Origin of the sequence: Gottfriedia acidiceleris (assembly GCF_004138285.1) — a bacterium.
GTDB lineage: Bacteria > Bacillota > Bacilli > Bacillales > Bacillaceae_G > Gottfriedia > Gottfriedia acidiceleris_A.
Window position 1 is genome coordinate 1 of record NZ_SCFN01000004.1, and the last position, 57671, is coordinate 57671.

Here is a 57671-nt window from a genome sequence, read left to right on the forward strand (position 1 = left end):
CACATTAAATTATGACTTAGAGGATAATACCTATCTAAATGGAATATCATTGGTTTGGGACAGTAAAAAATTGACTTTAAAAGGAGTCGATTAAAGGATTTAAAAGGGGATTGAAACAAAAAATTAAGCTTTGTAAAATAATTTTTAATATTTCACCCTAATGATTGTAATGAACGATATATTTAGCGTAAACATAATCAAGTTGTTTTTTAATGCAAGTATTATAAAACGTTTGTTTATAATCAGTATATAATACCTTTAAAAACCGATCTCTAATTGATTTAATCGTCAAATTATGAAACCGTAAATAGGTTTCAGTCCAAAATACCATATTTTTTGAAAAAGTTTCATCATCGATTTCAAAAAATGTCCGTACAGCTCGAACACCAATATTCCCCATTAAAACAGTAACATCCTCCACGTCAACATTTGCATCTAGTTCAAAAATAATAATCTCATAGTCGTTTCTAGTTCTATTATTTGTACCCTTAAGTGAATATCCTATTAATTCACCATTTGTAAGATTAAAAGCTACTACACCTTTAGCATAATCTAAAGCCCAGTTATTATAAGCTAGTTCTATGACATCTTTTATTCTTACATTTAAAATTAAATGATCAGCAAGCTTACGTTCGATTAATTTTTCCATTGAATAAAATTGTTTTTTTAAATGATATTCGATAATAACCAACATTCCTCTCTATGATGAATATTTAGAATCACTATCACTATAATTACGATCGTTATGTAAAAAAAATGACAGATTTTTGAATAATCTGTCTCAGATTTTTTCTAAAAATACATGAATCATCTTGATCATGGTCACTATTATATCTGCAGATAAATTGATTGCATATTTAGTTTTTTACCGTTGTAAAAGTACAAAAAATATTGTTTCCCTAAGGAATTTAGTCATTTGGAATATTATCTAATTCTTTATAGATCAATAGATCCTATCAAATAAAAAAGCACCCATTTTTAGGTGCTTCTAAATTCATCTTACTTATCATCTTTCTTATACAATTCTTCTTTAACAATCTTCCATCCAATCGTATGAATTTCTTCAATAATTTTCTTTCTTGTTTCTTCAGTAACATCTTTTGGCGCAATTATCTTCACTAATGTTTTTCCAAATTGATAGGTAGCAGTAAATTCTGTTTGTTTACTCAGTATCACCACCCCCATAATTCATTGTATGTTTAGTTTTATGACGGACTAACCAACCTTTTGTTGGCTATTGATTCAAAAATTAATTAATTCCTTAATTAGACATATATATAGTCTATGGGGTGATTGAATGGAACGAGTTGCATTGTACTTACGTAAAAGTCGAGCAGATTTAGATGCAGAGGCTAGAGGTGAAGGTGAGACCTTATCAAAGCATAAGGAGCAGCTTTTAAAATTCGCTAAGGAAAATGATATAAAAATAATTTGTATAAGGCAGGAAATTGCATCTGGTGAATCACTTGTTTACCGGCCAGAAATGTTAAAGCTTTTACAAGAAGTTGAAGAATTTAAATATGATGGCGTGTTAGTAATGGATATGGACCGTCTTGGACGCGGTAATATGAAGGAGCAGGGCATTATTTTAGAAACGTTTAAATCATCTAGAACAAAAATTATTACACCAAGAAAGACCTATGACCTTCATGATGAGTTTGATGAGGAATACAGTGAATTTGAGGCATTTATGGCGCGAAAAGAATTAAAAATAATTACTCGTAGGCTTCAACGAGGTCGAATTTTATCAGTCCAAAGAGGAAATTATTTAGGAACCTTTGCACCTTATGGATATGAGATTTATGAAACGAAAGAATTCCGCTCTTTACGTATTAATATCAATCAGGGGAAGGTAGTAAAAAGTATTTTTGAATGGTATACGAAGGATTTGATTGGTGCAAATGAAATTGCTAACCGTTTAAATCAAATGAATATCCCTTCCTATACAGGAAAAAAATGGAGTTACCATTCCATTTTGGAGATGATAAAAAATCCTATTTATATTGGTAAGGTGACTTGGAATAAAAAATCAAGTAAGGGTATAAGAAAACCAAAATCTGACTGGTTAATTGTTGATGGAAAACATGAAGCAATCATTGATCCTGATATATACAATTCAGCACAAGATATTTTAAATAGTCGATACCATGCTCCTTATAATAGTAAATTAAGTAATCAGCTAGCTGGAATAATTTTTTGCAGTAAATGCGGATCAAAATTACAGCAGCGTTATCCAAAAGGCAAGCCTAGACAAATAGTGTGTACAAATAACCGTTGTAACACTCGCTCTTCCTATACTCATTTAATTGAAGAGAGACTTTTACAAGGGTTAGAAATTTGGTTAAAAGAATACAAAATAAGTTTTACGAATCAAACCGACGAGGAAGATTTTGAAGTGATTAATTTAAAAAAACAGGCACTTAAACAAATCGAAAATGATTTAAATGAAGTAGTAAAACAAAAAAATAATTTATTTAATTTACTAGAACGTGGTGTTTATGATGAAACGATTTACAATGAACGTTCTGAAATCCTCTCTAATCGACTAAAAGAACTTTCAAATAGTAAGACGTTAATTTTGGATGAACTGGCTAAATATCACAATAGAGAGTTGCTAAACGAACAATTTATACCTACCTTTGAAAAAGTGTTAGATTTATATTACAAAACAACTGATATAGAACTTAAAAATCGTCTCCTTAAATCAGTTTTATTTAAAGTTGAGTATCAAAAAGAAACACATCAAAAACTAGATGATTTTACACTTATACTTTACCCGAAGCTCCCCAATGATCTTGTTAACTGATTTGGTATTACCATCTAAGTCACATTAAATTAGTTCCATTTAAACCTAAAGCATCGTTTGTAGAAATACCTAAAACAACAGGTTTTCCATTTCTTAATGTAGCCTTAGCTGCCATTAATACAGGGCTATCAGTTTGAGCATTAGCAAACTTACTCATTGAATTTCCTGTTAAGGGTGCAATTACCATACAATCTAACTGTACTTTTGGACCAAATGGTTCTGCTCCTACAATTGTATCAACTGTTTTACGCCCTGTAATTTCTTCTATTTTTTCGATCCAGTCTTCTCCTACACCAAATCGAGTTGTTGTACTTTTTACAGTAAATGTAACAACAGGGTATACGTCAGCTCCATCATCCACTAACTTTTGAATTTGAGGTACTACCTCTTCATAAGTACAATGTGATCCTGTAATACCAAATCCAATTTTCTTACCTTTCAACGTCATTTTGGTTGCTCCTTCCTTTTCTCTAAATCTACCTTTAATAGCTGTGTTAGTACGTTTCCAATTATTTGACCTGCTGTTTTAGGAGCAACGATTCCTGGTAAACCTGGTGCTAATAATGCCTTGATACCTCTTTTTTCAGCATAACGAAAATCTGTTCCTCCAGGTTTAGAAGCTAAATCAATGATTAGTGAATGAGATTGTAATTTTGAAATGACACTTGCTGTAACGATTTGAACTGGTACAGTATTAATTACAACATCTACATCCTTTAAGGCATCTTCAATATTCTTAAATTCAAAAGCTTCTAATCCCATTTCAACAATTCTAGCAATATGTTCTGATTTACGAGCCCCTACTTTTACTTTTGCACCCAAATTATGAAAAGTCCTCGCGACACTCATTCCAGTACGACCTAAACCTAATACGGCTACTTTCGAATTATGAATTGTATATTCCGTATGTTGAATAACCATCATGATCGTACCTTCAACGGTTGGAATACTATTATAAATAGCTACATCGTCTCGTTCAAATAATTTTACTAACTTTCGATTTGAAGCTGTAACTATACTATCTAAGTAAGAGTTACTTATTCCAGAGTAAATCGTACAATGCGAAGGGGTACTGTCTAAAATTTCTTTTGTCAGCACGACTTTCTCATTTGAAAAAATTGTATCGACAACTCCTTCATTATTCGTACCTGGTACAGGTAGAAGGATTGCATCTAGATCTTCAAAATCTGCATCTGCTATTAATTCTTTTGATGCACTGGTAAAGCCACTATCTAATTGTTCAAAGCCTATTAATGTTACCTTTGCGTCTAACTCTGTTAACTTCCGAATAACTTCCAGCTGTCTGGCGTCCCCACCAATAACAGCAATATGCAAGCCAGTTAACATGCAGCATTCACCTTCTTTACTTCACTATGGTAAATGGAAATTCATCTCTGTAAGCAGGACTACCGCCTAACATCTTTCTCCTAAATATCTTATGAATCTTTCATTGCATTGGTGAAGATTCTTTCTAAAATTAAGGAGCAGTAATGAAAAACTGTTTAAATCTGAGCAATAAACTTTTTTTCTTAAGACTAAAGATTCCATTTCTATTTGTCGGTCATTTGAAAAATAAAAAAGAGGATCCTATAAAGGACCCTCTAATTTATCAACTTATTGTTTAATATTTGTTGGAATTACTCCATCAGGACTTACTAATGAAACTGCATAGTCGTCAGTAAAAACAAACTTCGCAATATCATTTACTTTATCAATTGTTACACCATCTATTAGTTGAATTACTTCATCTAAAGTACGGTGGTTTCCTAGCATTAATTCATTTTTACCATTTCGGCTCATTCTGCTATTTGTGCTCTCTAAACCTAACATTAAATTACCTTTTAATTGCTCTTTACAATTATTTAATTCTTTTTCAGTTATTCCATCTGCATTTAATACTTTTAAGGTTTCTTGGATTGTTTCAAATAATTGATTTATTTGGCTTTTTCCAGTACCTGCATAAATTGCAACTGTACCGCTATCTTGGTATGCAGAGTGATAAGAGAATACTGAATATGCAAGTCCTCTTTGCTCACGAACATCTTGGAATAATCGACTACTCATACTGCCACCAAGTATATTATTTAAGGCAATTAATGGATATAAATCGCTATGTCCAAGTTCAAGACCTCTATAACCAACACAAAGATGTGCTTGCTCTGTTTCTTTTTTGCGAGCAATTTGTCCATAATGTATTGTAGGGATCCCAAAGTCTATATCTTTCTTTTTACCCTCATAATTTCCAAATAAATCTTCAACACGTTTAATAAATGATTCATCAATATTACCCGCAATTGAAATAACTACTTGATCTGGAGTGTAAAAATCCTTCATGTACTGACGTAAAGTATCGCCGTTAAAAGATTTTAAAGTTTCTTCTGTGCCTAAAATTGGATAACCTAATGGATGAGTTTCATACATAACTTTACCTAATAAATCATGAACTAAATCATCTGGTGTATCATCATACATTTTGATTTCTTCAAGTACTACATTTTTTTCTTTTTCTAATTCACCCTCATCAAAAGTTGAATTAAAAAACATATCTCCTAACACTTCTAACGCATAATCAGCATGAGTATCTAACACTTTAGCGTAATAACAAGTATATTCTTTTGAAGTAAATGCATTTACTTGTCCACCAATTGAATCGAAACTTTCAGCGATTTCTTTCGCATTACGTGTTTTAGTACCTTTAAAGAACATATGCTCTAGAAAATGTGAAACACCATTCAGTTCTGACGTTTCATTGCATGAACCTGTTTTAATCCAGACTCCAAGTGCAACTGAACGAACAGTTGAAATATTTTCAATTACTACTCTGACTCCATTTTTGCAAGTATGTCGTACAATCATGTAATGCCTCCTATGTATACACCATCTATTTACACTTTTGTAATAAGATTGAAAAATTTAACTATATTTTACAATCATCTTAACAAAGCTGAAAGTAATTGTCATTTGTTTTCAACTTTTTTAATTGTGTCGTACCGTTTTTCATCTAATAAAGTTGAAATATTTACAACTTTTCTACCTGATGCCTCTACCTTTGTGATTAGTTCATCAAGTGCCTCAGCTGTCGGTTTCGTTGGATGCATAAGAACGATTGTACCATTGCCTACTTTTTTCATAACACGATTAATAATGACTTCTCTTGGCGGTTTCTGCCAATCAATCGTATCTGCTGTCCACATAATTGTTTTTAAGCCTAAACTTGAAGCGATTTTAACTACTTCATCACGATAACTACCGCTTGGAGGGGCAAACCATACAACTTTTTGATCAGTTGTAGCTAGTATGACTGAATTTGTTTCTGTTATTTCATTTCTTATTTGCTGACTACCTAATCTTGCCATATCGGGATGTGTATAAGAATGGTTCCCAACTTCTTGGTCTGCAGCAGTTATTAGTTGAGCGACAGTTGGATTATTTTTTACCCATCTACCCTCAAGAAAGAATGTTGCTTTTGCATTGTGCTTCTTTAATACTTCTAACATTTTCGGAATATATTCATTTCCCCATGCAACATTTATTGTAAATGCTACCATTGGTTTTTCAGGATTCCCTTTATACACTGGTGATGGTGGTAAATCCTTTAAATGAACTTTTGGAGAAACTTCTTTAAATACTAGTTTGTTCTGATCAAACTTACCTTTTGCCTTCATTTTCTTATATGACGCATTAACATCAACTGTTAAACCGTTATAGCCGGGAATTGCTTTCCAAACCGAGTCCACATAAGCATCTTTTGGAGGTATCTCGAAAGTTGGAGCTTTTGTTTTGATTTCATCATATAATCCATTTGTTTTTGCTGTTACAATTGACGATTTTGAAGTTAAGTTCCTCACGTATTGATTAGTATATTGATTTCTAACTACTAAAATTGCTAGAAATAATGCCATAACGAATGCTAAGACTTTTAACCGACTTCTACTCATTTCCTTAACACCCTCCTACTAGAAGGAATATGATATTTTTTAATAAAATAGAACAAGCTTTCTACTACTTATGTACGACTAAATTAGCCAATAACTAATTTATCTGGTAATTTCTAGTTCTACTTTTCTTATTGTAACCAAAAAAGTTTTAGACACACATTAAATTCTGGAAAATTAAAAGAGTAGGATTAAGAAGGGGAGTGTAAGTAATTTAAATAAAAAAACAACAGGTTCATTTTTATATGTACCTGTTGTTTTTTTTAATTAAGGAAGAGCGAATGCCTTCCGCTTTTCTAGTTTTGCTCAGCTTTTTCTTTTTGTTCTTTTAATACAGCTTTGCGCGATAGGTTTACTCGTCCTTGCTTGTCGATTTCAGTTACTTTTACTAGGATTTCGTCTCCAAGTGAAACTACGTCTTCAACTTTTGCAATGCGTTCTTCTGCAAGTTCAGAAATATGGACTAATCCATCTTTACCTGCAAAGATTTCAACGAATGCGCCGAATTTTTCAATTCGTTTTACTTTACCCATGTATAATTGACCTACTTCTACTTCACGAACAAGGTCTTCAATAATTTGTTTTGCACGTTCATTCATAGGTTGGTCTACAGATGAAATAAATACTGTTCCATCTTGTTCAATGTCAATTTTCACGCCAGTTTCTTCAATAATTTTATTGATTTGTTTTCCACCTGGTCCAATAACATCTTTAATTTTATCTGGATTAATTGTCATCATTAAGATTTTTGGAGCAAACTCAGATAATGCTGTTCTTGGTTCGCTTATTGTAGCAAGCATAGAATCAAGAATTTGCATACGACCAATTTTTGCTTGTTCTAATGCTTCTTTTAAAATTTGTTCTGATAAACCTTCAATTTTAATGTCCATTTGAAGTGCAGTTACACCTTTAGCTGTTCCTGCTACTTTAAAGTCCATATCTCCTAAATGATCTTCCATACCTTGAATGTCTGTAAGAACTGAATAATGTTCACCAGATTTAATTAATCCCATAGCAATACCAGCAACTGGTGCTTTAATTGGTACACCAGCATCCATCATTGCTAGGGTACTTGCACAAATACTTGCTTGTGAAGTTGAACCATTTGATTCAAGTACTTCTGATACAAGACGGATTGTGTATGGGAAATCTTTTTGATCTGGAATACTTGGCTCAAGTGCTCTTTCACCTAATGCTCCATGTCCAATTTCACGGCGACCTGGTCCACGAATTGGTCCTGTTTCACCAACACTAAATTGTGGGAAATTATAATGGTGCATAAAACGTTTTGATTCTTCTATACCTAAACCATCAAGAATTTGCACGTCACCTAGTGCACCTAGTGTACAAATGCTTAACGCTTGAGTTTGTCCACGAGTGAATAATCCAGAACCATGTGTACGTGGTAGTAAACCTACTTGTGATGATAATGGACGGATTTCATCTAATTTTCTTCCATCAGGACGAACTTTTTCAACCGTGATTAAACGACGCACTTCTTCTTTTACTAGCATTGAAAGGATTTCTTTAACTTGTCCAATAATCTCTTCGTCTGCTTCATTTTCTTCAAACTGAAGAACAACACGTTCTTTCACTTCATTGATCGCAGCTTCACGAGCATGTTTTTCATGAACTTGAATAGCTGCATTTAATTCTGTTTCACAAATTTCGCGAATTTGTTTTTCTAATTCAGCATCAAGTTCATGAAGTTGAATTTTCATTTTTTCTTTTCCAATTTGTGCTACTATCTCTTCTTGGAATGCAATTAATTTTTTAATTTCTTCATGACCAAACATAATTGCTTCAAGCATTACTTCTTCTGGCACTTCATTAGCTCCAGCTTCAACCATGTTAATTGCATCTTTCGTTCCAGCAACTGTTAAATGAATGTCACTGTTTTCAGCTTGCTCAACAGTTGGATTAATAATAAATTCGCCATTTATACGACCAACTACAACTCCAGCAATTGGTCCGTTAAAAGGAATGTCAGATACGCATAGAGCTAGTGAACTACCAAACATAGCAGCCATTTCTGATGAACAATCTTGATCAACGCTCATTACCATACTGATTACTTGTACTTCATTACGGAATCCATCTGCAAATAATGGTCGAATTGGGCGGTCAATTAGTCGACTCGCTAATATTGCTTTTTCACTCGGTCTACCTTCACGTTTAATAAATCCACCAGGGATTTTACCTACTGCATATAAACGCTCTTCGTAGTTTACTGTTAATGGGAAAAAGCTAACTTTTTTAGGTTCCTTTGATGCAGTTGCTGTTGCTAATACGACTGTATCTTCGTATCTTACTAAAACTGCTCCATTTGCTTGCTTTGCTAATTGTCCTACTTCAACAGTAAGAGTTTTACCAGCAAGCTCCGTGGAAAAAACGTGCTTTTGTTGTTCCATATGGTATAAATACCCCTCTCTAATTTACAATTCAAAGTCTAAACTAATTATGTAAAAAAATCGTATATTCTCTATTATCTCCTATGTTTAGTAAAGAAATCAACTAACGAGAAAAAGAGAATAAATATTTATAAATTTAAAATTCATTTGATCAGTAATTTTAAATCGATATGTATAAGAAAAAGCGGGAAGAATCCCGCTTTTTCTTAAAGTATCAAATTAATACTCGAATTAACGACGTAAACCTAATTTGTTAATTAATTCACGGTAACGAGTAATGTCTTTGTTACGTAAGTAGTTAAGTAAGTTACGACGCTTACCAACCATTTTCAATAAACCACGACGAGAGTGGTGATCTTTTTTGTGAGTACGTAAGTGCCCATTTAAAGAGTTAATGTTTTCAGTTAAAACTGCAATTTGAACTTCTGGAGAACCAGTATCGTTCGCATGAGTTTTGTAAGTGCTGATAATTTCGTTTTTACGTTCTTGAGTTAATGCCATGTTTTTTCACCTCATAATAATATTGTTGAACACCTATCACCTAGCAGTCGTCGGTGAATCGATTTGCCAAGCAACGGTTTTTCAAGTACTTTAATAATATTACATTGTTTTAATTATAAAAGCAAGTATTCTAAATTAGTTATTCTCGAAAATAACTTTTTACTGTTTCACGATCTTTTTGTAATTGATCGATTAACTCATTTATACCATTAAACTTCTTTTCATCACGTATTCTAGCATACCAAAAAATTTCAACTTCTTTTCCGTATATATCTTCATTAAATTCAAAAATATTTACTTCAATTGTTTGTTTTTGGAACTCATGATAGAAAGTTGGTTTGTATCCAATATTACACATACCTTCATATAATTCACCGTTAACAATACATTTTACAGCATAAACACCTACTGAAGGTAATGCATACGGAATGGAAACAGAAATATTAGCTGTCGGAAATCCAATTGTTCGACCACGTTTGTCACCATCTACAACGATACCTTTAATTTGATACTGTCTGCCAAGTAAGTGGGTAGCTTCTTCCATTTCACCAGCTTTTATCGCTTGTCTAATTCGTGTTGAGCTTACCTTCTCATCGTCTAAAACGAATTTTGAAATTGTTGATTGAGTAAATTCACCTCTAGAATGAAATGGTAAGGACTCCATATTCCCTTTACCATATTTTCCAAATGAAAAATCAAATCCAGCAACAACATGTTTTGCATTTAATGAAATAATGTATTGATCAACAAATTCTTGTGGTAGTAGGGAAGCAAATTCCTCTGAAAATTCAACAACAAATAATTGGTCTACACAAAGTTTCTCCATCCACTTCACTTTTAGCTCCAAAGGTGTCAAATAAGAAATCGCATCATCACGATTTCCGAGAATTGCAGATGGATGTGGATCGAATGTCATCACTGATAATAATAATCCTTTTTCATCCGCAATTTCTTTGGCAGTTTTTATGACTTGTTGATGACCTTTATGTACTCCATCAAAAAAGCCAAGTGCTAAGACCGTTTCTTTACAATCTTCTTTTTTTATTGAATGAGGATGGGTGATTTTTATTATTTTTGTCATATTTATCACCTTTTCTATAATCAAGTCTCTTTTCCCATTATAGAACAATGAATAAAATTTATATAGTTTTTTCTATTGGTTATGAAATACTCTTGTCGGTTTAATTACATTATTATTTTTAGGATTTGGGGTGTACATTGCAATAATTCTATTATTTTCGTTGTAAACTGCAATATATTCTCCTTCTTTACAGTTCATCGTATTCGGAAAAAATCCACCATTAAATACTCTAACCTCTTCATTTGCATTCACATTTAGACGTGGATACTCATTAAGAGCTTGCTCCATCGATAACATTACATGATCTAAAGTAAAACCATTAGCATTTTCTTCTAATTCAGCAAATGTAATGCAATCATCAATCGTAAATGCGCCTGCTTTTGTTCTAGTTAAATAAGACATATGAGCAGGGAACCCTAAAAGCTCACCAATTTGAACAGCTAAAGTTCTAATATATGTACCTTTACTACAGAAAACTTCAAATTTAAAAGAAATTGTATCACCTTCGAATACTTCTCGATCATCAAGTAAAATTATTTCAAATATTGTAACCGTTCTAGTTGGACGTTCTACTTCGATTCCAGCCCTAGCGTATTCATATAGCTTTTTGCCATTTACTTTTACAGCAGAGTACATAGGAGGAGTTTGACTAATCTCTCCTGTTAATTGATTTAATACATTTAAAATTTCTTCACGAGTAATAACTCGATCAACCTTCTTTTGATCAATAATTTCACCATGAGCATCCTCAGTTGTTGTAGAAAACCCTAAAGTAATTTCACCAATATATTTCTTCCGATCATCGGTTAAATACGGTATTAGCTTTGTAGCTTCACCTACACATATCGGTAAGACACCCGTTACTTCTGGATCAAGGGTTCCTGTATGACCGACTTTTTTTGTCTTTAAAATCTTTCTAATTTTAAAGACACAATCATGAGAGGTAAGACCCGCTGGTTTATTCAGTGCAATTACACCATTCATCTTATCACCTATTGTTTATTTTTTAGCATGATGAAAAATGGATAGACGAATCACTCGCCTATCCATTCATTATCAGTTATTCTCTTTATTAATTTGAGTTAGCAATGTCTCAATTCGATTACCATAATCGACTGATTCATCAAATTCAAAAATTAATTCTGGCGTCTTACGTAAACGAATACGCTGACCAATTTCAGAACGAATAAATCCTTTTGCTTTCGCTAATCCAATTAATGTATTTTGACGTTGTTCATCGTCACCTAATACTGAAATATAGACTTTAGCTTGTTGAAGGTCACCAGTTACTTGAACATCAGTAACGGTTACGAAGCCGATTCTTGGATCTTTAATTTTTCTACCGATAATCTCACCAAGTTCTTTCTTCATTTGTTCCCCAACACGATGTGCTCTTACTTTCATACTTTCACCTCAATCTTACAAAGCAAAACAATTCGTGCTTTCATACAATTAGTTTAACTAATTGTATAAATTATTATTTATTATGCTGAACTTATTCATTTGTGATAAGTCCATTATTTATTTCCAGTTCTAAATCATCTTCTAAAAGAAGATAATATGATGTCTAGTTCCAAAAGCTAGCTCTTCGGTAATATCCCAACTACTTTCGAAGTGGACAAACCACCACTTCTTCAAGTAGTCGGAGATATTCCCTTCAGAGCTGGGCAAGCTTTTTCCACATTTCGTTATTTACGTTTAATTTCTTCCATTACGTAAGCTTCGATTACGTCGCCTTCTTTAATATCATTGTATTTCTCGATCGTGATCCCACATTCGTAGTTTGTCGCTACTTCTTTAACGTCATCTTTGAAACGTTTTAATGTGTCTAATTGACCTTCGAATACAACGATACCATCACGAATTAAACGAACACCGCTGTCACGAGTGATTTTTCCATCAGTTACATAACATCCAGCAATTGTACCAACTTTTGATACTTTGAATACTTGACGAACTTCTGCTTGACCGATTACTTTCTCTTCAAACTCTGGGTCTAACATACCTTTCATCGCAGATTCAATTTCTTCAATTGCTTTGTAAATAATACGGTGTAATCGAATATCTACATTTTCTAAATCTGCAGTACGTTTTGCATTTACATCAGGTCGTACGTTGAAACCAATAATAATCGCATTAGATGCAGAAGCTAAAATTACATCAGACTCAGTAATTGCACCAGCGCCTGTGTGGATGATTTTAACTTTTACGCCTTCTACTTCAATTTTTTGTAATGAAGCAGCCATCGCTTCAACAGAACCTTGAACGTCTGCTTTTACAATTAGGTTAATTTCTTTTACATTACCTTCTTGAATTTGAGCAAATAAATCTTCAAGAGATAATTTTGAGCTTTCATTACGTTGTTGAAGAACTGCTTTTGAAGCACGTGCTTCTCCAACTTGACGTGCGCGTTTTTCATCAGCAAATACCATAAAACGGTCACCAGCTTGAGGCACTTCATTTAAACCAGTAATTTCAACTGGAGTAGATGGGCCAACCTCTTTAATTCGACGACCTAAGTCATTTACCATTGCACGTACACGACCAAATGAAGTACCAACTACAATTGGATCTCCAACTTTTAATGTACCATTTTGAACTAATAAAGTTGCAACTGCACCTTTACCTTTATCTAATTCAGCTTCAATTACAGTACCAAGTGCTTTACGTGTAGGGTTAGCTTTATATTCTTCTACTTCACTAACTAAAAGAATCATTTCAAGTAACTGATCAACACCGTTACCGTTTAATGCTGAAATAGGAACAAAGATTGTGTCTCCACCCCATGCTTCTGATACAATACCGTGTTCAGTTAATTCCTGCATTACACGATCTGGGTTTGCAGATTCTTTATCCATTTTATTCACAGCAATAATAATAGGTACTTCTGCTGCTTTTGCGTGATTGATTGCTTCTACTGTTTGAGGCATAACACCGTCATCAGCTGCTACAACGATAATTGTAATATCAGTAACTTGTGCTCCTCGTGCACGCATTGTAGTAAATGCTGCGTGACCAGGCGTATCTAAGAACGTAATTTTCTTTCCTTCGATTTCTACTTGGTAAGCACCGATATGTTGTGTAATTCCACCTGCTTCTCCAGCAGTAACCTTTGATTTACGAATATAGTCAAGTAAAGTAGTTTTACCATGGTCAACGTGACCCATAATCGTTACAACTGGTGGACGTTCTTGTAGACTAGCTTCATCATCAGCTTCATCAATAAAGCCTTCGAAATCTGTTTCATCAACAATAACTTCCTCTTCAACTTCAACTCCGTAGTCACTTGCTAATAATTCGATAGTGTCTTTATCAAGGTCTTGGTTGATTGTCGCCATAATGCCTAACATAAATAATTTTTTAATTAATTCTGATGGTTCTTTACCTAATTTTTTTGCAAGCTCAGATACTTTTAATGAGCCTGAGAATATTATTTTATTTGAGGTGTTCTCGGTTGAGTTATTTTTATGATTCATATTTTGGTTGCCTTTCTTTATCCCTGTCGTTTGTCGATCTTCAATTTGACTGCTTTGCTTTTGGCTATCAGTCTTTTTCTTTTTATTACTGTTCTTTTTTGATTTTACTTTCGTATCTTCTAATTGATAATCTACTTCGTCATCAAGTTCTTCACTAGCTTCTACATTAAATGCAGGAATTACCTTAAAAGAAGATTTAGAGACAGCTTTTTGGGGTTGTTTTATCTCTACAGACTTTGGTTGAAAACTCTTATTTAATTTTTCAACAATATCCTCTGCAATTGTGGCCATATGATTCTTTACTTCGATTTTTAAATCCTTGAGTCTTTCAATAATTTCCTTACTTGAAACATTTTGCTTTTTAGCATACTCATAAATTCTAATTTTCGTCATACGTTCACCCCCAGATTAGTCCATTAATTTAATAATGTCTGAAGTTTTGTTGCAAATCCTTGATCAGTAATTGCAACGACCACTCGAGCGTCTTTCCCAATAGCGTGCCCTAATTCAAAGCGATTTTCAACATAACAAAGTGGAGTATTGTAAAAAGTTGTCTTGTCTTTTATTTTCTTCGCAGTTAAATCGGAAGCATCCTTTGACAAAATAACTAATTTTGCTCTTTTTTGTTGGACTTCTTTTACAACTAACTCTTCGCCTGAAACCACTTTACGAGCTCTAGCTGCAAGTCCTAATAAAGACAATCCTTTGTTTGTCATGCTTTTTCCTTTTCAATATAGGCTAAAAGTTCTTCATATAAACTAACATCAATTTTAGCGTTTAATTGCTGTTCTAAAGTATTTTTTTGCTGCGCTTGTTTTACAACTTCAACAGATTTTGTTAAGTAAGCCCCACGACCCGATTTTTTTCCACTTGGATCAATGGATACTTCTCCTTCTTTAGAACGAACAATTCTGATTAATTCTTTTTTTGGTTTCATTTCTTGTGTTACAACACACTTACGTAAAGGAATTTTTCGATTCATGAGTTTACTCACTCCTCATTAAAGTCGTCAGCGTAAGCATCGAAATCATCATTAGATACAGATACTTCTTGCGCTGGTGATGTATAGTCAATACCAATTTTATCTGCATCAGACTGTGATTTAATATCAATTTTCCAACCAGTTAAACGCGCAGCTAATCTAGCATTTTGACCTCTTTTTCCAATTGCAAGAGATAATTGGTGATCTGGTACTACTACTGTAGTTGCTTTTTCTTCTTCATTTACTAAAACTCTAATAACTTGAGATGGACTTAATGCATTTGCAACAAATTCAACTGGATCTGAAGACCAACGTACAATATCAATTTTTTCACCTTTTAATTCATTAACAATTGATTGTACACGTTGACCTTTTTGACCTACACAAGCACCAACTGGATCTAAATCAGGGTTACTTGTATATACTGAAATCTTAGAACGGTCGCCTGCTTCACGTGCTACTGAACGAATTTCTACAACACCATCATAAATTTCAGGTACTTCTGTTTCAAATAAACGCTTTAATAATCCAGGGTGAGTACGTGATACAAAAATTTGTGGACCTTTTGATGTTTTTTCAACTTTTGTAACAAATACTTTAATGCGATCATGGATTCTGTATTTCTCAGTTGGAATTTGTTCTGTTACAGGAAGTACTGCTTCAATTTTACCTAAGTTAACATAAATTGCGCGTGAATCAATACGTTGAACTGTACCTGTCATCATATCTTCTTGGCGGTCAATATATTCTGAATAAATTACACCGCGTTCTGCTTCACGAACTCTTTGTGTTACTACTTGTTTAGCAGTAGTTGCAGCAACTCGTCCAAAGTCTTTAGGTGTTACTTCTAATTCAATAATATCTCCTACCATAAAGTTTGGATTATGTTGTTGTGCTTCTTCAACTGTAATTTCTAAGCGTGTATCAAACACATTGCTAACTACTTCTTTTCTTGCAAAAACGCGAATTGAACCGTTATGTAGGTTAAAATCAACTCGAACATTTTGTGCTTGATTAAAATTACGTTTATATGCTGAAATTAAAGCCGCTTCAATTGCTTCAATTACTACATCTTTACTAATTCCTTTTTCTCTTTCAATTATTTCTAATGCTGTTAATAACTCCGAACTCATTAAAAGTACCCCCTACTTAAAAAAACGTAACAGCAAGTCTTGCACTTGCGATTTTTGGTGTTGGAATTGTAATCATTTTTTTTCTTGTTTTAATTGTTAACTCTAATTGAACTTCCTCTGACGTGTAGGAAATTAATTTCCCTTCAAATTTCTTTTCGTCAAGGATGGGTTCGTAAGTTTTAATGAAAACTTGTTTTCCAATTGCTTTTATAAAATCTTGTTCTTTCTTTAAAGGACGCTCAGCACCTGGTGATGAAACATCTAAAAAATATAGGTTTTCAATTGGATCTTTTTCATCTAAGACTTCACTTAGTCTTTCACTTACTGCAGCACATTGCTCCAAATCAATTCCAGACTCACTATCTATAAATACTCGAAGGAACCAGTCTTTTCCTTCTTTTACGTATTCTACATCAACTAACTCTAATCCTAGTTGTTCAATTATTGGTTGTGCTAATTCTGATACAACCTCTGTGACTTTCTTACTCAAGAAGTATCCTCCTTCCAAACATTACAAGATGAAAATTCCCTGCTATTTAGCAGGGAAATTATCTTTAGTATTTCCAATTTACGCAATTATTGTAACTTAAAATTCAAGTTCCAAACTACGTAAGAGATGAATTGGGTCATAAGGGTAATAAGAAAGAGCAGGTTGCCCCTGCTCTTCAAGAAAAAATCCCGTGCTAAATTACATCTGTATCTACTATACCATATTTCCCAAGTTTTGCAAACTGTTAAAAGCCATCGAAAAGTGATAATTGGTTTTGATCAGGTAAGTTTTGTAAACAGCCTTGTTTATCTAAATACTCTAATACTGTTTTTGAAATTTTACTTCTTTGTTGTAAGTCTTCTTTCGAAAGGAATTCTCCGTCTTCTCTAGATGCAACAATATTTTTAGCCGCATTCGTCCCTAATCCAGGAATCGAATTAAACGGCGGGATTAATTTGTTGCCATTTACTAAAAATTCATCTGCACTTGATCGATATAAATCCATTTTTTCAAATGAATAACCTCTTTCACACATTTCCAATGCTAACTCAAGTACAGTCATTAAACTTCGCTCTTTTACTGATGCATCTAATCCTTTTATCGCAATTTCTTCAATTTTAGCTTTAATCGTACTTGGACCAGCAATCATTGCTTCGATATCGAAATCTTCAGCTCGTACTGTAAAATATGCAGCATAATAAAGAATCGGATGGTGAACTTTGAAATATGCAATTCGTACTGCCATTAAAACATATGCTGCAGCGTGGGCTTTTGGGAACATGTACTTAATTTTTTTACATGAATCAATATACCAAGCAGGTACTTTATTATTTCTCATTTCTTCTTCCCACTCTGCAGGTACGCCCTTACCTTTACGAACAGATTCCATTATTTTAAATGCTAATGAAGGCTCTAATCCTTGATATATTAAATAAACCATGATGTCGTCACGACAACCAATTACTTCAGAAAGTGTACAAGTTCCACTGTTAATTAATTCAGATGCATTTCCTAGCCATACATCTGTACCATGTGATAAACCAGAAATTTGAACTAGTTCTGAGAATGTAGATGGTTTCGTATCTTCTAACATTTGACGAACGAATTTTGTTCCGAATTCAGGAATTCCATAAGTACCTGTCTTACAGCCTATTTGTTCCTCTGAAACGCCTAAAGGTTCTGGTCCGGCAAATATTTTCATAACTTCAGGGTCATCGGTTGGAATCGTTTTTGGATCGATTCCACTTAAGTCTTGAAGCATACGAATAACGGTAGGATCATCGTGTCCAAGAATATCTAGTTTTAATAAATTATCATGGATTGAATGGAAATCAAAATGTGTTGTTTTCCATTCAGACTTTACATCATCAGCTGGGAACTGAATCGGTGAAAAATCATAAATGTCCATATAATCTGGAACTACTATAATTCCACCTGGATGCTGTCCAGTTGTTCTTTTCACACCTGTACATCCCATAGCTAATCGATCATATTCAGCACCACGTAAATTTAGATTATGATCATTTGCATACCCTCTTACATAACCGTATGCTGTCTTATCAGCTACAGTCCCGATTGTACCTGCACGATAGACATAGTCCTCACCGAAAAGTACTTTTGTATAATTGTGAGCAGTTGGTTGGTATTCACCGCTGAAATTCAAATCGATATCAGGAACCTTATCTCCTTTAAATCCAAGGAAGGTTTCGAAAGGAATATCATGACCATCTTTTTTATATGCAGTACCACATTCTGGACAATCTTTGTTCGGTAAATCGAATCCAGAACCTACAGATCCATCATTGAAAAACTCAGAGTGCTTACAATTTGGACAGACGTAATGTGGTGGAAGTGGATTTACTTCCGTTATTTCTGTCATGGTCGCCACTAATGATGAACCTACAGATCCCCTTGAACCGACTAGGTACCCATCATCTAATGATTTTTTTACAAGTTTATGCGAAATCAAGTAAATTACGGCAAAACCATGTCCAATAATACTTTTTAACTCTTTCTCAAGACGGGCTTCTACAATTTCTGGTAATTGCTCTCCGTAAATAGATCTTGCCATTTGATAGCTCATATCACGAACTTCATCTTCAGCACCTTCAATTTTTGGAGTATATAAGTCATCCTTAATTGGTTTAATATCTTCAATTAAACTAGCAATTTTTTGAGTATTTGTTACGACTATTTCTTTTGCTTTTTCTTCTCCTAAAAATGCGAATGAAGATAGCATCTCATTAGTTGTTCTAAAATGAACATCTGGTAATCGATGTCGATTTAATGGATTTGCTCCACCTTGAGAACCAACTAAAATTTTTCGATAAATTTGGTCTTCTTTTTGTAAGTGATGAACGTTACCAGTACCAACAACAATTTTTTCTACCTTTTCAGCCATTTTTACAAGCTTTGAAATTACTTCTCTCAAATGTTGTTCATTTCGAACAATTTCTAATTCCACTAAATGTAAAAGTGTCTCTGGCGGCATTACTTCTATATAATCATAAAACTCCATTAGCTTTTCTGCTTCTTCAGGAGATTTTTGAACACTTGCCTCAAAAACTTCACCTTTATCACATGCAGATCCGACTAATATTCCTTCGCGATGTTTCACTAATAATGATCTAGGAACCCTTGCAACTCGATGATGATAATGGATATGAGAATAGGAAACAATTTTAAACAAGTTTTTTAATCCAGTTTCATTCGTAGCTAATAGAGTTGCATGTGATGGTCTTGCTCGTTTATAAGCATCGCCTTTCCCCATATTATTATTTAGCTCGTCATGATAATACATATCCTGCTCTGCTGCATCTTTCAGCATTTTTAGGAGTAAGAAGCCAGTGGCCTCAGCATCGTAAATCGCTCTATGATGTTGTGTTAAGTTAATATCGAATTTTTTACAGAGTGTATTTAATCGAAAGTTTTTAAAATCTGGATACAAAGTTCTAGCTAACTCAAGCGTATCAATTACACCGTTATTTGTAATTCCAATTTCATATTTTTTAAAGCCCATTTGAATAAAGCCCATATCAAATGAAGCATTATGAGCTACTAGTATATCGTCACCCATCCACTCTTTAAACTCACGAAGTACTACATCAACATTTGGGGCATCTTTTACCATTTCGTCAGTAATTCCCGTCAATTCAATCGTAGTTGCAGATAGTGGATGATGTGGATTTGCAAACCGTTCAAATCGGTCAATGATTTCACCTTTATGAATCTTTACAGCAGCTAACTCGATGATCGTATCATAAACTGCAGAAAGACCTGTTGTCTCTACGTCAAATACAACATAGGTTGCTTCCTCTAATGAAATATGAGATGGATTATATGCTGTTGGTACACCATCATTTACTAGATTTATTTCAACGCCATATAGTATTTTTACACCGTGTTTTTTACCTGCTCCAAATGCTTCAGGGAAGGATTGAACAACTGCATGATCCGTTATTGCAATTGCTTCATGTCCAAACTTACCTGCTTGTTTGACTAAATCACCTGCTGAAACGACTGAATCCATTTGGCTCATATGTGTATGAGCGTGTAACTCAATTCTACGCTCTCCTTCTTTTGCTTCGTCCTTGCGTTCATCTGGAGTAATTTCATTTATATCATTTGCAATCATGACTAAATCACGTACAAATGTATCGTTTTGTACTGATCCTCTTACTTTTACCCACATACCCTTTTTAATTTTATTTAACATTGGGATATCTTCTTTATCTCTAGAGAACATTTTGACTAGTATCGAGCTCGTGTAATCAGTTATTTTAAATGTAATTAAGACACGGCCACTCTTAAGTTCACGAATTTCAGAATCGAATACATATCCTTGAAGAACTACCCGTTTTTCTTCTTCAATGATTGACGAGATCGTATTAATTTCAGTTTCCTTAATATAATATCCAACAACAAGAGGACCCTGAGGCTCATCTCCTTCAGCTTCTTCAGCAGCTTCTTTCTTTTCTAATTCAACAAGTACTTCCATCGCACGCTTGCGATCTTCTTCAGCTTTTTTCTCAAGAAACTCAGTTTTTTCTTCAACATTATCTTTTATCGTATTCTCAAAAAACAACTTAGGAAAACCTACTTTTTGATATAAATCTTGCAGCTGAGGAACGTATCGATTTGTAAAAGCATTCTCTTCAATTAGACTATTTAAATCGATCATTACTTTATTATTTTCAACTGAAGGTTGGGCAGATTCAATATGTTGTAATATAGGGGATTTCGATTCAACAGATTGAATCATAAATGACCAATAATCAATTACCTTTTGTTCATCTATTTTTGGATTTTCTGTATTAATTACAACTGAAACATCTGCTATATGTTTAAAAGTTCTTAATAAACTTGTTACAAATACTTGAAATGTTGCAAAAGGTAAAACATTTTCTATTTTAAAAGTAAACTGCCATTTTTTTTCGCTTTTATTTACTTCAAGATTTACGATTTCCCCATTTTTAAAGTACAGGTCTCTCATATCTTGGGGAAATTGAAGCTGATCTAATAATAGCTGAAACCGCTCCTGACGTGTTTGTCCCATTTTTTCACCAACCTTATTATATAAATTGCAGTATATGTGTAAAAAAAATCGAAAGTACCTCTAAAAATAAGAGGTACTTTTTATTTGTGTGCGATTCCCGTAAGGTGTCGCTTCCACTTTTATTTTATTTTAACATATTTATTTCATTCACAAGGTTAGAAATTTCTACTTCTTTACTAACTTCTCCATCTCTTGTTTTAAGTTCTACAATTCCTTCTGCAGCTTTTTTACCAACAACTACACGAACAGGAATTCCGAAAAGATCAGCGTCTGCAAATTTCACACCTACACGTTCATTTCGGTCATCTAATAATACATCTTGTCCAATCTCTTTTAATGTTTTATAAATATCGTCTGCTAAATTTACTTGCTCTTCATTCTTTGTATTTACAGTAATGACATGTACATCAAAAGGAGCTAGATTTTTAGGCCATACAATACCTTTCTCATCATTATATTGCTCTACAATTGCAGCTAATGTACGAGATACACCGATTCCATAGCATCCCATAATGATCGGATTCGATTTACCATTTTCATCAAGGAATGTTGCATTCATAGACTCAGAATATTTTGTACCTAATTTGAATACATGACCTACTTCAATACCTTTTGCGAATGAAATAGTTCCTTTACCGTCTGGTGATAAGTCACCTTCTTGAATAAATCTTAAGTCTACGAAATCTTTAACATTATAGTCTCTATTTACAGTTACGTTAATGTAGTGATAGCCTTCTTCATTTGCTCCACAGCAACCATTTACAATACCTTTAATTGCATTATCCGCTAATACTAGTAAATCAGATTTTACTCCAATTGGACCTAATGATCCTATTTCACAGTTCATTAGTTCTTTTACTTCTTCTTTAGAAGCAAGCTCTACTGAATGTGCACCTAAATAATTCTTTAATTTAATATCGTTGATTTCGTGGTCACCACGAGCAAGTACTAATACAAAACTTTCATCTGCTTTGAAAATAATTGATTTAATGCTTTTTTCAATCGGTAAGTTTAAGAATTCAATTACTTCATCGATTGTTTTTTGATTTGGCGTTTCTACTTTTTGAACTTCTTCTAATTTCTCATCAGATGGTTCGTAATTCGTCACAACTGGCGCCATTTCAATATTTGCTGCATAGCTAGATTGATTTGAAAATGCGATTGTATCTTCACCAATGTCAGATAATACCATGAATTCATGCGTATCTTTTCCACCCATCGCTCCTGAATCAGCAACAACCGCTCTGAAATTTAATCCACAACGAGTAAATACGTTGCTATAAGCTGTAAATAAACGATCATATACTTCATCCAAGCTTTCTTGTGATGCATGGAAAGAATATGCATCTTTCATTAAAAATTCACGCCCGCGAAGTAGTCCAAAACGAGGACGTTTTTCATCACGGAATTTTGATTGTACTTGATAAAGTGTAATCGGTAATTTTTTATATGATTTTAATTCATCGCGAATAATGGAAGTAACAACTTCCTCGTGAGTCGCCCCTAATGCAAATCCTCTACCGTGACGATCTCTTAAACGCATTAGTTCTGGACCAAAATTATCCCAACGACCTGATTCTTCCCATAATTCTTGTGCCTGCATTGATGGCATTAACATTTCCATCGCACCGGCATTATTCATTTCTTCTCGAACGATATTTGCTACTTTTTGAAGAACTTTATTTCCTAAAGGTAAGAAACTATATATACCAGATGCATTTTGTCTAATAAAACCTGCTCTTAATAATAATTGATGGCTTTTAATATCTGCATCTGATGGTACTTCACGAAGAGTTGGACTATATACGATACTTTGTTTCAAAAGGATTCACCTCATATTTTTCTTTAATTCTTATATTCTTTTTAATAATTTTTTGTAAAAATAGATGTTGTAATTGACTTGAAATTTACATGAAACAATACATACAAACAACGAATCTAAAAAAGAGCTTTGTAAGATAAGAATCCGCTCCCACTTAAAACGGGCTAATTGACAATCAATATGTCACTAAGCCCGTTTTATAAGCAAGTAAGTCGCGGATTCTTTAAACAAAATTCATAAAATTACACGTTTAAATTAAACAGAGCTTCTTATAAGAAAAATCTTTTAATATCGTTCCAAGTTACGATGATCATTAATAACATTAAAAGCGCAAAACCAATAAAGTGAACGACACCTTCTTTTTGGCGATCTATTGGTCGACCTCTTAATGCTTCTATTGCAAAAAATGTTAGTCTTCCTCCATCAAGAGCTGGTAATGGTAATAAATTCATAATACCAAGGTTGATACTTAAAAATGCTGCCCATTTCATTAAGTAGAAGATACCTGATTGTGCAGCTTGATCTGTTACTTGATAAATACCAACTGGACCAGAAAGATTATTGATTGAGAATTGACCAGATACTAAATGACCAACTGCTAATACAATTTCTTTTGTCCATCCAATTGTTTCAGTTATACCATATTTAACCGAAGAAAAAACATTCTTTTCAACAGGTGCATATACACCGATTAAACCATTAACTTTATGATCGATTGTTTCTGATTTTGGAGTGATTGGAATCGATATAACTTTGTTATCTCTTTTCACTTTAAATAATAATTCTTTACTTGGGCTTTCTCTAACAATTTTAACTACTTCTGCCCATTTTGAAACTTCTTTATTATCAATTGATAAAACAATGTCGCCTTCTTTTAGACCAGCAGTTTGTGCTGGACCTTTTGGAAGTAATTCACCAATTTTAGCATCATTTATTGGAGTTCCTTGAAGTAATCCCAATAAAATAAAAATCACTAAAGCTAGAACAAAATTCATCATTGGGCCTGCAAAAATGGCAATCGCTCTTTTTCCTACTGATTTACTATTAAATTGTCGGTTATACGGAGCAATCTGGTGACCTTGTCCTTCACTATAAATGAACGCTTTTTCATTTACATTGAATTTTGATACACCTTCAGTTCCTTCTTCAGTACCAATGATTTCTAACTTATGCTCTAAATCTATTGAATCAACTTCAACAAAACGAAGATCTTGGAAACGATCAAACTGATCAACTACAATTTTAGTAACTTCACCGATTGAGCTAAATTGTAAACCGATATGTGATCCAGGCTTTACTTGTACCATTTCTGGATCTTCTCCAGCATAACGAACATAACCACCAAGCGGCAATAATCTTATTGTGTATGTAGTTTCATTTCGATAAAATGAGAAAACCTTTGGACCAAATCCAATTGCAAATTCTCTACATAATATACCAGCACGTTTTGCAAAATATAGATGTCCTAGTTCATGAAAAAATACAAGTGCGCCAAAAATTACAACAAACGCTATAACTGTATTCATGTAATTACCACCCTTACTTTATTAGTGATGAAACGAATTGTCTTGTTTGATCATCAATGTTACGAATTTCTTCTAATGAAGGTTTACTTATTACATTGTGTTTTTCAAGAGCGTTTTCTATTAAATTCTCAATTTGTAAGAATGATATTTTATTCTGTAAAAAAGCAGCTACCGCTTCCTCATTTGCTGCATTTAATACAGTTGGTAAACTACCGCCAACTTTTCCTGCTTGATAAGCATAATCCAAACATTTAAACCTGTTAAAATCCATCTCTTGGAAATGAAGTGTCCCAAATTTAATTAAATCTAATGGCTTATGATTATTAATTGGTTTTCTTGAAGGATAGTTTAGTGCATAGGCAATCGGTACTCTCATATCAGGTGTTCCTAATTGTGCCATTACACTTCCGTCATCGAATTCAATCATAGAGTGAATAACACTTTCTCTATGAAGTACTACATCAATTTTTTCATATGGCATATTAAATAGCCAATGTGCTTCAATCACTTCTAATCCTTTATTCATCATTGTAGCTGAATCAATTGTAATCTTTGCACCCATTGACCAATTTGGATGGTTTAGAGCATCTTCAATTGTAACATCCTTTAATTGTTCTCTTGTTTTATCTCTAAAACTACCACCTGAAGCTGTGATGATTAATTTATGTATTTCACTAGGGTTTTCACCATTTAAACATTGATAGATTGCTGAATGCTCACTATCTACTGGTAATATTGAGACACCATATTTTTCTGCTTCAGCCATTACTATATGGCCTGCTGTTACTAATGTCTCTTTATTCGCTAGTGCGATTGTTTTACCATTTTGGATTGCTTTCATAGTGGGAACTAAACCTACACTTCCAACAACAGCGTTAACAAGTATTGTACTGTCTTCATGGACTGCAACTTCGATGAGACCTTCTTCACCATATAACACTTTAGTTTCCGATGGGATGCCTAAGCTCGTCAGTTTTTCAGCCTCTTCTTTACCTGCAACTGAAACTAGTTTTGGTTTAAATTCTAAAATAATCTTATATAACTCATCAATATTTCTCCCAGCTGAACACGCGACTAATTTAAAATCATTTGATTGATTTCTAATAATATCGAGTGTTTGTATACCGATTGAACCAGTTGCTCCGAGTAAGCTGATTTTCTTCATTTTCATATGTCTCCTTAAATACAAAAACTAATACTATAATGTAAATAGTAAATAGACTATTGGCAATGTGAAAATGATACTATCAAATCTGTCTAAAATCCCACCATGACCAGGTAATAATTTTCCTGAGTCTTTAACACCGTAGTACCTTTTATATGCAGATTGTACGAGATCACCTAATTGACCAAAAATCGAAACAAGAACAGCTACTAATACTAAATATAGTATTGAATGATTTAACGTTAACATAATCGATAAAATTACTGCAACTACTACAGCACAAATAATTCCACCTATCGAACCTTCAATTGTTTTATTAGGACTAATATCTGGCCAAAGTTTTGTTTTACCTGTGGCTTTCCCAATAAAATATGCACCCGAATCAGTTGCCCAAATTACGAATAATGGGAAGAAGAAGTATGAAATTCCCATATTTCTCATCTCGTACATATAATGAAATCCGAATCCTACATATAAACTACTTAGTACTACAAAAGAAGCATCTTCAAAAGTAAATGTATTCTTTGTAATTACCGTATATGATAAAAGTAAAAGGATTAGTACTATTGAAATTTCAGTTTTACCGATTTCTACAGGAAAAATCCTATTTGATAAGTCATTTGGTGTAATTGCTACCCATGTTAAGATTAATCCAAGAACAGTTTGTGCACTAGATAAATTAAACTTTTTCATTTTAATCAATTCAAAATAGCCGATTGTGCCAAGTGCAAATACAAGTAAACCAAACGGCCATTCACCAAATATTACTAATCCTAAAAATAATGCTCCAGCTATAACTCCTGTTATAATACGCTGTTTCAAGTTCGTTCACCGCTTTCTTAAATACCACCATATCTTCTTGCTCGATTTTGATATTCTTTTACCGCATCAATTAAACATTCTTCGGTAAAATCGGGCCATAATACATCTGTAAAATATAGTTCAGAATAAGCAATTTGCCAAAGCATAAAATTACTAATCCTTAATTCACCACTTGTTCTAATTAACAAATCTGGATCTTTAAAATCACTAGTCATTAAATAACCATTAAACAAGTCTTCATTAATTTCTTCTTTATTTATTTTATTATCCAATACATCAGAAGAAATCTTTTTAACTGCAGAAATAATTTCGTCTCTTGATCCATAATTTAGGGCAAAATTTAATACCATACCCGTATTATTTTTAGTTTCCTCTACTGCCCTTAATACTGCATCTGTTGTATAGCTTGGTAATTGCTCTTTATTTCCAGTTAATCTTACCTGCACATTTTCTTCGATTAATTCAGGTAAAAATGTACCTAGAAATTCTTGTGGTAATTTCATTAAGAATTCTACTTCAGTTTTAGGCCTTTTCCAATTCTCAGTTGAAAAAGCATATAGAGTTAAAGTCTTTACGCCTAGTTTACTCGCAGTTCTTGCAATTTTTCGAACTACTTTCATTCCCTCATAGTGTCCCTTAACCCTTGGTAGATTCCTCTTTTGTGCCCATCTACCATTACCATCCATTATTATTGCAACATGCTCAGGAATTACTCCGTCGACCCCATTTAATTGCGAACTTGGAGGTACATTTTTCTCTTCTTTTTTCCTTTTAAAAAAAGAAATTAATTTAAACATCTTTAATCCTCCGTTTAAGTATATCTAATTAAAGCATTGAGTAAAAAAACCCCCTTAAACAGAGGGTCTTTTTACTCAAAGCGCTTAGTTTATTTAATTATAATGCAATAATGAAATTATGTAATAGCATAATATGAAAAATTCATTATTTTTCTAAGCGCTAGTAAGATATACCTTGCAATGCAGTATTAAACTTCCATTATCTCTTTTTCTTTTTCTTTTGTGATTCCATCGATTTTTTCGATATGTGAATCTGTTTGTTTTTGAATGTCTTCTACAAGACCACGTAATTCATCTTCAGTAATTTCACCATTTTTTTCTGCTTTTTTAAGATCATCATTTGCATCACGGCGGATGTTACGTACAGCTACTTTAGCATCTTCAGCAGACTTTTTAACTACTTTTACTAAATCGCGACGGCGCTCTTCTGTTAATGGTGGGAAACTAATTCTGATTACAGTTCCATCATTTGAAGGATTTAAGCCTAAGTCAGCTTTTTGAATCGCTTTATCCATATCATTAATTACTGTTTTATCGTAAGGAGTAATTAATAATAATCTTGCTTCTGGTACTGAAATATTTGCCATTTGGTTGATTGGTGTCGGAGCACCATAATATTCAACTAAAACTTTATCTAAAATAGCTGGGTTCGCACGACCAGCACGTACTGTTGCTAATTCTCTAGAGAAAGCAGAAACAGCTTTTGTCATTCTTTCTTTTGCTAAAGAAATGATTTGATTAGACATCTTTATTTCCCCTTTACTATTGTTCCAATATTTTCGCCAAGTACGGCACGTTTAATATTTCCTTCTTCCATAATTGAGAATACAATTAATGGAATATCATTGTCCATACATAAAGAAGATGCAGTTGAATCCATTACACCTAAACCTTCTTTTAATACATCTAAATATGTAAGAGTTTCGTATTTTACAGCAGTTTTATCGATTGATGGGTCAGCTGAATATACTCCGTCTACATTATTTTTAGCCATTAAAATAACATCTGCTTCAATTTCAGCAGCACGTAATGCAGCAGTAGTATCAGTTGAGAAATAAGGATTTCCTGTACCAGCAGCAAAAATTACAACACGTTTTTTCTCTAAATGACGAATTGCTTTACGACGGATATATGGTTCTGCAACTTGACGCATTTCAATTGATGATTGTACACGAGATTGTACACCAAGTGTTTCAAGACTATCTTGAAGTGCTAATGAGTTCATTACTGTACCTAACATGCCCATGTAGTCTGCTGTAGCTCGGTCCATTCCCATTTCGCTACCAGTCTTACCACGCCAAATGTTTCCAGCACCTACTACTACTGCAACTTCAACATCTAATTCTGCAATTTCTTTTACTTGTTCAGCAATTGATTTAATAACAGATGGATTAATTCCAAATCCTTGTCCGCCAGCTAGTGCCTCACCACTAAGTTTTAATACTACGCGATTATACTTTGCTTTACTCATAATACCCTCCATTTACGTACATCTATGTATTTAATTTACGTTCTTTAAAAAATAGGGAACACATAGTGTCCCCTATTTTCATTCAAAGTAACTATATTAGTTACCTTTTACTTGATTCATTACTTCTTCAGCAAAGTTATCTTCACGTTTTTCTAAGCCTTCTCCAACTTCATAACGAACGAAAGATTTAACAGTTCCGTTAGCAGCTTTTACGAATTGACCTACTTTAACGTCTGGGTTTTTAACGAAAGATTGATCTAATAAGCAGATTTCTTCGAAGTATTTACCAATACGTCCTTCTACCATTTTAGCAACGATGTTTTCAGGTTTACCTTCGTTTAATGCTTGTTGAGTTAAAATTCCACGCTCATGCTCAACTTCTTCTTGAGAAACAGCATCACGAGAGATATATTTAGGGTTGATTGCAGCGATGTGCATAGATACGTCTTTAGCAACATCTTCTTTAGTTGTTCCTTCTACAACTGAAAGAACACCGATACGACCGCCACTGTGTAAGTAAGCACCAAATGCGTCAGCATCTGTTTTAGAAACTAATTCAAAACGACGTAATGAGATTTTTTCTCCGATTTTAGCAATTGCATGGTTGATGAATGTTTCAACAGTTTCACCAGTTTCCATTGTTTGTGTTAAAGCTTCTTCAACAGTTGCAGGTTTGTTAGCAACGATATGTTTTGCAAGAACAGATCCTAATTCTTTGAAACCTTCGTTTTTCGCAACGAAATCAGTTTCAGAGTTTACTTCGATTAGTACTGCATCGTTTCCAGCTACTTCAACGAAAGTTAAACCTTCAGCAGCGATACGGTCACCTTTTTTAGCAGCTTTTGCGATACCTTTTTCACGAAGGTAGTCGATTGCTTTGTCCATGTTACCTTCAGTTTCAGTTAATGCTTTTTTGCAATCCATCATACCAGCGCCAGTTTTTTCACGTAATTCTTTTACCATTTGTGCAGTAATTGCCATAATATTTCATCTCCTATATGTAAGCTTATTTTATTCAATCGTTTTATAAGGTAAACAATTTTCGATTATTTTAACCTTAAAAAAAGGTGATAAAAGGCTAAAACCTCTTATCACCTTTCAATTTCTCATTAAGCAGTTGTTTCTTCGCCTTGTTTCGCTTCAAGAATCGCATCTGCCATTTTTGATGTAAGAAGTTTTACAGCTCTAATAGCATCGTCGTTTGCTGGAATAACGTGATCGATTTCATCTGGATCACAGTTAGTGTCAACAATACCGATGATAGGAATGTTTAACTTACGAGCTTCAGCAACAGCGATACGCTCTTTACGAGGATCAACAACGAATAATGCATCAGGAAGTTGCTTCATGTCTTTGATTCCGCCTAAGAATTTTTCAAGACGTTCTAATTCTTTTTTAAGTTGAATAACTTCTTTCTTAGGTAACACTTCAAATGTGCCATCTTCTTGCATTCTTTCGATATCTTTTAAACGTTTAACACGTTTTTGGATTGTTTGGAAGTTTGTTAACGTTCCACCTAACCAACGTTGGTTAATGAAGTACATACCAGAACGGATTGCTTCATCTTTAATAGCTTCTTGAGCTTGTTTTTTAGTACCAACGAAAAGGATGTTTCCACCTTCAGCAGCGATACCTTTCATTACGTTGTAACACTCTTCAACCTTTTTAACTGTTTTTTGTAGGTCGATGATGTAGATACCGTTACGCTCAGTGAAGATGTAACGTTTCATTTTTGGGTTCCAACGGCGTGTTTGGTGACCGAAGTGAACACCAGCTTCTAATAATTGCTTCATAGAAATTACTGACATTTTATTTCCTCCTAATGGTTCTTTTTCCTCCGCTCACGTCTTCTTCTCCTATCACTCCCAAACTGGGTAGCACCAATAAGAAAATCGGCAAGCGTGTGTAATAACACCATGGACTACTATAGCATATACATCATTATTTATCAAGAGAAAATGAGAAATTATTGTCGAAGTTTCAACAATGTTTACTTTTCCTTTTCTCTATATAAATCCATCTTCCATTTTCATCCATAGAAAGTCTATTATTTAGATCATCGAACTGCTATTATTCGAATTTGAGATTTGATCTATTCTTCCACATTAAATGATTAACAAATGACTGCAATAAATTTAATGATTTAGAATGGAGAATTCAACTGACCCAATTACTGAATCTTTATCAGTATTGGGAATTTTTGTTAATTTATTCAACTTTATCGAATTCTTCTTCATATTCTATAAAATTGTTAAAAAAGAAATAGTCAATAAAGTAAGTAATGTGAGGCTGATTTCCACTACTCAAATATAAATAATTAATCTTAAATCCATAGAATTTCTCCTATTATTTCTAAATGTAATTCAATGTAGAAATTACAAAGTTCCTATGTATTATTTTTTACTAATAGGTCCCTTAATTTAAAAATAGACTTAGCATGGATCTGAGAAACCCTAGAAGTCGATAAATTAATAATTGTTCCAATTTCAGTAAAAGTTAATTCTTCATGATAGTACAAACTTATTACTAGCTGTTCTTTCTCATTTAATTCGGTAACAATCGTATTGGCAAGCAGCCCTATTTGTTCATCTTTCAGTAGCATTTCTTCTGGTGTTAATGTTTCATGATCTTTTATTGTATGAATAAAATTAACTTGTCCATCTCCAGCATCTTTAATTTGTTCATCTACAGACAACATATTAGCGAAAAACACATCATTTATGACATTAACAACCTCCATCGAAGTATAACCTGTATACTGTGCTATTTCTTCAGGTGTAGCTTTTCGTTGAAGAGCCGGTTCTAACTTTTCAATTGCACAATCAATTTTTTTTGCCTTATCTCTAATTGATCTAGGTAACCAGTCTTCTTTACGAAGACCATCCAATATATTGCCACTTATTCTAATTGAAGCATATGTTTCAAACTTTAAATCTCTTTCCGGATCAAATTTCTCTAGTGCGTCATATAAACCCATCATTGCTAAACTGTGTAAATCATCTCTGCTGACATTTGAAGGTAATCTTTGAGCTATACGATTTACTTGGAAATGAACTAGTGGCATATAAATCCGCATTAACGCATCTCCAGCATCTAAATCACGATCTTCAATCCACATTTTCCAATAACTTTGTGAAACATTTTTTTGAACTTGCAACACGTCTTTCACCTCAGCGAATTACCATATTATGTTTAATACTTGATTGACAATTTGTTTTTAAATATTAAGTTTTTGGTGAAAATTAAATTTTTAGGTATCATTTTAATAAAGAGAATTAAACTTTACACAAGTTTTATTCGTGCTATTGAATAAGAATTTCTCAATTAAATAAGAAGATTATTTCGATTTCCACGATTTCCCATAAATCGGGCAAGCTACCTTTTCGTTCTTATCAAATATTTATCAATAGGAGATTACAATAAATCTAGAATCGATTCATCCAAATTCATCTTTTATGACTATTTAGCCTTTCAATTTCCCTACTATTAAATGGCTAAATAGTAATAAATATGAATCTATTAATTTTATTCAATATTCGTTACGAATCAATCAAATTCGCATGCATAAGCATCATATGTTTGTATCATTTTATATACTTAGTCTCAAAATGCTTATGTTGTAACAATAACTCAATTGATCACTTTTCTATCCTTTTAAAAATTATATTATTAAAATTCTTTAATTTATTCACCTATTCTTTAAAATAATGTGAAACTTTATTTAGCACAATAAAAAATAATAATTTATTTCTTTTTTTCAAAATAATTGTTCCTGTATTCCAGAATTCTATTATTAATATAATAGATTATTTTTTTGGATAACCTGATTTTATTTATACTTAATAAAGAACAAATTTAAACAGTACAAAATTCTTTATTTTTATACAATTAAAAAGGTAGCATTTATTGAATATTTGTTGTTTAGTAAATTAACTGATTATGACAAAAATTTATAAAGCTAACGAGGTAGACATAAAAAAAGGGTTAAGGCTAAAGATAGTAGGGTATAAAAAGACAGAAAATAATAAATAGTATAGATCTAGAAATTCTGCCTACTAATTAAATACTGTACTTCTTTTTTCGTCTTCAGGAGAGTATGTATCTGAATGAAAATAAACTAACATATACTAAAAAACAACAATATATTTGGAAACACCCAACAGTATTAAAGTAGAAAATACCATTACAGTTCTATTATCTAATTCCCTCTCAAAATTGTATTCGAAAAAAAACGAATAATTATTTTATTTTATCACTATAATCAAGTAAATATTTTTTAATCATACCATAATTTCCAATTCGTCTATATATATCATTTAAACAAAATAAGAAAATAGTCTCTATTTAACTAATCTTTTTATTCCAATATAAAAACACATATATTTCTAACCATTTTTTAATTTAATAAAGACAAAAAAACCTTTTCCCAATTATTCATTGAGAAAAGGTTCAAACTAAAATTTATCTTCTAGTCTTCTTTAAGATGTGATTTTATTAATTAGTTAGATTTTAATTTCTCTAACTCTAATAAGAATTTATCATTTAGTACTTTAATATAAGTACCTTTCATTCCTAGCGATCTAGACTCGATAACACCAGCACTTTCTAATTTACGTAGTGCATTTACGATAACAGATCTTGTAATTCCAACTCGGTCAGCAATTTTACTTGCTACTAATAAACCTTCATAGCCATTTAATTCTTCAAAAATATGTTCAATTGCTTCTAATTCACTATAAGAAAGTGATGAAATAGCCATTTGTACAACAGCTTTACTTCTAGCTTCTTCTTCAATTTCTTCTGCTTTTTCACGTAGAATTTCCATACCTACTACTGTAGCGCCATATTCAGCTAAAATTAAATCATCATTTTCAAAATCATGATTAATTCGAGCTAGAACAAGAGTACCTAAGCGCTCACCACCACCGATAATTGGTACAATAGTTGTTAAACCGCCAGAAAATAAATCTTTATTTTCAACAGGGAATGCAGTGTGCTCACTGTTGATGTCTATATTTGATGATGTTTCATTAATATTAAATAGGTTTTGTGTATATTCTTCAGGGAATTGGCGATCGCTGAACATTTTTTGCATACGCTCATTTTCGATTTTTTGGTGTAGACCGTAACCTAATAATTTCCCTTTACGACTTAAAATAAATACGTTTGATTCAATAACTTCTTCTAATGTATCTGCCATTTCTTTAAAGTTTACTGGCTTACCTGCAGATTGTTGTAATAACTTATTAATCTTTCTTGTTTTTTCTAATAATTGCATCTTTCTAAATGCCTCCTATTTAATTGTACGTTTCCTTTGAAATTCTTGGAACTCAATGACTGAATTCAAAAGTATTCTTTAGCTAAATCATAAAATGAATTGACTTATATCTTTATCTTTTGCAATATTTGCGAGCTTTTCATTTACATATTGTGGTGTAATCATAATTGTTCCCATTTGAATTTCAGAAGCTTCAAACGATAAGTCCTCAAGAAGCTTTTCCATAATAGTATGCAATCTTCTTGCGCCTATGTTGTCTGTAGTCTGATTAACTTCAAATGCTATTTCTGCTATTCTACGTATAGCATCGTCAGAAAATTCGATTTGTATACCTTCTGTAGACAATAAAGCTTTATATTGTTTAATAATTGAAAAATCAGGCTCAACTAAAATACGAACAAAATCTTCAACAGATAGTTTCCCTAATTCTACACGAATCGGGAAGCGACCTTGTAATTCAGGTATTAAATCTGAAGGTTTTGAAATATGAAATGCACCAGCTGCAATAAATAGAATATGGTCCGTTTTAACAGGTCCATATTTTGTCACAACTGTACTTCCTTCAACGATTGGTAAGATATCTCTTTGTACGCCCTCTCTCGAAACATCTTGAGTAGAATTTTGCTTACTTGCAATCTTATCAATTTCATCAATGAAAATAATACCTAATTGCTCAGCCCTATAAACTGCTTCTTGTGTTACTTCATCCATATCGATTAATTTCTGAGCTTCTTCATTCGTTAAAATCTTACGAGCTTCTTTAACAGTAAGTTTTCTTTTTTTAGTTTTCTTTGGAAATAGACTACCTAATGACTCCTGGAAGTTCATTCCCATTTGTTCCATTCCAGTTCCTTGCATAAAATCTAGCATCGGAGCTTGTTGTTGCTCTACTTCAATAGACACAAGATCTTCTTCTAGTTTTCCAGATAATAGTTGAAATTCTATATTTCTTCTTTTAGATGTTAATTCTGTGTCATTCTCTTCTTGCTCAGCATTCGAGTTTTGTGAATCTTGATTAAAAAGCATCTCAAGTGGGTTTTTGAATGAAGCTTGTTTTTTCATACTAGGTGCTAGAAGTTTTACTAATCTTTGATTCGCATTTTTTTCAGCTTGATCTTTCACCTTATTCATACGCTCTTCTTTTACAATCCGAATAGAGGTTTGGACTAAATCGCGAACCATTGATTCTACATCTCTACCAACATAACCAACTTCTGTAAATTTGGTAGCTTCAACTTTTATGAATGGCGCGCCAACTAGTTTTGCCATCCTTCTAGCAATTTCAGTTTTACCAACACCTGTTGGTCCAATCATTAAAATATTTTTTGGTGAAATTTCATCACGGAATGACTCTTCAAGTAAACTTCTACGATATCGATTTCTGAGTGCAATTGCTACTGCTTTTTTCGCTTGTTGCTGTCCAACAATATATTGATCAAGTTTTTCAACAATTTGACGAGGCGTGAAAGAAGTACTCATAATACACTCTCCTATTCTAATTCTTCTAAAATTATATTTCCGTTCGTATACACACAAATATCACTTGCAGTTTTTAAACTAGCATATGCAATTTGTTTTGCTGAAAGATTTTCCCCTGCGTTTTCCTTTAGTGCACGGCCTGCTGCAAGAGCGTAATTCCCTCCAGAACCGATTGCAAGAATTCCATCGTCAGGCTCAATTACTTCACCAGTACCAGAAATTAATAATAATGAATTATGATCCATTACAATTAGCAATGCTTCAAGTTTATGTAATACTCGATCTGTTCTCCATTTTTTTGCTAATTCAACAGCAGCTCGTTGAATATTACCATTATATTCAACTAACTTGCCTTCAAAAAGTTCGAATAAAGTAAATGCATCTGCAACAGATCCTGCAAAACCAGCTAATACTTTACCATTAAAAAGCTTTCTAACTTTTCTTGCAGTATGCTTCATTACTACTGCATTTCCAAAAGTTACTTGGCCATCGCCAGCCATGGCACTTTTTCCATCGTGTCTGATTGCGAAAATCGTTGTAGCATGAAAATTGGACATGTGAATCCTCCTTAGAAATGTCGATTAATTTCTAAAATTGAGCGAATTTATGCTCTAGGATGATGTAAATTGTATACCTTTTGTAATCTTTCCTTCGTTACATGAGTATAGATTTGAGTAGATGATAAATTCTCATGGCCAAGTAATTCTTGAACACTACGAATATCAGCACCGTTATCAAGCATATGCGTAGCAAAGGTATGCCTTAACATATGTGGATAGATTTTATTAGTCAACGAAGTATCTTTGATCATTTTTTCTAATATACCACGTACACCTCTTGCCGTTAGTTTTGTACCACGGTGATTCAAAAAAAGATCGTCATTCATTTGCTTGTTAGCTACTATCAGTCTATTTCGGCCATCTTCTATATATGTATGAAGTGCTTTTTCTGCATAACTGCCAAAGGGAATATACCGCTGTTTATTCCCTTTGCCTGTTACTAAAATAGTCCCAATTTGAAAATCTATGTCTTTTAATTTCAAATTACAGCCTTCGCTTACTCGGATTCCGGTAGCATATAGCAATTCTAAAAGAGCTTGATTTCTTTGTCCAAGTTCCGTATCTAGATCGCTAATCTTAAATAGTTTTTCAAGTTCTTCCTTGTATAAAAATCTTGGTATCATAGTTTCTTTTTTAGGAAGTGACGCTAATACAAAAGGATTCTCTTTTGCTTCATTTTCTCTCATAAGAAAACGATAGAAACTTCTTAAACAAGAAATATGCTTTGAGACTGTCCGTCTTGATAGCTGTTTGTCATGCAAAGTTGTTAAATAGAGACGAACATCAGAATAAGTAACTGAAGAAAATGAAATAATGGATTGTTGCTCCATAAAAACTAGAAATTGTTCAACAATTTTTTTATAACTATTTAATGTGTATTGTGAAGAGTTTTTCTCTAATTGTAAATACTGAATGAATAATTGACACAATATTTTAATATTCAAGGTAATTTCTCCTCACAAGCCACTACATACTAACATATTAAGTAGCTATTTGCAATTTATTTTCTTAACATTCTACAAAATTCATAATTGATTCTAATGCACGGTTTGCATAAGCTTCATATCGTTCTTGTTTTCTTTTAATTTTCACATCAAGCTTAGGGAACAGACCGAAATTAGCATTCATAGGTTGGAAATGTTTTGCACTTGTTGTCGTTATATAATTAGCCATACTTCCAATTGCAGTTTCTGCTGGGAATTCGACTAACTCTTTCTCCATTACGAATCTAGCTGCATTTATTCCCGCTACTAATCCAGATGCTGCAGATTCTACATAACCTTCAACCCCAGTCATTTGACCAGCAAAGAATAAATCCCTGCGACCTTTAAAACGATATGTTGCCTCTAATAGTTTCGGTGAATTTATAAACGTATTTCGATGCATTACACCATAACGTACAATTTCAGCATTCTCTAGACCAGGTATTAATTGTAATACTTCTTTTTGAGGGCCCCATTTTAAATGCGTTTGGAATCCTACTATATTATATAAAGTTCCAGCACTGTCATCCTGACGTAGTTGTACAACTGCATGCGGCGTCTTACCAGTCTTTGGATCCTCTAAGCCTACTGGTTTCATTGGTCCAAATAATAATGTTTGCTTTCCACGTTTAGCCATTACTTCAACTGGCATACAACCTTCAAAGAAAATCTCTTTTTCAAATTCTTTTAAAGGAACTGTTTCTGCTGTAGTTAATGCTTCATAAAAACGATCAAATTCCTCTTCGGTCATTGGACAATTTAAGTAAGCTGCTTCACCTTTATCGTATCTTGATTTTAAATATACTTTATTTAAATCAATACTTTCTTTTTCTACTATTGGAGCTGCTGCATCATAAAAATAGAAATAATCTTCACCCGTTAATTCTTTTAATTGCTGTGATAACTCAGGTGATGTTAAAGGTCCTGTTGCGATTATTGTTGGACCTTCAGGTATTTTAGTCATTTCTTCGTTATGCACAATTACATTTGGATGATTTTTTACATATTCAGTTACACGGCTAGCAAACTCATGTCGGTCTACAGCTAACGCACCACCTGCTGGTACAGCACACTCATCAGCAGAACGAATAATAACTGAATCTAATCTTCTCATTTCTTCTTTTAATACACCTACAGCGTTCGTTAATGTATTCGCTCTTAGTGAATTACTACAAACTAACTCAGCAAACTTATCAGTATGATGAGCAGGTGTTTGTCTAACTGGTCTCATCTCGTATAAATGTACTTTAATTCCTCTTTTTGCGATTTGATAAGCGGCCTCACTTCCTGCTAAACCTGCTCCAATTACATTAATAAATTGTTCTTTCATTGTTAACTCCTTCTACGCTGATTCAATCAAAATTACGTAATAATATTTTATTATTTTTTTCTTAAAGATTTCTTAATTAAAAGTTGATATGAAAAGTAAAAGTGAGCAAATTAATTGCTCACACTTTTATTTGGACAAAGTCTCAGGAAATATGAATTTCAGACTGATTGAAAACGTTTGACTTTCGAGTTGCGAATCCTGATAAGGAACTAAAGTTAACCTAAACGGTAATAAGCAGCTCAGCAGGCGAATGAAAGAAGAAAGCAAGCGTTGTTGCTGGCAGTCTATATGTGAGCAAAATAATTGATCACACTTGTTGATCCTCTTTGTAGTCACATGAAACACATTGAACTTGAATACCTTTTTTCATTTTCTTTTCAACTAATAAGTTTTCACATTTCGGACATGGTCTCGCAATTGGCTTATCCCATGATAAGAATTCACATTCAGGATAATTCGTGCATCCATAGAATATTCGATTCTTTTTCGATTTACGTTCAATTATATTCCCATCTTTACATGTAGGACATTTGACACCAATATCTTTTACGATTGCTTTTGTATTTCTGCAATCTGGAAAGTTTGAGCACGCCATGAACTTACCGTATCTGCCCATTTTAAATACCATCGGGTTTCCACATACTTCACAGTCTTCACCAGCAGGTTCATCTCTAATTTCAACTTTTTGCATTTCTTTCTCAGCTATTTCTAAGTGTTTCTCAAAACCTCTATAAAATTGATCGATGATTTGAATCCAGTTCACATTGCCGTCTTCAATTTTATCAAGGTCACCTTCCATTTGAACCGTAAACTCAATATTAATTACTTCTGGGAAAAACTCAACGACTAAATCAAATACTATTTGACCTAGTTCAGTAGGTACAAATCGTTTATTATCTAGTGAAACATATCCACGTTTCTGAATCGTTTCTAAAGTTGGTACATATGTTGATGGTCGACCTATTCCTAACTCTTCAAGAGTTTTTACTAATCTAGCTTCCGTGTAACGTGGAGGTGGTTGAGTAAAATGTTGTTCAGGTAATAGATCTTCTAATTTAACTTTTTCACCTTCTGCTAACGGTGGAAGGATACGGTCTTTTTCTTCTGTGCCATCATCATTACTTTCTATATACACCTTCATAAAACCAGGGAATTTTACTACTGACCCATTAGCTCTAAATATTACATCATTATTAATTAAGTCGACTTTAACCGTATCGAGTACTGCTGACGCCATCTGACTAGCAACAAATCGTTCCCATATTAATTTATAAAGACGATATTGGTCACGGCTAACATGTGCTTTGATTGTATCAGGCGAACGTAAAGTTGACGTTGGTCTAATTGCTTCGTGTGCATCTTGTACTTTATCTGATTTTTTTTCACTTTTTTTATTAGTGGCAACAAAATCTGCACCATAAGTATCAATTATATAAGATTTTGCTTCCTCAGCCGCAACATCGGATATTCTAGTTGAATCAGTTCTCATATATGTGATTAATCCGACCTGTCCTCCACTACCTAGGGAAATTCCTTCATATAATTGCTGTGCAATCATCATCGTTTTCTTTGCACGCATATTTAATTTTCTAGCTGCTTCCTGCTGTAATAAGGAAGTAGTAAATGCAGTTGCTGGATTACGTTTACGTTCTTTTCTAGTAACACTTAGAACTTCGAAGTGATCACCTTTAATTTGTGATAAAACATTTTTCACGTCAGTTTCTGAATTCAATTCCACTTTTTTACCATTCACTCCGTAAAAAGTAGTATCAAATGTTTCTTTCTTTGTTAAAGCTTTACTTTTAATTGTCCAATATTCTTCAGGTTGGAAGATTTCAATCTCTTTTTCTCGTTCGATGATCAGTCTAAGAGCCACAGATTGAACTCGACCAGCACTTAAGCCCTTTTTCACTTTCTTCCATAGTAATGGGCTTATGTTATACCCTACTAAACGATCTAGTACACGTCTTGCTTGCTGAGCGTCTACTAAATTCATATTAATTGGTCTAGGTTTTTTAAAAGACTCTTTAATAGCATCTTTTGTAATTTCATTAAACACTACACGACAATCCGATGATGTATCGATATTGAGTGTATTCGCAATATGCCATGCTATTGCTTCACCTTCGCGATCTGGATCGGCTGCTAGATAGATTTTTTTTGCTTTTTTCGCAGCAGATCTTAAATCCTTTAAAACTGGACCTTTTCCACGGATTGTTATGTATTTTGGGTTGTAATCGTTTTCTATTTCAATCCCCATCTGGCTTTTAGGTAGATCTCGAACATGTCCCATTGATGCGATTACTTTGAATTTTTTACCTAAGTACTTTTCTATTGTTTTAGCCTTTGAAGGGGACTCCACTATAACTAAATTTTCTGCCATCTTTTAAGCCTCCTGAGAGTTTCCTATTCATTACTCTCTGTATTCCTTATTTCTTTCTTTTATTCTTATGTATTCTCAAATAGATTCATAATAAGAAGAGTTCAATTTATATTTTTGATTTTCCTTCATACAATTTCAAATTGTATAGTTTAATCTATACATTAGTCAAATTTTATTTAGATTTAAAATAACACAAGTCGCATTAGTATTGTCAATATTTTGTAATATAAACATATTTTTTTATTTTTTAGTATATTCCTAAAATTCCTCTAAAATATCATTTGTACATGTAATTAATTTCGCTCCATCCTGAATTAATCGATGATTTCCTTTATATTCTTCCATTATAATCGGACCTGGCACTGCAAATACCTCTCTATTATATTGAATTGCAAAATTTGCAGTAATCATCGTCCCGCTCTTCTCCTTAGCCTCTAAAACGATTAAACCTTTTGATAACCCAGCAATAATTCTATTTCTTCTAGGAAAATATCTTTTTTCTGGTCTAATATAATATGGATATTCGCTAATAACTAAATGATTTAATGATATTTCATTAAATAAGTTACGGTTTTCTTTCGGATAAATATAGTCTAACCCACATCCGACCACTGCAATCGTTGTTCCATTGTGGAAAATAGCTGAATTATGTGCAATTGAATCGCATCCAGATGCCATTCCACTAACAATAACACAATTTTCTCTTATCAGACCTAATATTATCGAATCACAAATAATTTTCGCAAATAAAGTTGGATTTCTAGCTCCAATTATACTCAACATGAATTGTTCATTAAGAATATTTTGATTACCTTTTAAATATAAAACAAACGGAGGATCACATATTTCTCTTAACAAATCCGGATATAAATCATCATAAATTGTAATAATTTTAATATTTTTTTTATAGCTTTCTTTTAAAATATCAAAAATGGAAGTTGAATGAAGTTGATCATATAATTTTTCAGCGGCTTTAGAAGTCAGTTGAAATGTAGTTTTAAATGTAGAAGGTGAATATTGATAGAGGTTTTCTAAATGTGGATCATAGAGAAGAATCTTCTTGATTGCTTGATAGTTTTCAAATAAAAAATGATGCAAATGAATAAGTCGAATTTTCTTTTTCATGTATTCTCCTTTCTTATAAGAAAGTAGCCTCCTATCGGAGGCTACTTATTTAATCATTATTATTCTTATACTAAAGCTTCATGTGTCTTACATTGTTCATATAAGCCACGCTCTTTTAATACACCAATTAAAGTTTCGCCCATTACTGCAGGAGTAAGTGCAACTTTAATGCCACAGCTTTCCATTGTAGCCATTTTCTCTTTAGCAGTACCTTTACCGCCTGCGATGATTGCACCAGCATGTCCCATACGTTTACCTTCTGGAGCTGTTTGACCGCCAATGAACCCTACTACTGGTTTCGCCATATTAGCTTGTACCCACTCAGCAGCTTCTTCTTCTGCAGTTCCACCGATTTCACCAATCATAATAACTGCATAAGTTTCTGGATCTTCATTGAATGCTTTTAATACATCGATGAAGTTTGTTCCATTTACAGGGTCTCCACCAATACCTACAGCTGTAGATTGACCAATACCAGCTTGAGTTAATTGATGTACAGCCTCATATGTTAATGTACCAGAACGTGATACGATTCCTACATGACCTTTTTTATGAATGTAACCAGGCATGATACCAATTTTACACTCATCTGGAGTGATAACACCAGGGCAGTTAGGACCAACTAATCTAGTCTTTTTGCCTTCCATGTACTTTTTAACTTTTACCATATCAAGTACTGGAATACCTTCTGTAATACAAATTGCGATATCTAATTCTGCATCAACTGCTTCCATGATTGCATCAGCAGCAAATGCTGGTGGTACGTAGATTACAGATGCATTAGCACCAGTAGCATCAACTGCATCTTTAACTGTATTGAATACAGGTACGCCAGCAATGTCAGTTCCACCTTTACCAGGAGTTACACCACCAACGATTTTAGTACCATACTCTAACATTTGAGTTGTATGGAATAAGCCTTGTGAACCAGTAATACCTTGTACAATGACTTTTGTATCTTTATTAATGAATACGCTCATTTTTATCCTCCCTTTCTTAGCCTACAAGTGCAACGATTTTTTCAGCGCCATCGGCCATTGAATCTGCTGCAACAATGTTTAAGCCTGACTCATTAAGAATCTTCTTACCTAATTCAACATTCGTTCCTTCTAAACGAACTACTAATGGTAAGTGTAAACCAACTTGTTTAGTTGCTTCGATTACACCTTCAGCAATAACATCACACTTCATGATGCCACCGAAGATATTAACGAAAATCCCTTTAACATTTTGGTCAGAAAGGATGATTTTAAACGCTTCTGTAACTTTCTCAGCTGTAGCACCGCCCCCTACATCAAGGAAGTTAGCCGGATCTCCACCGTAGTGTTTGATGATATCCATTGTAGCCATTGCCAGACCTGCACCATTAACCATACATCCGATATTTCCGTATAAAGAAATATAGTTTAAGTCATACTTAGAAGCTTCGATTTCTTTTGGATCTTCTTCTTCTAAGTCACGGTAAGCTAAAATGTCTGCATGACGATATAAAGCATTTGAGTCAAAATTTAACTTTGCATCTAATGCCATTACTTCTCCATCACCTGTAACTACTAATGGGTTAATTTCAGCGATTGAGCAATCTTTTTCGATAAACGCACTATATAAGCCCATCATGAACTTAACAGCTTTGTTTACTAAGTTGCTTGGAATGTTGATATTGAACGCAATACGACGAGCTTGGAAGCCTTGTAGACCTACTGCAGGATCAATATACTCTTTAAAGATTTTTTCAGGTGTTTTTTCTGCTACTTCTTCAATTTCAGTTCCACCTTCTTCAGAAGCCATTAATACAACTTGTGAAGTAGCGCGGTCTAAAACTAAACCAACATAATATTCTTTTTTAATATCGCAGCCTTCTTCGATAAGTAAGCGCTTAACTTCCTTACCTTCTGGTCCAGTTTGATGAGTAACTAATACTTTACCTAGAATTTCACTAGCATATGTATTTACTTCATCTAAATTTTTCGCTACTTTTACGCCACCCGCTTTACCGCGGCCACCAGCGTGAATTTGAGCTTTTACTACGCATACAGCTGTACCTAATTCTTTAGCTGCTTCTACTGCTTCTTCAACTGTGAATGCAACTTTACCGTTTGGTACTTTTACGCCATAGCTTCGTAGGATTTCTTTCCCTTGATACTCATGGATATTCATGATCCATCCTCCCCTTTTAGAACAAGACAAATTAAAACACATCCCTATTGTATCTCTTACAGAATATACTGTAAATACTTTAGTAGAAAAGAATTAAATATTCTATGTTTTTATATAGAAAACCCTTTCATATACAATAGTTAATGTAGTTTATCATATTACAATATTATTTTTCCAATAATTTATCTTATCCTATAAAAAATAGATTAACGACAGTTAGTATCATTTTTGATTTTAGGTTTATATCATTTCGATTCATTTATCTACTTAATACAAACTTAAAAGTTATGTAATTTTAAACGTCGTTAATCTATTATATTTTAGTCAACTTCATTAAATTGATGTAATCTAACTACCAATTATTTTTATAATTTAACTTTTTCTTTTATTGGTGCAAAGGATCTTCTGTGTTCATTAATAATTCCATGCTCATCGATCGCTTTTAGATGTTCCTTTGTTCCATATCCCATATGCTTTTCAAATCCATAGTTTGGATGCTTTAAACTAAGTTCGCACATTAAAGAATCCCTTGTTTCTTTTGCAAGTACAGATGCAGCTGCTATACTGATGCTTGTTGCATCTCCCTTAATGATTGATGTTTGAGAAATGTCCAGCGGAAGTTTCATTGCATCAATTAATAAATGTTCAGGCGAATGAGTAAGCTGTTCGATCGCACGTCTCATCGCTAATTTAGTTGCTTCATAAATATTGATTTCATCTATTTCAGTTGAACTGGCCATACCAACCCCATATGAAATAGCTTCTTCCTTAATCCGCTTTACGAAATACTGTCGTTTCTCTTTAGATAATTTTTTTGAATCATCTAATCCAATTAGCTCAGTATTTTCCGCTAAAATTACAGCCGCTGCTACAACAGGACCAGCTAATGGACCCCTACCAACTTCATCTACTCCTGCAATTAATTTTATATTTTGGCTATAAAGATTCTGTTCATATTCCATCATTTTAAGGTATTTCTTCCTAGCTAAATCTCGTTTTTCTTGTTCTTTATACCATTTTGCAACTAGCTTTTGCACACCAATTCTTTGATCACTTTCTAATTCTTTTAAGAGTTCATTCATTGGGTCAGTTAATTCACTTAGTTTATTTTTTATTTCATCTATTTTCAGAGACATAAATTAGAACTCCTTTTATACACATGTTCTGTTTGAACCATAAATTTTCATTAAAAAAGAAGAAAGTACGCTTATTCTTGCGCACTTTCTTCTAATATTTCATCAGTCACTTCAAGCATTGATGGATTTTCGAAAGTTAACCTTCCTAATTTACCCGCTCTTAGCTCACGTAAAAATAAATCAGATGTTTTATCATAATCTATAATTCCGCCTGACATAAGTAATCCACGTTTCTTTCCAATATGATCAAAAATATCGACGACTTCTTCAGAAAATAAAACTTCCTCATTCATGTCATATCTTTCTTTTAATACATTTGGATAAAACTCTCTTAAATATTTAATCGCATAAATCATTACTTCTTGTAGGTTAATGATACTATCTTTAATTGCTCCTGTAGTTGCTAAACGAAGTCCTACAAGTTGATCTTCAAATTTAGGCCACAATATACCTGGTGTATCAAGCAGTTCAATTTCTTTCCCTACTTTTATCCACTGCTGTGCTTGCGTTACACCTGGACGGTCACCAGTTTTAGCAATATTTTTACGTGCGAGCTTATTGATTAAAGTCGATTTACCAACATTTGGAATCCCAACAATTAACGCTCGAATTGCGCGAGGTTTAATCCCTTTTGATCTCATTTTATCAAATTTCTCTTTTACAAGTATTTCACAAGAAGAAATAATCGCTTTTAAGCCTTGTCCAGATGCTGCATCAATAGCAATTGCCATTACACCTTGTTTTTCATAATGCGCTAGCCATTGCTGAGTAATTCTTGGATCTGCTAAATCCGCTTTATTTAACAAAAGCAATCTTGGTTTATTTGAAATTATTTCATCGATCATTGGATTTCTAGAAGCTGCAGGTACCCTTGCATCCGCTAATTCTATTACAACATCAATTAATGAAAGTTTTTCAGTAACTTGTCTTCTAGCTTTTGCCATATGGCCAGGAAACCATTGAATCGTCATGTTGCCACCTTCTTATACATTGAATAATCAAGATTAATTTGGCTTTTATTTAGCCATTTCAACCTCAGATAACGGCCAAAAAACAAAACTTGCTCGGCCTAAAATTTCTTTTTGACTAACTGTTCCGATAATACGACTATCTTTACTTAATCGACGATTATCACCTAAAACGAATACTTGTCCTTTAGGTACAGTTTTTCTACCAGTAATCTCTTCTAACTTAAAGTCTTCAGTTAGAGGACCATCTGTCGTTTCTTTTTTATATTCGTTCAAATATGGTTCTTTATACGGTTTACCGTTAACATAAAGAACATCATTTCTATATTCTACTGTGTCACCTGGTAAGCCAATAACTCGTTTAATATAATCTTTTTCTTTTGTAGCATGGAAGACTACAATATCAAAACGTCTAGGTTCATGTAGTTTGTATACGATCTTATTTACAATCATTCTACTTTGATCCTGTAGTGTTGGCATCATTGAGATACCGTCAACTAAAACCGGTGTAAAAAGGAATGTTCGAATACCAAGTGCAAGTACAAGCGCAATAAAAATTGTTTTAACTAATTCCCAAATTCCACCACTATTGCTTTCTTTCAACCTAATCCCTCCATTTTATAACCTTACGTTTTGCAGTTTTAACCAGTTCAGTTAATAACTTTATTTATGTATTCTATTTTACTTTTTATTATATCCATTATCTACAAATATTGGAAAAAAAGGAGCTTGTTTAATACAAGCTCCTTTCAAAAGACTATCGAAGTTCTTTAATTCTTGCTTTTTTACCAGTAAGTGCACGTAGGTAGTAAAGTTTAGCACGACGTACTTTACCGCGACGAACAACGTCTAATTTAGCAATTTTTGGAGTGTGAATTGGGAACGTACGTTCAACACCAACTCCATAAGAAATTTTACGAACTGTGAAAGTTTCGCTAATTCCGCCACCACGACGTTTAATAACTACACCTTCGAATAATTGGATACGCTCACGAGTACCCTCAACAACTTTAACGTGAACTCGTACAGTATCACCAGGACGGAATGCTGGTAAGTCAGTTCTTAGTTGTTCTTTTGTAATTTCGTTGATTAAATTTTGCATAATTTATGCTCTCCTTTTCCAACCGATGCTCTTACAAGATTTAGTGACTCGCAGCGGAACACCGAGAATAAAGGCTTAAGTATTTACTCAAGCCACAAGTTATATTAACATATTCTATTAGTACACGCAACTAGTTTTCTTGTTTTAATTCTTCTTTTACTTGATCCATCCATTTTGACTCTTTTTTAGAAAGAGAGTAGTTTTCGAGTAAATCTGGACGACGTGTTATCGTTCGTTTAAATGATTGTTTTGTTCGCCATTCTTCGATTAGAGCATGATTTCCAGATAATAAAACATCTGGTACTTTATGGCCTCTAAATTCGGCAGGTCTCGTGTAATGAGGATGCTCTAATAAACCTGTACTAAATGAATCTTCAATTTTTGAAGTAGTATTACCAAGTACCCCAGGCAATAAACGAACAACGCTATCAGCAATTACCATAGCACCAAGTTCTCCACCTGTTAATACATAATCTCCAATTGAGATTTCATCCGTCACTACATGTTCACGAATTCGTTCATCATAGCCTTCATAATGTCCACAAATAAAGATTAAGTGCTCCTCTTTTGCAAGCTCTTCAGCTTTACGTTGATTAAATCGCTCTCCTTGAGGGCATAGAAGAACTACTCTCGGCTTATTTTCACTTTTTGATACTAATTCATCAACAGCATCAAAAATCGGCTGTGGAGCTAGTACCATACCAGCGCCGCCACCATATGGATAGTCATCAACGTTTGAATGTTTATTCGTAGAGAAATCTCTAAAATTTACACAACGAAACTTAACAGCCTCTTTTTCTTGTGCTTTTTTTAAAATAGAAGAATTTAAAACTCCTTCAAACATTTCTGGGAAAAGGGTTAGAAAGTCTAATTTCATCATAATAGACCTTCCATTAATTGGATTTTAACTTTTTTATTCGCTACATCTATTTCTTTCACAATTTGCTCGATATAAGGAATAAGGGCATCTTTTTGACCTTTTCTTTGTATAACCCAAACATCGTTTGCACCTGGAGATAATATTTCTTTTATTTTTCCGATTTCTTCTCCATCAATTGTCTCAACAACACAACCAATGATTTCATGGTAATAGTACTCATTTTTATCTAACTCGTGTAATTGATCTTCGGTAATCTTTAAAATCCCATTTTTAAGTGGTTCTACAGAGTTTAAAGACTCATACCCTTCAAATGTAAGTAAATCAAAATTTTTATGTACACGGTGACTTGTAACGATTAATTCAATTGGTGCTGATTCGTTTTCTTTAAAGAAATATAGTGTATTACCTTTTACGTAACGTTTTTCTGGAAAATCAGTTCTTGAAATAACACGAACCTCTCCTCGAACTCCATGTGTATTTACTATTTTTCCGACATTTAAATATTTTTTCATTCTTTTACCTCTATATTAAAATTCTATGTTCATTATTAGTTTGACCATTTAGATTGTATATATGTCTACATGAGACTTCAACGGTTAAAACAACTTGCCTAATGCCAAGTATAGCATATCTTAAAAGCCATTAAATTACCTCTTGCTCAACGACAACATGCTATTCATAAAAAGAGTGCTACCACACAACATTATATTGGGATTACCCGTAAAACTCTGTAATGTTGAAAACGGCCCTTAGCTATAGCCAAGGACCGTTTTACATTACTGAATATCTAAGTGAATACGTTTTGCGTGTTCATTACTTGCTGCATATACAACCGTACGAATCGCTTTAGCAATTTTACCATGTTTGCCAATCACTCTACCAGCATCTTCAGGGTTTACCTGTAAATGAAAGAATAGATTGTTCTCATCTTCTTTTACTTGAAGTGAAATATCCTCTGGATGATCTACAAGACTTGAAACAATTGCATTTATGAGTGTATTCATCTTTTTTTCCATAATTACTTGCCGTTGCGAGCGTTGTGGAATTTCTCTAAGATACCAGCTTTAGAGAATAAGTTACGAACTGTATCAGATGGTTTAGCACCTGTTCCTAACCATTTTAATGCTGCTTCTTCGTTAATTTTGATTTCAGCTGGTTGAGCAACTGGATTGTAAGTTCCAATTTCCTCGATGAAACGTCCATCACGAGGAGAACGAGCGTCTGCTACTACTACACGGTAAAAAGGAGATTTTTTAGCTCCCATACGTTTTAAACGAATTTTAACTGCCATTTTTAAAGCACCTCCGAAAATATTTACAACGTTTTATATATTATCAAAAACCAATACTGTTTGTAAAGTAAAATTTCTTAACAGCATAATTTTTTATTAAATGATGTTTAAATGCTGGAAAATTATACAAATAGGTTAGAATAAGCCCGGAAATTTAAAACCTTTCTTCTTCCCTTTTTGCATGCCGCCCATCATTTTCATCATTTTTTTCATTTCTTCAAACTGTTTTAATAAACGGTTTATTTCTTGTACAGGGCGACCAGAACCTTTAGCTATTCGCTTTCTGCGACTAGAGTTAATAATATCTGGTGTAAGCTTTTCCTGCTTTGTCATCGATTGAATAATTGCCTCTACATGAGCGATTTGTTTATCGTCAATTTGCAGATCATTCAATCCTTTAATTTTGTTTGCACCTGGCATCATTTTTAAAATATCACCAAGTGGTCCCATTTTTTTAACTTGAGAAAGTTGGTCTAAGAAATCATCTAAAGAAAAAGATGCATTTCTTAATTTTTGTTCCATTTCTTTTGCTTTTTCTTGGTCTACGTTTTCTTGTGCCTTTTCAATTAGAGTAAGCACATCACCCATTCCTAGAATACGTGATGCCATTCGTTCTGGATGGAACGGCTCAATTGCATCTAGTTTTTCACCAAGTCCAACAAATTTAATTGGAGTATTTGTAACTGCACGAATTGATAATGCTGCACCACCACGAGTATCGCCATCAAGCTTCGTCAAAACGACTCCAGTTAAACCTAATTGATCATTAAAGCTTTGTGCCACATTGACTGCATCTTGTCCTGTCATTGCATCAACAACTAGGAAGATTTCTTCAGGTTTTGAAAGTTCTTTAATTTGTGCAAGTTCTTCCATTAAACCTTCGTCAATATGTAAACGACCTGCAGTATCAATTAGGACATAGTCATGATGTTCATCCTTAGCGTGTTGAATCGCTTGTTTCGCAATTTCAACTGGACTTACTTGATCTCCTAATGTAAATACTGGTAAATCTAATTGTTTACCTAATGTTTGAAGCTGTTTAATCGCGGCAGGACGGTAAATATCTGCTGCAACTAAAAGTGGCTTACGATTGTACTTTTTTCGAAGTAAATTCGCTAATTTACCAGTCGTTGTTGTTTTACCAGCACCTTGTAAACCAACCATCATAATAACAGTCGGCGGGCGATTTGCAACAGCAATTTTGCTTTGTTCTCCACCCATTAATGCTGTTAGTTCTTCTTGAACTACCTTTACAACATGTTGACCAGGCGTTAAGCTTTGTAATACTTCTTGTCCTACAGCTCGTTCAGAAACACGTTTCACAAAATCTTTAACAACTTTAAAGTTAACATCCGCCTCAAGTAAAGCAAGACGTACTTCTCTCATCATTTCCTTGACATCAGATTCAGATACTTTACCTTTGCCTCGAACCTTTTGTAATGTCTTTTGAAGTCGGTCGGCTAATCCTTCAAATGCCATAAAACCGTCCTCCTTATTATTCTAATTTCTCTAACGCATCGATAACTCGAAGAAACTCGTCATCTACAACTTTACCTTTTTTGGCATAAGTTTTCAAATGATTTAAAAGTTCATTTCGTTGTTGAAATTTTTTTAGAAGTAATAATTTCTCTTCATATTCTTCTAACATAGCTTCAGTACGTTTTATATTATCATAAACCGCCTGTCTACTAATGTTAAACTCTTCCGCAATCTCACCTAAAGAATAGTCATCCAAATAATATAATGACATATAGTTTTGTTGTTTAGGAGTTAAAAGAGAATGATAAAAATCATATAGATAATTGATTCTCATCGTCTTATCTAACATTGTATGATCTGCCAAAACTATCACTCCTTTGTTAAGTGAATTGCCTTTACATATGCTAGTTTACCTAATACACAAATATCTGTCAAGTTTTTTACTTGACGATTAATAAAAATCAAAACAACAAAATTTGACGTTCACTCCATCACGGTCTTACCTATCTTGCTATTCACACAATTTAAAAAAAGTGGATATGTCTTTCAATTTAAACATATCCACTTCATTTCTTAATTTTTAAATTATGCTTCTTTATTCATTAAATCTCCAAATAGGCCATATACAAATTGTTCTGCTTGGAATGGTTGTAGGTCGTCCATTTGTTCTCCAAGGCCGACGAATTTTACTGGTACTTTTAGTTCGTTTCGGATTGCTAAAACAATACCACCTTTAGCCGTTCCGTCTAGTTTCGTCAAGACGATGCCAGTGACATTTGTTGCTTCGGAGAATGTTTTTGCTTGAACAAGACCATTTTGGCCAGTTGTTGCATCAATTACTAGTAATACTTCGTGTGGTGCACCAGGTACTTCTCTAGCAATGACATTTCGTACTTTTTCAAGTTCTTTCATTAAGTTCACTTTATTTTGTAGGCGGCCAGCTGTGTCACAAAGTAAAACATCTACTTTACGAGCTTTTGCAGCTTGAACCGCATCATACATTACTGCAGCTGGATCTGATCCTTCACCTTGTTTAATTGTGTCAACACCAACTCGTTCTCCCCAAACTTCTAATTGATCAATAGCACCCGCTCTAAATGTATCACCAGCAGCAAGCAGTACTTTTTTGCCTTCAGTTTTTAGTTTATGAGCGATTTTACCAATTGAAGTTGTTTTACCTACTCCGTTAACTCCAACGAATAAAACAACTGTTAAACCATCAGGATTTAAATTTAACTCAAATGAATCATCAGTTAAATCATCACCTTTATACAATTCAACTAATTTTTCAGAAATTACCTCTTGTACACCTTTTGGATCTTGAATATTTTTTCGTTTAACTTCAAATTTCAAGTCCTCTACTAGTTCCATTACTGTGTTTACACCAACATCAGCCATAATTAGAATTTCTTCAAGTTCTTCAAAAAAATCTTCATCTACTTTACGGTATCTAGCAAATAAATCGTTTAACCCTTCTGTCAGGTTATTTCTAGATTTCTCTAATCCAGTTTTAAATTTTTGAGTCACTGACTCCGTTTGCTTGGAGATTGTTTCTTTTAATTTCTTAAAAAAGCTCATAATTTCAATCCTTTCTAATTACCATTCGATAATAATGTTTCGCCTTCATCCAAACGAACTGATACTAGCGTAGAAACTCCGTATTCTTGCATTGTAACACCGTATAGTACATCACATTCTTCCATAGTACCTTTACGGTGTGTAATAACAATAAATTGAGTTTGTTCACTAAAATATTTTAAGAATTTTGCAAATCGAGCTACATTGGCCTCATCTAGTGCGGCTTCAACCTCATCAAGTACACAGAAAGGTACTGGACGTACTTGTAAAATTGCAAAAAGTAGTGCGATTGCCGTAAGTGCTCGTTCGCCTCCTGATAATAAGCCTAAATTTTGAAGCTTTTTACCTGGTGGCTGTGCAACAATATCGACACCTGTTAACAGTAAATTTTCCTCATCTGTCAGAACTAAATCAGCTCTTCCTCCACCAAACAATTGAGTAAAGACGACTTGGAATTTTTCACGAATTGCACTAAAACTTGTTTCGAAACGTTTTGTCATTTCTTCATCCATCTCACTAATTACATTGTAAAGTGTGATTTTTGCTTCATTTAAATCAGTTCTTTGTTCTTGAAGAAAATCATGACGTTCAGATACTCGTTCATACTCATCAATTGCACCAATATTTACAGTTCCTAATTCCTCAATTGAACGCTTTAATAGTTTAACTCGTTTCCTTGCATCATCAACTGTCATTTCTAGTGTATATTTCATTTTGGCCGCTTCGTAAGTAGTCATATACTTTACATTCAGTTGTTCAAGACGATTTTCAAGTTCTACATCAAGTCGATTACTATTTACTTCTTGCTGTTTTAGTAAATCAGAAAGTGACTTATATTGACGTTGCTTTTCACGTAATGATTGAACATAATCTTCTAGCTCTGTTTGATAAGCAATTCGTTGTTCTCGACGTTTAGAAATAATTTCTGTCGTTTTTGAAAATTCAATGCGAGTATCCGAAATTATTTTCTCGAGCTCTTCCTTACCATTTTCATTCGTCATAAGTTCACTTGATAAGAAGATTATTTTTTCCTTCGTTTCTTCAAGAATTTGCTTTTGTTTTATAGAATTTTCTTCAAACTGGCGAATTCTTTCGTTACTATAACCTAACTTTTGCTCTTCTTGTGCTAGAGAAATTTTCAGACTAGTTAACTTCGATTGTAATTCATCTTTAATTTCCTTTTGATTTAGTTTCCGTTCAGTTAATTCATTTATCTTCTGTTCTTTTGAAATAATCTCATTTTTCACATTTGCATTTAACGATGATAATTCCTCTAGACGGTCTTTAACCTTTAATAAATCACTTGCTGAACTTCCCATTTCTAAATCATAGATTGCTAAAGCATCGTTTATATTTTTTTCTTCGAATTCGATACTTTTTAGTTGTTCCATAATTGAAACAATTATTTGCTTAACCTTTTGAATTTCATCATTTAACATCTGAGCTTCAGAAGAACTTTCTAGATTTGTCGCTTTAAGGATTTGGACCTCGCTCTCAAGTGAGTTAGTCTTTTCTTGCATATCCTTTAGCTTTACGGTGATTTCTTCTAACTCTCGCTGTCTTCCAATAAGTGAAGAATTCGTAGTTCGAACGGCTCCACCAGTCATCGCTCCACCAGGATTAACTACATCTCCTTCAAGCGTGACAAATCGGTAGCGATGTCCAACGAGTTTAGCCAATTCATTAGCACCTTTTAAATCTTGTGCGATTAAAACAGTTCCAAGTAAGTTTTGGATCACTTGCTCATACTCGCTTGAATAACTTACAAGTGATGATGCAACTCCAATAAAGGAAGGATTTCTTTTTAATCCTTCAATAACGTTAGCTGGTACAAAACGAGCTTTAACAATATTCATTGGTAAAAATGTAGCTCGGCCTAGTCGTTGCTGCTTTAAAAATTGAATTGCTCTTCTAGCATGCTCGTCATTTTCAACAACAATTTGTTGTGTAGCTGCACCTAATGCAATTTCAATCGCAATTTCGTATTGTTTGTTTGTTGTAATTAGTTCAGCAATTGCACCTTTAATACCTTCTAGTCTTGTGCCTCTTGCTTTCAAAATTTCTTTAACACCTTGATTAAAACCAGCAAAATCTTCTTGAAGTTCTTCAAGTGTTTCTTTTCTTGATTTTGTTTGTTGAATAAACTGATAAGCTTTATTTAGTAATTCTTCTTTTTCCTTTAAAACTGTTGAAGTTTCATCAAGCTGCTTATTCAGAGAGTCAAATTTTTCATTTAACTGTTTAAATGTTAAATCAAATTGTTCTTTCTCATTAAGCAATTCAGTTTTTCTATTCTGTAATTGCTCTCTTTGACGAATGTATTTTTCATTTTCTATATCTAATCGACTCGATTTTACTGAGTATTGTTGGCTTTGCTTTTCAAGCATCGTTTTTTCATTTTTAATCGATGCTTGATTATTTAAAAGCTCAATATAATCAGATTTTATTAATTCGATTTGTTCTTCAATATCACCCTCATAAGAAGTTATCTCATTTTGGATCTCAACAATATTTGTTCTCGTTTTGTTTACATTTTGGCGAGAAAATTTTTCTTGTTCTTTTTCTGCTTCGATTAATCTATTCGTCTCGTTTATTTGTTCAGTAACTTCATCAACTTGTTTTCTTAATTGTTCAGATTGAGATGAAGTATTTCTTTTTCTCTCCTTCATTAGCTCTTTCTGACCTTCATATTTTTCCAAGTTCTTCGTAACGGTTAATAAAACTTGCTGCAATTGATCGATTGATTCATCTAAAGCATTTAATTTCTCTTGTAATTCGTGTTGTTTTGATTCTTCAGTTGAAATCTCTGTCGATAACGCAATTTCTAAATCAGAGTTTTGGGCAATTTCTAGTTTAAGCTCCTCCCATTTCTGGTGAAGCGATTCAATCTCGTATACTAAGAGAGCTGCCTCAACCTTTTCTAGCTCATCTCTATGTTCTATGTATTCCTTTGCAATTGAAGCTTGCATTCTTAATGGTTCAATTTGGGAGCTTAATTCAAATAAAATATCATCAACTCGATTTAAGTTTTCTTGCGTTTCGAATAATTTTGCTTCAGCCTTTTTCTTTCGATTTTTATATTTTAATACTCCAGCTGCTTCTTCAAAAATTCCTCTTCGTTCTTCTGGCTTACTGCTTAATATTTCTTCAACCTTTCCTTGAGAAATAATAGAGAATGCCTCTCTTCCCAGTCCAGAATCCATAAATAAATCAACAATATCTTTTAACCGACAAGATTGTTTATTAATATAAAAATCACTATCTCCAGAACGGTAAACACGTCTAGTTACACTTACTTCACTATACTCAAGTGGTAATTGTTGATCTTCATTATCTAAAGTCAGCGTAACTTCTGCATAATTTAAAGGTTTTCTTCCATCACTACCAGCAAAAATAATATCCTCCATCTTCGCTCCTCGTAATGATTTGACTGACTGTTCGCCCAATACCCATCTAATGGCATCTGTAATATTACTTTTACCACTTCCATTTGGTCCTACAACTGCTGTAACACCCTTTACAAAATCTATCGTAACTCGCTGAGCGAATGATTTAAATCCAATTATATCTAGTCGTTTGAGGAACAACTGAATTCCCCCTTTTTTGATTTAATTATATACACAAAAACTCCCCCATAAAAGGGGGAGCAGACTGCCCGCCAATCGCTTTCTTCGTTGCTTCACCTGTCAAACGGTGCTCTTTACCGTCTATGGTAAATTAAGTTCCTCATCAGGCTTAAATCCTCGAAAGTCAAGCGCTTGCAATCAGTCTAAAAAATCAAGTTTTATCGTTTAATTGACAAGTTTCTACTAGATTTTTAAGTTAATCTATTTACTTGACTCTTTTAATTTTAATAATGCTTCTTTAGCTGCTTGTTGCTCTGCTTCTTTTTTAGATCTACCACTACCGATTCCTAAAGTTTCACCATTTAATAATACTTTTGAAACAAATTCTCGGTTATGAGCTGGTCCTTTTTCTTGAAGTATTTTATACTCAATTGAACCTGTGGAGTCTCTTTGTACAAACTCTTGTAATTGACTTTTAAAATCCATCACATGCGAAAAAGCACCATCGTTTATTTTTGGGAATATATGAAGAGATAAGAAGTTAATAACTGTTTGTAATCCTTGGTCCAAATATAATGATCCAATGAATGCTTCAAAAACATCCGCAAGTAGTGCTGGACGTGTTCGACCACCTGTCATTTCTTCTCCGCGACCAAGTAATATATATCGACCAAAATCTAATTCATTCGCAAATTTCACAAGTGATGGTTCACAAACAATTGCGGCACGTAATTTTGTTAACTCGCCTTCACTCATAGTAATATATTTTTGAAATAAATATTGTGAAACGGTAAGCTCTAAAACAGCATCCCCTAAATATTCTAATCTCTCATTATCTTCATATGGTTTTTTTCGATGCTCATTCACATAGGATGAATGTGTAAACGCTTGAATTAGCAAGCTCTCATTATTAAACATAATATTTATTTGTTTTTGTAATTTTACAAAATTCTCTTTTTCAACATCAGAAAGTTTAAATTCTCTTACTCTTCTTGAATGCGGCATATTTACCTCCAACTAAAAAGCAGTTTGATATGCTGCTAAACCTACTAGTCAAGAAAATGATGAGAAGTCCCGTATAAAATACGGGACTCTTCTCATTACATGTTGCTCTCTATGTAGTTCACAACATCACCAACTGTGACGATTTTTTCAGCATCTTCGTCAGAAATTTCTAATTCAAACTCATCTTCTAATTGCATTACTAATTCAACTACGTCTAATGAGTCTGCGTCTAAATCTTCTTTGAAACGGCTTGTAACTTGGATCTCAGATTCTTCTACACCTAAACGGTCAACAATAATCTTTGATACGCGCTCTAATACATCTTGCATTATTATTCACCTCCCCCCAAAGATTGTCTACTTATGCATTATACATAAAAATGTGGCAAACGCCAAACT

The 57671-nt window shown here is 33.4% G+C and carries 51 protein-coding genes and 1 pseudogene (1 of these 52 running past the window's edge); 1 reads left to right on the forward strand and 51 read right to left on the reverse strand.

Annotated elements, in window-relative coordinates:
* Nucleotides 1-157: 157 nt before the first annotated feature.
* Together EP747_RS06685 and EP747_RS24185 are read right to left on the reverse strand one after the other, a co-directional pair.
* Nucleotides 158-691: a hypothetical protein gene (locus EP747_RS06685; protein ID WP_129689121.1), complete on the reverse strand. Its 534-nt coding sequence runs from the start codon at nucleotides 689-691 to the stop codon at nucleotides 158-160.
* Nucleotides 692-999: 308 nt separating this feature from the next.
* On the reverse strand, nucleotides 1000-1176 hold the full coding sequence (locus EP747_RS24185) for a hypothetical protein (protein WP_165346894.1): 177 nt from the start codon (nucleotides 1174-1176) through the stop codon (nucleotides 1000-1002).
* A 121-nt stretch (nucleotides 1177-1297) separates the two neighbouring features.
* On the opposite strand from EP747_RS24185, the gene EP747_RS06690 reads away from it, so the two are divergent.
* Nucleotides 1298-2806 (forward strand): recombinase family protein, encoded by a 1509-nt coding sequence (locus EP747_RS06690; protein WP_129689122.1) that lies wholly within the window; start codon nucleotides 1298-1300, stop codon nucleotides 2804-2806.
* Between the two features lie 22 nt (nucleotides 2807-2828).
* Here the strand turns inward: EP747_RS06690 and dpaB are convergent.
* The 49 genes and pseudogenes from dpaB to fabG form a co-directional block, all read right to left on the reverse strand.
* Nucleotides 2829-3254 (reverse strand): annotated as a pseudogene (dpaB, locus tag EP747_RS06695) (dipicolinate synthase subunit B); the annotation flags it as partial.
* Nucleotides 3251-4153: a dipicolinic acid synthetase subunit A gene (dpaA, locus tag EP747_RS06700; protein WP_129689124.1), complete on the reverse strand. Its 903-nt coding sequence runs from the start codon at nucleotides 4151-4153 to the stop codon at nucleotides 3251-3253. The gene dpaA and the pseudogene dpaB, both read right to left, overlap by 4 nt.
* A 267-nt stretch (nucleotides 4154-4420) precedes the next feature.
* Nucleotides 4421-5662, reverse strand: a complete 1242-nt coding sequence (locus EP747_RS06705) for a M16 family metallopeptidase (protein ID WP_129689125.1) — start codon at nucleotides 5660-5662, stop codon at nucleotides 4421-4423.
* Between the two features lie 101 nt (nucleotides 5663-5763).
* Nucleotides 5764-6744, reverse strand: coding sequence for a polysaccharide deacetylase family protein (locus EP747_RS06710; protein ID WP_129689126.1), 981 nt, complete (start codon nucleotides 6742-6744; stop codon nucleotides 5764-5766).
* A 293-nt stretch (nucleotides 6745-7037) separates the two neighbouring features.
* The gene (gene pnp / locus EP747_RS06715) at nucleotides 7038-9152 is read right to left on the reverse strand and encodes a polyribonucleotide nucleotidyltransferase (protein WP_129689127.1); all 2115 of its coding nucleotides are present in this window, start codon (nucleotides 9150-9152) and stop codon (nucleotides 7038-7040) included.
* A 231-nt stretch (nucleotides 9153-9383) separates the two neighbouring features.
* Entirely contained in the window at nucleotides 9384-9653 is a 270-nt protein-coding gene (gene rpsO, locus EP747_RS06720; protein ID WP_025568545.1) for a 30S ribosomal protein S15, read from the reverse strand.
* 139 nt (nucleotides 9654-9792) lie between these two features.
* Nucleotides 9793-10734, reverse strand: coding sequence for a bifunctional riboflavin kinase/FAD synthetase (ribF, locus tag EP747_RS06725; protein ID WP_129689128.1), 942 nt, complete (start codon nucleotides 10732-10734; stop codon nucleotides 9793-9795).
* Nucleotides 10735-10806: 72 nt separating this feature from the next.
* Nucleotides 10807-11718, reverse strand: coding sequence for a tRNA pseudouridine(55) synthase TruB (gene truB / locus EP747_RS06730; RefSeq protein ID WP_129689129.1), 912 nt, complete (start codon nucleotides 11716-11718; stop codon nucleotides 10807-10809).
* Nucleotides 11719-11790: 72 nt separating this feature from the next.
* Nucleotides 11791-12138, reverse strand: coding sequence for a 30S ribosome-binding factor RbfA (gene rbfA / locus EP747_RS06735; protein ID WP_025568543.1), 348 nt, complete (start codon nucleotides 12136-12138; stop codon nucleotides 11791-11793).
* 284 nt (nucleotides 12139-12422) lie between these two features.
* On the reverse strand, nucleotides 12423-14603 hold the full coding sequence (gene infB, locus EP747_RS06740) for a translation initiation factor IF-2 (RefSeq protein WP_129689130.1): 2181 nt from the start codon (nucleotides 14601-14603) through the stop codon (nucleotides 12423-12425).
* Nucleotides 14604-14626: 23 nt separating this feature from the next.
* Entirely contained in the window at nucleotides 14627-14926 is a 300-nt protein-coding gene (locus tag EP747_RS06745; protein ID WP_056470822.1) for a YlxQ family RNA-binding protein, read from the reverse strand.
* A complete protein-coding gene (gene rnpM / locus EP747_RS06750) occupies nucleotides 14923-15192 on the reverse strand; it encodes an RNase P modulator RnpM (RefSeq protein WP_129689131.1) in 270 nt (89 codons plus the stop codon). Before rnpM ends, EP747_RS06745 begins: the two co-directional genes overlap by 4 nt.
* Before the next feature lie 8 nt (nucleotides 15193-15200).
* Nucleotides 15201-16325: a transcription termination factor NusA gene (gene nusA, locus EP747_RS06755; RefSeq protein ID WP_129689132.1), complete on the reverse strand. Its 1125-nt coding sequence runs from the start codon at nucleotides 16323-16325 to the stop codon at nucleotides 15201-15203.
* Nucleotides 16326-16341: 16 nt separating this feature from the next.
* Nucleotides 16342-16815: a ribosome maturation factor RimP gene (rimP, locus tag EP747_RS06760; RefSeq protein ID WP_097975469.1), complete on the reverse strand. Its 474-nt coding sequence runs from the start codon at nucleotides 16813-16815 to the stop codon at nucleotides 16342-16344.
* A gap of 244 nt (nucleotides 16816-17059) precedes the next feature.
* A complete protein-coding gene (locus tag EP747_RS06765; RefSeq protein WP_129689133.1) occupies nucleotides 17060-21370 on the reverse strand; it encodes a PolC-type DNA polymerase III in 4311 nt (1436 codons plus the stop codon).
* A 124-nt stretch (nucleotides 21371-21494) separates the two neighbouring features.
* Nucleotides 21495-23192: a proline--tRNA ligase gene (locus EP747_RS06770; RefSeq protein WP_129689134.1), complete on the reverse strand. Its 1698-nt coding sequence runs from the start codon at nucleotides 23190-23192 to the stop codon at nucleotides 21495-21497.
* A gap of 269 nt (nucleotides 23193-23461) precedes the next feature.
* Complete coding sequence (gene rseP, locus EP747_RS06775) at nucleotides 23462-24718, reverse strand: RIP metalloprotease RseP (protein ID WP_129689135.1); 1257 nt, start codon at nucleotides 24716-24718, stop codon at nucleotides 23462-23464.
* Between the two features lie 13 nt (nucleotides 24719-24731).
* Nucleotides 24732-25883, reverse strand: a complete 1152-nt coding sequence (gene dxr, locus EP747_RS06780; RefSeq protein ID WP_129689136.1) for a 1-deoxy-D-xylulose-5-phosphate reductoisomerase — start codon at nucleotides 25881-25883, stop codon at nucleotides 24732-24734.
* Between the two features lie 33 nt (nucleotides 25884-25916).
* Nucleotides 25917-26705, reverse strand: a complete 789-nt coding sequence (locus tag EP747_RS06785; RefSeq protein WP_129689137.1) for a phosphatidate cytidylyltransferase — start codon at nucleotides 26703-26705, stop codon at nucleotides 25917-25919.
* 17 nt (nucleotides 26706-26722) lie between these two features.
* On the reverse strand, nucleotides 26723-27502 hold the full coding sequence (locus EP747_RS06790; protein WP_129689138.1) for an isoprenyl transferase: 780 nt from the start codon (nucleotides 27500-27502) through the stop codon (nucleotides 26723-26725).
* Nucleotides 27503-27690: 188 nt separating this feature from the next.
* Nucleotides 27691-28248, reverse strand: a complete 558-nt coding sequence (gene frr / locus EP747_RS06795) for a ribosome recycling factor (RefSeq protein ID WP_129689139.1) — start codon at nucleotides 28246-28248, stop codon at nucleotides 27691-27693.
* 2 nt (nucleotides 28249-28250) lie between these two features.
* Entirely contained in the window at nucleotides 28251-28973 is a 723-nt protein-coding gene (gene pyrH / locus EP747_RS06800; protein ID WP_069034511.1) for a UMP kinase, read from the reverse strand.
* A gap of 96 nt (nucleotides 28974-29069) precedes the next feature.
* Complete coding sequence (gene tsf / locus EP747_RS06805) at nucleotides 29070-29954, reverse strand: translation elongation factor Ts (RefSeq protein ID WP_129689140.1); 885 nt, start codon at nucleotides 29952-29954, stop codon at nucleotides 29070-29072.
* Between the two features lie 128 nt (nucleotides 29955-30082).
* Nucleotides 30083-30781, reverse strand: coding sequence for a 30S ribosomal protein S2 (gene rpsB / locus EP747_RS06810; RefSeq protein WP_056470859.1), 699 nt, complete (start codon nucleotides 30779-30781; stop codon nucleotides 30083-30085).
* Between the two features lie 578 nt (nucleotides 30782-31359).
* Nucleotides 31360-32130, reverse strand: a complete 771-nt coding sequence (locus tag EP747_RS06815; RefSeq protein ID WP_268895589.1) for a FliA/WhiG family RNA polymerase sigma factor — start codon at nucleotides 32128-32130, stop codon at nucleotides 31360-31362.
* A 1341-nt stretch (nucleotides 32131-33471) separates the two neighbouring features.
* A complete protein-coding gene (gene codY / locus EP747_RS06820) occupies nucleotides 33472-34251 on the reverse strand; it encodes a GTP-sensing pleiotropic transcriptional regulator CodY (RefSeq protein WP_056470865.1) in 780 nt (259 codons plus the stop codon).
* An 87-nt stretch (nucleotides 34252-34338) separates the two neighbouring features.
* Entirely contained in the window at nucleotides 34339-35730 is a 1392-nt protein-coding gene (gene hslU / locus EP747_RS06825; protein WP_129689141.1) for an ATP-dependent protease ATPase subunit HslU, read from the reverse strand.
* Nucleotides 35731-35741: 11 nt separating this feature from the next.
* Nucleotides 35742-36287, reverse strand: a complete 546-nt coding sequence (gene hslV, locus EP747_RS06830) for an ATP-dependent protease subunit HslV (RefSeq protein ID WP_056470870.1) — start codon at nucleotides 36285-36287, stop codon at nucleotides 35742-35744.
* Nucleotides 36288-36334: 47 nt separating this feature from the next.
* Nucleotides 36335-37234: a tyrosine recombinase XerC gene (gene xerC / locus EP747_RS06835; protein WP_129689142.1), complete on the reverse strand. Its 900-nt coding sequence runs from the start codon at nucleotides 37232-37234 to the stop codon at nucleotides 36335-36337.
* Between the two features lie 64 nt (nucleotides 37235-37298).
* On the reverse strand, nucleotides 37299-38603 hold the full coding sequence (gene trmFO, locus EP747_RS06840) for an FADH(2)-oxidizing methylenetetrahydrofolate--tRNA-(uracil(54)-C(5))-methyltransferase TrmFO (RefSeq protein ID WP_129689143.1): 1305 nt from the start codon (nucleotides 38601-38603) through the stop codon (nucleotides 37299-37301).
* Nucleotides 38604-38910: 307 nt separating this feature from the next.
* Nucleotides 38911-40986 (reverse strand): type I DNA topoisomerase, encoded by a 2076-nt coding sequence (topA, locus tag EP747_RS06845; protein WP_129689144.1) that lies wholly within the window; start codon nucleotides 40984-40986, stop codon nucleotides 38911-38913.
* A 258-nt stretch (nucleotides 40987-41244) separates the two neighbouring features.
* A complete protein-coding gene (gene dprA, locus EP747_RS06850; RefSeq protein ID WP_129689145.1) occupies nucleotides 41245-42111 on the reverse strand; it encodes a DNA-processing protein DprA in 867 nt (288 codons plus the stop codon).
* 65 nt (nucleotides 42112-42176) lie between these two features.
* Complete coding sequence (gene sucD / locus EP747_RS06855; RefSeq protein WP_098848363.1) at nucleotides 42177-43091, reverse strand: succinate--CoA ligase subunit alpha; 915 nt, start codon at nucleotides 43089-43091, stop codon at nucleotides 42177-42179.
* Between the two features lie 16 nt (nucleotides 43092-43107).
* A complete protein-coding gene (gene sucC / locus EP747_RS06860; RefSeq protein WP_056470885.1) occupies nucleotides 43108-44268 on the reverse strand; it encodes an ADP-forming succinate--CoA ligase subunit beta in 1161 nt (386 codons plus the stop codon).
* 365 nt (nucleotides 44269-44633) lie between these two features.
* Complete coding sequence (locus tag EP747_RS06865; RefSeq protein ID WP_129689146.1) at nucleotides 44634-45404, reverse strand: ribonuclease HII; 771 nt, start codon at nucleotides 45402-45404, stop codon at nucleotides 44634-44636.
* Nucleotides 45405-45475: 71 nt separating this feature from the next.
* Nucleotides 45476-46375: a ribosome biogenesis GTPase YlqF gene (gene ylqF, locus EP747_RS06870; protein WP_097975497.1), complete on the reverse strand. Its 900-nt coding sequence runs from the start codon at nucleotides 46373-46375 to the stop codon at nucleotides 45476-45478.
* A gap of 45 nt (nucleotides 46376-46420) precedes the next feature.
* Entirely contained in the window at nucleotides 46421-46975 is a 555-nt protein-coding gene (gene lepB, locus EP747_RS06875; protein ID WP_056470894.1) for a signal peptidase I, read from the reverse strand.
* Nucleotides 46976-47129: 154 nt separating this feature from the next.
* Nucleotides 47130-47474 carry a 50S ribosomal protein L19 gene (gene rplS, locus EP747_RS06880; protein ID WP_025569026.1) on the reverse strand — a complete coding sequence of 115 codons (345 nt, stop codon included), beginning with the start codon at nucleotides 47472-47474 and terminating at the stop codon, nucleotides 47130-47132.
* 130 nt (nucleotides 47475-47604) lie between these two features.
* Nucleotides 47605-48351 carry a tRNA (guanosine(37)-N1)-methyltransferase TrmD gene (gene trmD, locus EP747_RS06885; RefSeq protein WP_129689542.1) on the reverse strand — a complete coding sequence of 249 codons (747 nt, stop codon included), beginning with the start codon at nucleotides 48349-48351 and terminating at the stop codon, nucleotides 47605-47607.
* Nucleotides 48351-48866, reverse strand: coding sequence for a ribosome maturation factor RimM (rimM, locus tag EP747_RS06890; protein ID WP_129689147.1), 516 nt, complete (start codon nucleotides 48864-48866; stop codon nucleotides 48351-48353). The genes trmD and rimM overlap by 1 nt, the downstream gene beginning before the upstream one ends.
* Before the next feature lie 264 nt (nucleotides 48867-49130).
* Entirely contained in the window at nucleotides 49131-49358 is a 228-nt protein-coding gene (locus EP747_RS06895; RefSeq protein ID WP_025569023.1) for a KH domain-containing protein, read from the reverse strand.
* A gap of 14 nt (nucleotides 49359-49372) precedes the next feature.
* Nucleotides 49373-49645 (reverse strand): 30S ribosomal protein S16, encoded by a 273-nt coding sequence (rpsP, locus tag EP747_RS06900; protein ID WP_025569022.1) that lies wholly within the window; start codon nucleotides 49643-49645, stop codon nucleotides 49373-49375.
* A gap of 135 nt (nucleotides 49646-49780) precedes the next feature.
* Nucleotides 49781-51124 (reverse strand): signal recognition particle protein, encoded by a 1344-nt coding sequence (gene ffh, locus EP747_RS06905; protein WP_129689148.1) that lies wholly within the window; start codon nucleotides 51122-51124, stop codon nucleotides 49781-49783.
* A 16-nt stretch (nucleotides 51125-51140) separates the two neighbouring features.
* Complete coding sequence (locus EP747_RS06910) at nucleotides 51141-51473, reverse strand: putative DNA-binding protein (RefSeq protein ID WP_098427113.1); 333 nt, start codon at nucleotides 51471-51473, stop codon at nucleotides 51141-51143.
* Nucleotides 51474-51709: 236 nt separating this feature from the next.
* Nucleotides 51710-52702, reverse strand: coding sequence for a signal recognition particle-docking protein FtsY (ftsY, locus tag EP747_RS06920; protein WP_129689149.1), 993 nt, complete (start codon nucleotides 52700-52702; stop codon nucleotides 51710-51712).
* 14 nt (nucleotides 52703-52716) lie between these two features.
* Nucleotides 52717-56289, reverse strand: coding sequence for a chromosome segregation protein SMC (gene smc / locus EP747_RS06925; RefSeq protein ID WP_129689150.1), 3573 nt, complete (start codon nucleotides 56287-56289; stop codon nucleotides 52717-52719).
* 240 nt (nucleotides 56290-56529) lie between these two features.
* Nucleotides 56530-57273: a ribonuclease III gene (rnc, locus tag EP747_RS06930; protein WP_129689151.1), complete on the reverse strand. Its 744-nt coding sequence runs from the start codon at nucleotides 57271-57273 to the stop codon at nucleotides 56530-56532.
* Nucleotides 57274-57368: 95 nt separating this feature from the next.
* On the reverse strand, nucleotides 57369-57602 hold the full coding sequence (gene acpP / locus EP747_RS06935) for an acyl carrier protein (RefSeq protein WP_088012963.1): 234 nt from the start codon (nucleotides 57600-57602) through the stop codon (nucleotides 57369-57371).
* Nucleotides 57603-57669: 67 nt separating this feature from the next.
* A protein-coding gene (gene fabG, locus EP747_RS06940; RefSeq protein ID WP_098861808.1) for a 3-oxoacyl-[acyl-carrier-protein] reductase crosses the window boundary here: on the reverse strand, nucleotides 57670-57671 show a 2-nt sliver of it. 742 nt of this gene lie beyond the right edge of the window; just 2 of its 744 coding nucleotides fall inside the window; the start codon falls outside the window, past its right edge; only part of the stop codon is in view: it crosses the right edge, with 2 bases visible at nucleotides 57670-57671.

Bases quoted from the DNA above. Each gene is read 5' to 3' on its own strand.
- EP747_RS06690 (WP_129689122.1), top strand. From the start codon at position 1,298: ATGGAACGAGTTGCATTGTACTTACGTAAAAGTCGAGCAGATTTAGAT.
- dpaA (WP_129689124.1), bottom strand. From the start codon at position 4,153: ATGTTAACTGGCTTGCATATTGCTGTTATTGGTGGGGACGCCAGACAG.
- EP747_RS06705 (WP_129689125.1), bottom strand. From the start codon at position 5,662: ATGATTGTACGACATACTTGCAAAAATGGAGTCAGAGTAGTAATTGAA.
- EP747_RS06710 (WP_129689126.1), bottom strand. From the start codon at position 6,744: ATGAGTAGAAGTCGGTTAAAAGTCTTAGCATTCGTTATGGCATTATTT.
- pnp (WP_129689127.1), bottom strand. From the start codon at position 9,152: ATGGAACAACAAAAGCACGTTTTTTCCACGGAGCTTGCTGGTAAAACT.
- rpsO (WP_025568545.1), bottom strand. From the start codon at position 9,653: ATGGCATTAACTCAAGAACGTAAAAACGAAATTATCAGCACTTACAAA.
- ribF (WP_129689128.1), bottom strand. From the start codon at position 10,734: ATGACAAAAATAATAAAAATCACCCATCCTCATTCAATAAAAAAAGAA.
- truB (WP_129689129.1), bottom strand. From the start codon at position 11,718: ATGAATGGTGTAATTGCACTGAATAAACCAGCGGGTCTTACCTCTCAT.
- rbfA (WP_025568543.1), bottom strand. From the start codon at position 12,138: ATGAAAGTAAGAGCACATCGTGTTGGGGAACAAATGAAGAAAGAACTT.
- infB (WP_129689130.1), bottom strand. From the start codon at position 14,603: ATGACGAAAATTAGAATTTATGAGTATGCTAAAAAGCAAAATGTTTCA.
- EP747_RS06745 (WP_056470822.1), bottom strand. From the start codon at position 14,926: ATGACAAACAAAGGATTGTCTTTATTAGGACTTGCAGCTAGAGCTCGT.
- rnpM (WP_129689131.1), bottom strand. From the start codon at position 15,192: ATGAATCGAAAAATTCCTTTACGTAAGTGTGTTGTAACACAAGAAATG.
- nusA (WP_129689132.1), bottom strand. From the start codon at position 16,325: ATGAGTTCGGAGTTATTAACAGCATTAGAAATAATTGAAAGAGAAAAA.
- EP747_RS06765 (WP_129689133.1), bottom strand. From the start codon at position 21,370: ATGGGACAAACACGTCAGGAGCGGTTTCAGCTATTATTAGATCAGCTT.
- rseP (WP_129689135.1), bottom strand. From the start codon at position 24,718: ATGAATACAGTTATAGCGTTTGTTGTAATTTTTGGCGCACTTGTATTT.
- dxr (WP_129689136.1), bottom strand. From the start codon at position 25,883: ATGAAGAAAATCAGCTTACTCGGAGCAACTGGTTCAATCGGTATACAA.
- EP747_RS06790 (WP_129689138.1), bottom strand. From the start codon at position 27,502: ATGTTTAAATTAATTTCTTTTTTTAAAAGGAAAAAAGAAGAGAAAAAT.
- frr (WP_129689139.1), bottom strand. From the start codon at position 28,248: ATGTCTAATCAAATCATTTCTTTAGCAAAAGAAAGAATGACAAAAGCT.
- pyrH (WP_069034511.1), bottom strand. From the start codon at position 28,973: ATGAGTAAAGCAAAGTATAATCGCGTAGTATTAAAACTTAGTGGTGAG.
- tsf (WP_129689140.1), bottom strand. From the start codon at position 29,954: ATGGCAATTACTGCACAAATGGTAAAAGAATTACGTGAAAAAACTGGC.
- rpsB (WP_056470859.1), bottom strand. From the start codon at position 30,781: ATGTCAGTAATTTCTATGAAGCAATTATTAGAAGCTGGTGTTCACTTC.
- codY (WP_056470865.1), bottom strand. From the start codon at position 34,251: ATGCAATTATTAGAAAAAACAAGAAAGATTAATAAGTTATTACAACAA.
- hslU (WP_129689141.1), bottom strand. From the start codon at position 35,730: ATGAGTACTTCTTTCACGCCTCGTCAAATTGTTGAAAAACTTGATCAA.
- hslV (WP_056470870.1), bottom strand. From the start codon at position 36,287: ATGTCCAATTTTCATGCTACAACGATTTTCGCAATCAGACACGATGGA.
- trmFO (WP_129689143.1), bottom strand. From the start codon at position 38,603: ATGAAAGAACAATTTATTAATGTAATTGGAGCAGGTTTAGCAGGAAGT.
- topA (WP_129689144.1), bottom strand. From the start codon at position 40,986: ATGGCAGAAAATTTAGTTATAGTGGAGTCCCCTTCAAAGGCTAAAACA.
- dprA (WP_129689145.1), bottom strand. From the start codon at position 42,111: ATGAAAAAGAAAATTCGACTTATTCATTTGCATCATTTTTTATTTGAA.
- sucD (WP_098848363.1), bottom strand. From the start codon at position 43,091: ATGAGCGTATTCATTAATAAAGATACAAAAGTCATTGTACAAGGTATT.
- sucC (WP_056470885.1), bottom strand. From the start codon at position 44,268: ATGAATATCCATGAGTATCAAGGGAAAGAAATCCTACGAAGCTATGGC.
- EP747_RS06865 (WP_129689146.1), bottom strand. From the start codon at position 45,404: ATGTCTCTGAAAATAGATGAAATAAAAAATAAACTAAGTGAATTAACT.
- ylqF (WP_097975497.1), bottom strand. From the start codon at position 46,375: ATGACGATTCAATGGTTTCCTGGCCATATGGCAAAAGCTAGAAGACAA.
- rplS (WP_025569026.1), bottom strand. From the start codon at position 47,474: ATGCAAAATTTAATCAACGAAATTACAAAAGAACAACTAAGAACTGAC.
- trmD (WP_129689542.1), bottom strand. From the start codon at position 48,351: ATGAAATTAGACTTTCTAACCCTTTTCCCAGAAATGTTTGAAGGAGTT.
- rimM (WP_129689147.1), bottom strand. From the start codon at position 48,866: ATGAAAAAATATTTAAATGTCGGAAAAATAGTAAATACACATGGAGTT.
- EP747_RS06895 (WP_025569023.1), bottom strand. From the start codon at position 49,358: ATGAATACACTCATAAATGCAATTGTTTCAAGTCTTGTAGATCATCCA.
- rpsP (WP_025569022.1), bottom strand. From the start codon at position 49,645: ATGGCAGTTAAAATTCGTTTAAAACGTATGGGAGCTAAAAAATCTCCT.
- ffh (WP_129689148.1), bottom strand. From the start codon at position 51,124: ATGGCATTTGAAGGATTAGCCGACCGACTTCAAAAGACATTACAAAAG.
- EP747_RS06910 (WP_098427113.1), bottom strand. From the start codon at position 51,473: ATGTTAGATAAGACGATGAGAATCAATTATCTATATGATTTTTATCAT.
- ftsY (WP_129689149.1), bottom strand. From the start codon at position 52,702: ATGAGCTTTTTTAAGAAATTAAAAGAAACAATCTCCAAGCAAACGGAG.
- rnc (WP_129689151.1), bottom strand. From the start codon at position 57,273: ATGCCGCATTCAAGAAGAGTAAGAGAATTTAAACTTTCTGATGTTGAA.
- acpP (WP_088012963.1), bottom strand. From the start codon at position 57,602: ATGCAAGATGTATTAGAGCGCGTATCAAAGATTATTGTTGACCGTTTA.